Annotated in this window: 39 protein-coding genes and 1 pseudogene (1 of these 40 cut by a window edge); 18 read left to right on the forward strand and 22 right to left on the reverse strand. The window is 64.7% G+C overall.

The features are described 5' to 3' along the window. Positions 1-432 carry the final stretch of a LacI family DNA-binding transcriptional regulator gene (locus CHB86_RS20090; RefSeq protein ID WP_176442950.1) on the forward strand. It extends 585 nt beyond the left edge of the window, so 432 of the gene's 1,017 nt are visible here — the last part of the coding sequence; its start codon lies off the left edge, out of view; its stop codon occupies positions 430-432. Between the two features lie 16 nt (positions 433-448). Here the strand turns inward: CHB86_RS20090 and rbsK are convergent, their stop codons facing one another. From rbsK to rbsD, 6 genes are all read right to left on the reverse strand, one after another. Further along, positions 449-1,369 carry a ribokinase gene (gene rbsK / locus CHB86_RS20095; protein ID WP_089234898.1) on the reverse strand — a complete coding sequence of 307 codons (921 nt, stop codon included), beginning with the start codon at positions 1,367-1,369 and terminating at the stop codon, positions 449-451. Positions 1,370-1,384: 15 nt separating this feature from the next. Further along, the gene (locus CHB86_RS20100) at positions 1,385-2,377 is read right to left on the reverse strand and encodes a substrate-binding domain-containing protein (RefSeq protein WP_089234899.1); all 993 of its coding nucleotides are present in this window, start codon (positions 2,375-2,377) and stop codon (positions 1,385-1,387) included. A 67-nt stretch (positions 2,378-2,444) separates the two neighbouring features. Then, positions 2,445-3,326, reverse strand: a complete 882-nt coding sequence (gene rbsB / locus CHB86_RS20105) for a ribose ABC transporter substrate-binding protein RbsB (RefSeq protein ID WP_089234900.1) — start codon at positions 3,324-3,326, stop codon at positions 2,445-2,447. 33 nt (positions 3,327-3,359) lie between these two features. After that, positions 3,360-4,319, reverse strand: a complete 960-nt coding sequence (gene rbsC / locus CHB86_RS20110) for a ribose ABC transporter permease (RefSeq protein WP_089234901.1) — start codon at positions 4,317-4,319, stop codon at positions 3,360-3,362. Next, positions 4,316-5,821 (reverse strand): sugar ABC transporter ATP-binding protein, encoded by a 1,506-nt coding sequence (locus tag CHB86_RS20115; RefSeq protein WP_089234902.1) that lies wholly within the window; start codon positions 5,819-5,821, stop codon positions 4,316-4,318. Before CHB86_RS20115 ends, rbsC begins: the two co-directional genes overlap by 4 nt. A gap of 20 nt (positions 5,822-5,841) precedes the next feature. Continuing rightward, complete coding sequence (rbsD, locus tag CHB86_RS20120; protein WP_089234942.1) at positions 5,842-6,261, reverse strand: D-ribose pyranase; 420 nt, start codon at positions 6,259-6,261, stop codon at positions 5,842-5,844. 257 nt (positions 6,262-6,518) lie between these two features. Between rbsD and osmF the strand changes: the two genes are divergently transcribed. From osmF to CHB86_RS20140, 4 genes are read left to right on the forward strand one after another with little or no spacing between them, the layout of a single operon-like run. Next, the gene (osmF, locus tag CHB86_RS20125; RefSeq protein ID WP_089234903.1) at positions 6,519-7,427 is read left to right on the forward strand and encodes a glycine betaine ABC transporter substrate-binding protein OsmF; all 909 of its coding nucleotides are present in this window, start codon (positions 6,519-6,521) and stop codon (positions 7,425-7,427) included. An 11-nt stretch (positions 7,428-7,438) separates the two neighbouring features. Continuing rightward, the gene (locus CHB86_RS20130) at positions 7,439-8,608 is read left to right on the forward strand and encodes an ABC transporter permease (protein WP_089234904.1); all 1,170 of its coding nucleotides are present in this window, start codon (positions 7,439-7,441) and stop codon (positions 8,606-8,608) included. Then, positions 8,605-9,540, forward strand: coding sequence for an ABC transporter ATP-binding protein (locus tag CHB86_RS20135; RefSeq protein ID WP_089234905.1), 936 nt, complete (start codon positions 8,605-8,607; stop codon positions 9,538-9,540). Before CHB86_RS20130 ends, CHB86_RS20135 begins: the two co-directional genes overlap by 4 nt. Beyond that, positions 9,537-10,283 (forward strand): ABC transporter permease, encoded by a 747-nt coding sequence (locus CHB86_RS20140; RefSeq protein ID WP_089234906.1) that lies wholly within the window; start codon positions 9,537-9,539, stop codon positions 10,281-10,283. Before CHB86_RS20135 ends, CHB86_RS20140 begins: the two co-directional genes overlap by 4 nt. Before the next feature lie 16 nt (positions 10,284-10,299). On the opposite strand, the gene CHB86_RS20145 is transcribed toward CHB86_RS20140, so the two are convergent. Then, on the reverse strand, positions 10,300-11,061 hold the full coding sequence (locus tag CHB86_RS20145; protein ID WP_342747483.1) for an AraC family transcriptional regulator: 762 nt from the start codon (positions 11,059-11,061) through the stop codon (positions 10,300-10,302). A 96-nt stretch (positions 11,062-11,157) separates the two neighbouring features. On the opposite strand from CHB86_RS20145, the gene CHB86_RS20150 reads away from it, so the two are divergent. The 3 genes from CHB86_RS20150 to CHB86_RS20160 all read left to right on the forward strand — a co-directional run bounded on the left by CHB86_RS20150 (position 11,158) and on the right by CHB86_RS20160 (position 13,002). Further along, positions 11,158-11,694 (forward strand): peroxiredoxin-like family protein, encoded by a 537-nt coding sequence (locus CHB86_RS20150; protein ID WP_089234907.1) that lies wholly within the window; start codon positions 11,158-11,160, stop codon positions 11,692-11,694. A gap of 203 nt (positions 11,695-11,897) precedes the next feature. Then, positions 11,898-12,386 carry a peptidase associated/transthyretin-like domain-containing protein gene (locus CHB86_RS20155; RefSeq protein ID WP_089234908.1) on the forward strand — a complete coding sequence of 163 codons (489 nt, stop codon included), beginning with the start codon at positions 11,898-11,900 and terminating at the stop codon, positions 12,384-12,386. A gap of 37 nt (positions 12,387-12,423) precedes the next feature. Beyond that, the gene (locus tag CHB86_RS20160) at positions 12,424-13,002 is read left to right on the forward strand and encodes a ferric reductase-like transmembrane domain-containing protein (protein ID WP_089234944.1); all 579 of its coding nucleotides are present in this window, start codon (positions 12,424-12,426) and stop codon (positions 13,000-13,002) included. A 10-nt stretch (positions 13,003-13,012) separates the two neighbouring features. Here the strand turns inward: CHB86_RS20160 and CHB86_RS20165 are convergent, their stop codons facing one another. The 4 genes from CHB86_RS20165 to CHB86_RS20180 form a co-directional block, all read right to left on the reverse strand. Then, positions 13,013-14,347, reverse strand: a complete 1,335-nt coding sequence (locus tag CHB86_RS20165; RefSeq protein ID WP_089234909.1) for an NAD(P)/FAD-dependent oxidoreductase — start codon at positions 14,345-14,347, stop codon at positions 13,013-13,015. Beyond that, entirely contained in the window at positions 14,340-15,347 is a 1,008-nt protein-coding gene (locus CHB86_RS20170; RefSeq protein WP_089234910.1) for a lysylphosphatidylglycerol synthase transmembrane domain-containing protein, read from the reverse strand. Before CHB86_RS20170 ends, CHB86_RS20165 begins: the two co-directional genes overlap by 8 nt. Beyond that, positions 15,340-16,374 carry a glycosyltransferase family 2 protein gene (locus CHB86_RS20175; protein ID WP_089234911.1) on the reverse strand — a complete coding sequence of 345 codons (1,035 nt, stop codon included), beginning with the start codon at positions 16,372-16,374 and terminating at the stop codon, positions 15,340-15,342. The genes CHB86_RS20170 and CHB86_RS20175 overlap by 8 nt, the downstream gene beginning before the upstream one ends. A gap of 1,106 nt (positions 16,375-17,480) precedes the next feature. Continuing rightward, positions 17,481-18,251, reverse strand: a complete 771-nt coding sequence (locus CHB86_RS20180) for a LuxR C-terminal-related transcriptional regulator (RefSeq protein ID WP_089234912.1) — start codon at positions 18,249-18,251, stop codon at positions 17,481-17,483. Between the two features lie 888 nt (positions 18,252-19,139). Between CHB86_RS20180 and CHB86_RS20185 the strand changes: the two genes are divergently transcribed. From CHB86_RS20185 to CHB86_RS20205, 5 genes are read left to right on the forward strand one after another with little or no spacing between them, the layout of a single operon-like run. Then, on the forward strand, positions 19,140-19,862 hold the full coding sequence (locus CHB86_RS20185; RefSeq protein ID WP_089234913.1) for a nucleotidyltransferase family protein: 723 nt from the start codon (positions 19,140-19,142) through the stop codon (positions 19,860-19,862). Positions 19,863-19,910: 48 nt separating this feature from the next. Further along, entirely contained in the window at positions 19,911-21,047 is a 1,137-nt protein-coding gene (locus CHB86_RS20190) for a DegT/DnrJ/EryC1/StrS family aminotransferase (protein ID WP_089234914.1), read from the forward strand. 57 nt (positions 21,048-21,104) lie between these two features. Beyond that, complete coding sequence (locus tag CHB86_RS20195; protein ID WP_217898349.1) at positions 21,105-21,779, forward strand: sugar transferase; 675 nt, start codon at positions 21,105-21,107, stop codon at positions 21,777-21,779. Positions 21,780-21,823: 44 nt separating this feature from the next. Continuing rightward, positions 21,824-22,810: an SDR family NAD(P)-dependent oxidoreductase gene (locus tag CHB86_RS20200; protein WP_281251227.1), complete on the forward strand. Its 987-nt coding sequence runs from the start codon at positions 21,824-21,826 to the stop codon at positions 22,808-22,810. Next, entirely contained in the window at positions 22,800-24,119 is a 1,320-nt protein-coding gene (locus CHB86_RS20205) for a polysaccharide biosynthesis/export family protein (protein ID WP_176442951.1), read from the forward strand. Before CHB86_RS20200 ends, CHB86_RS20205 begins: the two co-directional genes overlap by 11 nt. A 179-nt stretch (positions 24,120-24,298) precedes the next feature. On the opposite strand, the gene CHB86_RS20210 is transcribed toward CHB86_RS20205, so the two are convergent. From CHB86_RS20210 to CHB86_RS20220, 3 genes are read right to left on the reverse strand one after another with little or no spacing between them, the layout of a single operon-like run. Beyond that, positions 24,299-25,816 (reverse strand): hypothetical protein, encoded by a 1,518-nt coding sequence (locus CHB86_RS20210; RefSeq protein ID WP_089234917.1) that lies wholly within the window; start codon positions 25,814-25,816, stop codon positions 24,299-24,301. Beyond that, a complete protein-coding gene (locus CHB86_RS20215; RefSeq protein ID WP_089234918.1) occupies positions 25,813-27,234 on the reverse strand; it encodes an oligosaccharide flippase family protein in 1,422 nt (473 codons plus the stop codon). The genes CHB86_RS20210 and CHB86_RS20215 overlap by 4 nt, the downstream gene beginning before the upstream one ends. Beyond that, positions 27,231-28,022 (reverse strand): hypothetical protein, encoded by a 792-nt coding sequence (locus tag CHB86_RS20220; protein WP_089234919.1) that lies wholly within the window; start codon positions 28,020-28,022, stop codon positions 27,231-27,233. The genes CHB86_RS20215 and CHB86_RS20220 overlap by 4 nt, the downstream gene beginning before the upstream one ends. Before the next feature lie 552 nt (positions 28,023-28,574). Between CHB86_RS20220 and CHB86_RS20225 the strand changes: the two genes are divergently transcribed. From CHB86_RS20225 to CHB86_RS20235, 3 genes are all read left to right on the forward strand, one after another. After that, a complete protein-coding gene (locus tag CHB86_RS20225) occupies positions 28,575-29,813 on the forward strand; it encodes a DUF998 domain-containing protein (RefSeq protein ID WP_089234920.1) in 1,239 nt (412 codons plus the stop codon). A gap of 61 nt (positions 29,814-29,874) precedes the next feature. Next, positions 29,875-31,080 (forward strand): glycosyltransferase, encoded by a 1,206-nt coding sequence (locus tag CHB86_RS20230; RefSeq protein WP_089234921.1) that lies wholly within the window; start codon positions 29,875-29,877, stop codon positions 31,078-31,080. Positions 31,081-31,258: 178 nt separating this feature from the next. Continuing rightward, a complete protein-coding gene (locus CHB86_RS20235; RefSeq protein ID WP_176442953.1) occupies positions 31,259-32,425 on the forward strand; it encodes an O-antigen ligase family protein in 1,167 nt (388 codons plus the stop codon). Between the two features lie 234 nt (positions 32,426-32,659). Here the strand turns inward: CHB86_RS20235 and CHB86_RS20240 are convergent, their stop codons facing one another. Next, entirely contained in the window at positions 32,660-34,708 is a 2,049-nt protein-coding gene (locus tag CHB86_RS20240; protein ID WP_176442954.1) for a Calx-beta domain-containing protein, read from the reverse strand. 364 nt (positions 34,709-35,072) lie between these two features. After that, a complete protein-coding gene (locus CHB86_RS20245; RefSeq protein WP_089234924.1) occupies positions 35,073-37,346 on the reverse strand; it encodes an exopolysaccharide transport family protein in 2,274 nt (757 codons plus the stop codon). Between the two features lie 924 nt (positions 37,347-38,270). Between CHB86_RS20245 and CHB86_RS24315 the strand changes: the two genes are divergently transcribed. Beyond that, entirely contained in the window at positions 38,271-39,869 is a 1,599-nt protein-coding gene (locus CHB86_RS24315) for a M10 family metallopeptidase C-terminal domain-containing protein (RefSeq protein WP_141134943.1), read from the forward strand. Between the two features lie 70 nt (positions 39,870-39,939). Here the strand turns inward: CHB86_RS24315 and CHB86_RS20255 are convergent, their stop codons facing one another. After that, positions 39,940-41,334 carry an ADP-ribosylglycohydrolase family protein gene (locus CHB86_RS20255; protein WP_089234925.1) on the reverse strand — a complete coding sequence of 465 codons (1,395 nt, stop codon included), beginning with the start codon at positions 41,332-41,334 and terminating at the stop codon, positions 39,940-39,942. A 110-nt stretch (positions 41,335-41,444) separates the two neighbouring features. Between CHB86_RS20255 and CHB86_RS20260 the strand changes: the two genes are divergently transcribed. Continuing rightward, entirely contained in the window at positions 41,445-42,461 is a 1,017-nt protein-coding gene (locus CHB86_RS20260; protein ID WP_176442955.1) for a LacI family DNA-binding transcriptional regulator, read from the forward strand. Here the strand turns inward: CHB86_RS20260 and CHB86_RS20265 are convergent. From CHB86_RS20265 to CHB86_RS24940, 5 genes and pseudogenes are all read right to left on the reverse strand, one after another. Next, on the reverse strand, positions 42,386-43,174 hold the full coding sequence (locus CHB86_RS20265) for a 5-formyltetrahydrofolate cyclo-ligase (RefSeq protein ID WP_089234927.1): 789 nt from the start codon (positions 43,172-43,174) through the stop codon (positions 42,386-42,388). The two genes, CHB86_RS20260 and CHB86_RS20265, sit on opposite strands and share 76 nt — an antisense overlap. Then, the gene (locus tag CHB86_RS20270; RefSeq protein WP_217898350.1) at positions 43,171-44,253 is read right to left on the reverse strand and encodes an ABC transporter ATP-binding protein; all 1,083 of its coding nucleotides are present in this window, start codon (positions 44,251-44,253) and stop codon (positions 43,171-43,173) included. The genes CHB86_RS20265 and CHB86_RS20270 overlap by 4 nt, the downstream gene beginning before the upstream one ends. 23 nt (positions 44,254-44,276) lie before the next feature. Then, a complete protein-coding gene (locus CHB86_RS20275; RefSeq protein ID WP_089234929.1) occupies positions 44,277-45,056 on the reverse strand; it encodes an ABC transporter permease in 780 nt (259 codons plus the stop codon). Beyond that, a complete protein-coding gene (locus tag CHB86_RS20280) occupies positions 45,053-45,904 on the reverse strand; it encodes an ABC transporter permease (protein ID WP_089234930.1) in 852 nt (283 codons plus the stop codon). Before CHB86_RS20280 ends, CHB86_RS20275 begins: the two co-directional genes overlap by 4 nt. Before the next feature lie 34 nt (positions 45,905-45,938). Beyond that, positions 45,939-46,289: pseudogene (locus CHB86_RS24940) on the reverse strand (hypothetical protein); the annotation flags it as partial.

Consider the following 46,289-nt stretch of genomic DNA (forward strand, 5'->3'; position numbering starts at 1 on the left):
ATCGGTTTTCGGACGACCATGGAAACCCATGGGCTCGAGATCGAGGCCGACACCGTCCTGTCCGGCGACTACACGCGGGCCAGCGGCTACCAGGCAGCGACCAGATTGCTCTGCGCACCGCGCCCGGTAACCGCGATCGTGGCGGCCAACAACGAGATGATGGTCGGAACCTTGCAGGCGGCGCAGGAATTCGGCTTCCGCTGTCCGGAGGACCTTTCCGCCTGCTGTATCGACGAAGCCCCGTGGGGCGACGTGTTGCGCCCGCGCGTGACCCATGCGGCGCAGCCGGCGCGGGATATGGCCGTTCAGGCCTGCACCTGGCTGATGGAGCGGCTGGAAGATCCGAATGCGGACATCGCACCGCGGTCGAGGGCTTTCGAGCCCCGTTTCGTCTCCGGCGAGACCACGGATCGTCCCGCCGAACGCGCCTGAGACCCGGCCATTCCGATCACTGACCCCCGAGCAGCGCCTCCACCTCCGCCAGAGTCGGCGCGGAAGACGACGCGCCTGCCTTGGTCGTCGACAGGGCGCCACATGCGGCTGCGAAGCGGATCGCCTCGCCGAGCGGTGCGCCCTGGCTCAAGGCATAGCCCAACCCGCCGTTGAAGCAGTCCCCTGCAGCGACCGTGTCGATGCTGTCGACCTTGAAGGGCGGCACGAAGCCTTCGCTCTCGGCATCCTGGTAATACACGCCGGCCGCGCCGAGCTTGACCACGGCCGCCGCGACGCCCTGCGCACGCAGCATCCCGGCGGCCCTTGCGGCCTCTTCGGGATTGCCCGGCCGCAGCCCGACCAGCAGTTCCGTCTCGGTCTCGTTCGGGGTCACGATATCCACCCGCGCGAGCACGTCCGCCGGAAGCCCCCCCCGGGGCGCAGGCGCCGGATCGAGGATCACACGCCCACCCGAGGCGCGCACGATATCGGCGGCCAGAAGGCCGGCGTCGAGCGGCGTCTCCAGTTGGAGAAGCAGGACCGAAGCGCCTTCCAGCGCCCCGCGACAGCGCTCAACGTCGCTGGCGTCGATCGCCATGTTGGCGCCGCCCACCACGGTGATGCAGTTCTGCGCCTCGGCATCCACCCCGATGACGGCGATGCCGGTTTCCGCCCCGGCATCGACCAGCACCCCGTCGGTCGACACTCCGGTCGACCGGAGGTCCGCCAGGGCGCGCTGGCCAAAGGTGTCGTCCCCGACGCGGCCGATGAGCACGGTGGGCGCCCCCAGTCGCGAGGCGGCGACCGCCTGGTTGCAGCCCTTGCCACCGAGCCCGATGGCGTAACGGTCGCCATGCAGCGTCTCGCCGGGGCGCGGAAGCCGCGCGCCATAGGTGGTCAGGTCGATGTTGATGCTACCGAATACGGCGATGGACATTGGACAGCTCGCTTTTTATCTGACGGAATCCCGGATCACGAGTTCCGGTGTGTGTCGTATGACCTCCGGCAGGCTCGCGCCGGTCTCGAGGTTGGCGATCAGGATCTCGGCCGCCTCGAGCCCGAGGCCGAAGCCGGGCTGGCGGATGGTCGTAAGCCCGGGCACGAGGTAGGACGCGATCTCGAGGTCGTCGTAGCCGATGACCGAGATGTCGCGCGGGATCGCGAGCCCGTGCTCGGCAATGGCACGATAGGCCCCCATCGCCATCAGGTCGTTGAAGGCAAAGACCGCGCTCGGCGCCGGAGTCTGCGCCAGCAGGTGCTGCATCGCCTGGTATCCGCCCCCGGCCGACAGCTCTCCGACCGCCACGCGCTCTTGCGGAAGGGAAATGCCCGCGGCCTCCAGACCCGCCCGGAAACCGCTCAGACGGTCGGCGGAGCGCGGATGGCTCGCCGGCCCGGTCAGGCAGCCGATCCGGATATGCCCGCGCGACACCAGCAGCCCGGCCGCCAGCCGCCCGCCGGCAATGGAATCGTCTCCGATCGTACCGGTATGCGGCATCGGCGCGGAATCCAGCACCACGCGCGGCAAGGTTCCGAGGCTTTCGAGTTCGGCCTGAAAATCGGCGTCCCGGCTCGTCGTCATCACGGCGAGACCGTCGATCCGCTTCTGCATCAGGGTTTCGAGATAGGTGCGCTGCCGGCCCGGTTGATCCCCGCAATTGCAGAGGATCAGGCTGTAGCCGGCGCGAAAGCACCCCTCTTCCACCCCGCTGATGACCTCCGCGAAGAACGGGTTCGTCGACGAGGTGACGAGCATGCCGAGCGTCCGGGTGCGTTTGCTCCGCAGTGCGCGGGCAAGATAGCTCGGTTGGTACCCAAGGTCGTCAACGGCCTTCTGGACCGCCGCCATCGTGTCGGGCGAAACGAACCGAGTCTTGTTGACGACGTGGGAGACGGTGGAGACGGAGACCCCCGCGGCCTGCGCCACGTCCTTGATGCTTACCATACGGTCTCGACCTTGGCAGGCGGGAGAGCGGGCGACGCCGCTCTCCCCGGTTGCATGAAGGGCAACCTTACTTCTGGATCAGCTTGAGCGGAACCGGGGTGTATTCCGGCACGGCTTCGCCCTTGAGGATCTTGTCGGCGGTCTCGACGCCGAGCGCACCGATCATGCCGGCCTGCTGGGCGACGGTGGCGAGCATGGTGCCGTCGTTGACGGCGGCCACGGCGTCGTCGGTCCCGTCGAAGCCGATCACGAGAATGTCGCGCTTGGCGGCCTCGATGGCCTTGATCGCGCCGAGCGCCATCTCGTCGTTATGGGCGAAGACGACATCGATCTCGGGCTGCGCCTGAAGGATGTTCTCCATCACGTTGAGGCCCTTGGTCCGGTCGAAATCGGCGGCCTGGGAGGCGACGATGCTCAGCCCCTCGACGGCGTCGATCCCCTTGTTGAAGCCCTCGCCGCGATCGCGCGCAGCCGAGGTGCCCGGCACGCCCTGCAGTTCCACGACCTTCGCGGTCCCCTCGAAGGTGCTGTTGACCAGCTCCGCCGCCATCTCGCCGCCCTGAACGTTGTCGGAGGCGACGTGGGAGACGACCTCGCCGCCCGAGGCGCCGCGGTCCAGCGTCACCACCGGCACGTCCTTGCGGTTGGCGGCGCGGATCGCGCTGCGCACGGCGTCGGAATCGGTCGGGTTGATCATCAGCAGCTTGACGTCCTTGTTCAGCACGTCCTCGACGGCGGCCAGTTCCTTGGCCGGGTCGTTCTGGCTGTCGAGCACGAGCAGCTCATACCCGAGTTCGGACGCCTTGCCCTCGGCGCCTTCCTTGAGGGTGACGAAGAACGGGTTGTTCAGCGTCGAGACGACCAGCGCCAGTGTGTCGGCTGCGAAGCTGGGCGCGGTGCTGCCCAGCAGCATTGCGGTGGCGGTGGCCAGGCCAAAGAGCTTTTTCATGACAGGTTTCCTCCGGTTTGTGTCATGTGGGAGTTACTTGGACGTCGCCTTGCTGCGGCCATCGAGGACCACGGCAAGCAGGATGACGGCGCCTTTCGCGATCATCTGGTAGTAGGACGAGACATCCATGATGTTCAGGGCGTTGTTCAGCACGCCGATGATGAGCGCGCCAATCAGCGTGCCGGTGATCCGGCCGCGCCCGCCGGCCAGCGAGGTGCCGCCCAGCACGACCGCCGCGATGGCGTCGAGTTCGTAGGCAAGGCCGGCGGTGGGCTGCGCCGATTCCAGGCGCGCGGTCAGGATGATGCCCGCGAGCGCCGACAGCGCGCCCGAGATCGCGTAGACGATGACCTTGACGCGGGAGACGTTCACGCCGGCCAGCTGCGCCACCTGCTCGTTGCCGCCGATGGCATAGACATAGCGACCAAGCCGCGTGTAGTTCAGCACGTACCAGCAGGCGAGAAAGACGACACCGGCGATGACCACAGGGATCGGGATACCGGCGATGTAGCCGCCGCCCACCTCGTAGAAGCTGTTGGCGACGTCGAAATCACCCGTCGAGATCGGCCGGCCATCGGTGTAGACGAGCACGAGCCCGCGCACCATCGTCATGCCGACCAGCGTCGCGATGAAGGCCTGCACACCGAAGAAGGCGATGATCGAGCCCGACGCGGCCCCGAGCGCGGCCCCGATCACAAGGGTCGTCAGAAGCGCCACGATCAGCGGCGTGTCCGCCGCGATCATCGAGGCGCAGACCGCCCCCGCGAAAGCCAGGATCGAGCCCACCGACAGGTCGATGCCCGCGGTCAGGATCACGAAGGTCATCCCCATCGCGATGATCGCGTTGATCGATGTCTGCCGCAGGATGTTCAGCAGGTTGTCGACGGTCAGGAAGTTGGGCGAGTACAGAGACACCGCCGCCATCAGCACGATCAGGCCGATCAGCGGGATGTTCTCCATGACGAATGTCCTGAAATCGAAAGACCGTGTCATTGAACCGTTCCCTCCGTAAGCCCGGCCACCGTGCAGCGCATGATTGCTTCCTGATCCGCCTCGCCGCGGTCGAAGCTGCCGGTCAGCAGCCCGTTCGACATCACGAGAATGCGGTCGGAGATGCCGAGCAGTTCCGGCATGTCCGAGGACATCAGCAGGATGCAGAGTCCCTGCGCCTTGAGTTCGTTGATGAGTGTGTAGATTTCGCGTTTCGCGCCCACGTCGACGCCGCGGGTGGGTTCGTCGAGGATCAGGATCCGGGGCTTGGGCACCAGCGACTTGGCGATGGACACCTTCTGCTGGTTGCCGCCCGACAGCTGTGAAACGACCGCGTCGATCCCGTGCGTCTTGATCGAGAAGGCGTTGATGTAGTCGGTGATCTCGGCCCGTTCCGCCCGCTTGTCGATGTGGCCGCTTGAGCCGGAGAACCGGAAGAGCCCGGTCAGCGACATGTTGCGCCGGAGGCCGTGGGACTGGATCAGCCCCTCGAGCTTGCGGTCCTCGGTCACGTATCCGATGCCCGCTCGCACGCCGTCGCGCGGGGTGCCGATACGCATCGGCGCGCCGTCGATCTCGATGGTCCCGGCGGTCGCCGGGTTGGCGCCGTAGATCGCCTTGCCCAGCTCGGTGCGCCCTGCCCCGACCAGGCCCGCAAAGCCGACGACCTCGCCGGCGCGCGCCTCGAAGGAGACCTCGCGGACGCCCCGGGCGACCAGCCCCTCGACCTTGAGCCGCACCGCCGCGGGCACCGCCGGCACGAAGGGATATTGATCGGAGAGCTCGCGGCCGACCATGTGGCGGATCAGCGTGTCTTCGTCGATCTCGGAGACCGGCCCCTGGTGGACCATCGCGCCATCACGCAGAACGGCCACGTCGTCGCACATCTGGAAGATCTCTCCCAGCCGGTGCGAGATGAAGACGAGCCCCTTGCCCTCAGCCCGCAGGTGATCGACGACATCGAAGAGGATCTTTGTCTCGACGTCCGTCAGGGAGTCCGTCGGCTCGTCCATGATGATGACTTCGGCATTCATCGACAGCGCGCGGGCAATCTCGACCATCTGCTGCTGGGCGATGGAGAGCTTGCCGGTTTCGGTCCGGGGATCGATGTTCTGCTTGAGCTGGCCAAGCCAATGGCGCGACTCGCGGTCGATCTCGCCCCAGAGGATGCGGCCCGTGCTGTCCACCGGCTCCCGTCCGAGAAAGATGTTCTCCCCCACCGAAAGAGCGGGCAGCAGGTTCAGCTCCTGGTGGATCATCGCGATCCCGGCGTCCATCGATTGCCGGGCATTCGCGAAGCGGGCTTCCTGTCCGCGGTATTTCATGGAACCGGCGTCCCGGCGGTAGATGCCGGTAATGATCTTCATCAGGGTTGATTTGCCGGCGCCGTTCTCTCCCGCGAGGGCCACGACATGGCCAGACTCGACGGTGAAATCCACGCCCTGCAGCACACGCACCGATCCGAATGCCTTGTCGACGCCCCGAAGTTCGAGAAGTGCAGTCATCTCCTGTCCTTTCGCGTCTCTCAGAACGTCACGCCGGCATGGAGGATGATGTTCGCATAGGGCGTGACCTCGCCCGTGCGGATCACCGCCTTGCAGGACGCCGTCTGCTGCTTGAACGCCTCGTGCGGCACGGCATCCACCGCGATCGGCTTGCCCTGCGCCGCCTCGAGCGCCGCGATCCGGGCCAGCACCTCGCCATGCAGGGCCGGCTGCGTATCCACCAATTCCTGCGCGATGCTCACCCGCTCGACGCAAAGCTCGCCGGTCACCGCATCCAGCACATCGAGGAAGCGCGGCAGCCCCTGCGTTACGGCCAGGTCGATCCGCTCGACACCGTCCGGGATCGGCAGGCCGGCATCGCCAATGCACAGGCTGTCAGTATGACCCATGAAGGCCACGGTGCGCGCGATCGGTCCGTTCAGAAGAACAGCCTTTCTCATGATCTCCTCCATCATGGGGCTGTGAGTCTGGCGCGACCCTACGCTTAAAAAAACGTTTGCGCAAAGCTTTTCGCAACGAACTCGGTGAAGCCTGACCGGGAGCAGGCAGGCAAGGCCGAACGTGGGGCAGCAAAAGCGCGGGATCGGTTGCCAGACGTGGGGGCAGCGTGCTTGGCGGCAGCATCAAAGGCACTACAGTGCCCCCCGATTCGCATCGCAAAGCCAACGAGCACCCAGGCTCAAGGAGCATCATCCCCATGAAACTCGATTTCGTCGCAGCCGTCGTCGGCCTGACCGGCGCGCTGAGCGCGGCCGCGCAGGCCGATATCGTCATCTCCTCCAAGATCGACACCGAAGGCGGCCTGCTCGGGAACGTCATCGCGCTGGCCCTCGAAGACGCGGGTCTGCCGGTCGAACGCCGCCTGCAGCTCGGCGCCACGCAGGTCGTCCGCGAGGCCCTGCTTGCCGGCCAGATCGACCTCTATCCGGAGTACACCGGCAACGCCGCCTACTTCTTCAACGAGGCCGACAGCCTCGTCTGGAAGGACGCCGAGGCCGCCTATGCCCGCGCCGCGGAGCTCGACGCGGAAGCCAACAGTCTCACCTGGCTGCAACCCGCCCCGGCCAACAACACCTGGGCCATCGCCGTGACCGGCCCCCTCGCCAGCGACAACGGGCTCGTCACGATGTCGGACTTCGGAGCCTGGGTCGCCGGCGGCGGCGAGGTCAAGCTGGCCGCGTCCACCGAGTTCGTCTCCTCCCCGGCCGTGCTGCCCGCGATGCAGGAGGCCTATGGCTTCACCCTGTCGCCGGACCAGACCGTGGTCCTGTCGGGCGGCGACACCGCGGCGACGATCCAGGCGGCAGCGCGGGGCACCTCGGGCGTAAACGCCGCCATGGCCTATGGCACCGATGGCGGGGTCGGCGCGACGGGGCTCGTTGTGATGGCCGACGACAAGGGGGTGCAGCCGGTCTACGAGCCCGCACCGGTGGTGCGCGACGAGGTGCTGGCCGAGTATCCGGCCATTGCCGACGTGCTGAACCCGATCTTCGCCGAGCTCGACATGGCGACGCTGCAGAAGCTCAACGGCCGGATCCAGGTCGGCGGCGAGCCGGCCGAAGCCGTGGCCCGCGACTATCTCACCGAGATCGGCGTGCTCGACTGATCGCCGGAGCGATGTCCACCCGGAACGCCCCGGCGGTCTCTGCGCCCGGTCTTCTCTTTGCCGTCCTGGGGCTTGCCGCGCTGCTGGCCCCGTTCATGACGCTGGCCGCAAACCGCATCGTGGCGGGCGAAGGCGTGCGGGCGTGGAGCATGGCCGGCCCGGAAGCGACGCTGCCCGGTCTGGCGGCGATCGCGGCGGGGCTGGTGCTCGGCCTGCCCGCAGCCTGGCCGCGCCTGCGCCTTGCCGGGGCGGCGCTCGGGCTGGCGGGCGCGGTGTGGCTGCTCGTGCAGGGGTCCGCTGCACTGCTGGATGGCGCGGGCGATTACGCGCGGGTCTCTCCGGGCGCCGGGTTCTGGTGCCTGCTGGTGATCCTCGCGTTGCTGATGGCGGATGCGTTGTCGAACCTTGCACCGGGCCCGCTCGCCCGCGCCGGCCTTCTGGCGGCAGCGCTTCTGGGGCTGGCCACCGTGCTCGGCTCCGGCGCTCTCGCGGATCTCTCGATCTTCCAGGAATATGCCAGCCGCAAGGACGCCTTTCGCGACGCCGCGTGGCGCCACCTCTGGCTCGCCTTCGGGTCGCTTGCCGTTGCGGCAGCGGTGGGCTTTCCGCTTGGCATCCTTTGCCACCGGCGCCCCGCCCTGCGAGAGGCGCTCCTGCCGGTACTGAGCTTCCTCCAGACGATCCCGTCGCTGGCGATGTTCGGCATCATGATCCCGCTGCTCGGCTGGGTCAGCGACACGGTGCCGGGCGCGCAGGCCATCGGCATCGCGGGCATCGGCTTTGCCCCGGCCTTTCTCGCGCTGGTGCTCTATTCGCTGCTGCCTGTGGGTGCCAACACCGTGGCCGGGCTCGAGACGGCTCCCCCGGCAGCGCTGGAGGCCGCGCGGGGCATGGGCATGACCCCGCGCCAACGCCTGTTTCAGGTCGAGCTGCCGCTCGGCCTTCCGGTGATTCTCGCCGGCCTGCGCATCGTGCTGGTGCAGAACATCGGCCTTGCCGTCATCGCCGCCCTGATCGGCGGCGGCGGCTTCGGCACCTTCGTCTTCCAGGGCCTCAACCAGACAGCGACCGACCTGATCCTGCTCGGAGCCCTGCCAACCGTCGCCCTGGCCCTCGTCTCGGCCATCGCGATGGACATCCTGGTCGACCTGGCCAGCCCGACACCGGAGAGGCACAGATGATCGAGATCGACCGGATCACCCGGCTCTACGACGGCAAACCGGCGGTGGATGCCGTCTCGATGACCGTTGAGACAGCGACGATCACAGCGATCGTCGGCACGTCCGGCTCCGGCAAGACCACGCTCCTGCGGATGATCAACCGGCTTGTCGAGCCGAGCTCGGGCGAGGTGCGCATCAACGGCGAGCCGACGACAGGGCTTGAAAAACACGTGCTGCGGCGGCGGATCGGCTACGCGATCCAGGGCCACGGCCTGTTCCCGCATCACACGGTCGCACGCAACATCGGCGCTGTCCCGCGCTTGCTGGGTTGGCCGGCGGAGAAGATCCGCGCCCGCGTGGACGAGTTGCTCGACCTGTTCTCCATGCCGCCCGCCGAGTTCCGCGACCGGTTCCCTGCCGAGCTGTCGGGCGGCCAGCAGCAGCGCGTCGGCGTGGCCCGCGCGCTCGCCTCGCGCCCGGACCTGTTGCTGATGGACGAGCCCTTCGGCGCACTCGACCCGATCATCCGCACCCGCGCGCAGGAAGACCTTCGCCGCATCCAGCGCGCGCTCGGCTCCACCATCCTGATCGTGACCCACGACATGGAAGAAGCGATCCAGCTGGGCGACCGGGTGGCGGTGATGGACGCCGGGCGACTGGTGCAGCACGGCACGCCGGCCGAGATCATCACGCGCCCGGCGACCGCGTTCGTGGCCGAGATGGTCGGCGGCGTGGAGCGGCCGTTGCGGCTGCTGTCGCTCTTCCCCGTTTCCGACCTGATCCAGGAAGGTCCGGCGGAGGGCGCGGCAGTTCCCGATCGAACCAGCCTGCGCGACGCCCTTTCAACTTGCCTCTGGACCGGCCGCGACGCCCTGCCGGTGGAGCGCGACGGCCAACGCATCGGCCGCGTGACGCTGGATGCGATCCGGTCGCGGGCGGAGTGCCACGCATGAGGCGCGGCATTCTCCTACGGTTGGCGCTCGTTGCATTGCTGCTGGCGCTGGTCCTGCGCCCGGCGTGGTTCGCGCCGATCTTCGCCCCCTTCGCGCCGGAGGGCGGGCCGGTGATCTATGACCGCGCCTCGCTGCTCTCGCTCTCGCTTAGCCACCTCGGCCTTGTGGCGCTGGCCTCGGCAGCGGCGACGCTCGTTGCGGTGACTTTGGCCATACTGGTGACCCGCCCGGCCGGCGCGGCCTTCCGGCCGCTCTCGCGGACGATCACCAACATGGGTCAGACCTTCCCCCCCGTTGCGGTGCTGGCGCTCGCTGTTCCGGCGCTCGGCTTCGGCGCCGGCCCGACGCTGGTGGCGCTGTTCCTCTACGGCCTGCTGCCGATCTTCGAGAACGCCGTGACCGCGCTCTCCAATCTGCCGCCCGCCACGATGGAAGCGGCCCGCGGGATCGGCCTCAACCGCCGGCAACGGCTCCTGCAAGTCGAACTGCCGCTGGCGCTGCCGGTGATCCTGACCGGGATCCGGCTATCGGTGGTAATCGCGCTCGGCACCGCCACCATCGGCTCCACCGTCGCCGCCCGGACGCTGGGCGAGGTCATCATCGCGGGACTTCTGACCAACAACACCGCCTACGTGCTGCATGGCGGGCTGATCGTCGGCCTCTTCGCGGTGCTGATCTATGATGCGCTGGTGCGTCTGGAAGCTGGTCTTTCCCGCCGGATGGGGCTGGCGAAAGCCGCCTGACCGGGCAGTATGCGCCTCAGGCCGCCGGCCCCGGCAGTTCTCCCGCCGCGTTCCGCAACGATCGAGGCAAACGCCCGAACTGTCGCTTGAACGCGCGCGAAAACCCCTCAGCCGAACGGAACCCGTACCGGTGCGCCACCCGCTCCACCCGCGCCCCCTGCGCAAGGTCCTGGCTCGCCAGCGTCAGCCGCCAGCGCCGCAGGTAGGCCGCGGGCGTCTCCCCGACCCGCGCCTGGAACAGCTCCACGAACCGGCTGAGCGACAGCCCGGCCTCGCGGGCGAGGTCATCGTTGGTCCAGAGCCGTTCAGGGCGGTCATGAATGGCGACAATGCTGCGGCTCAGCCGGGGGTCGGACAAGCCAGCGAGCAGCCCCGATTCCACCGAGCCCGCCTCGATCTGTCCGCGCAGGATCCGCACCAGCAACACCTCGGTCAGCCGACCGACCACCGAGTCCGCCCCGCAGCGCGGCATGCGGATCTCGGCGTCGATCAGCGACAGCAGCTGCCGCGTCCCCTCGTCCCGCGACAGGTCGTGGACCATCAGGTCCGGCAGAGCGAGAAAGAGCGGGTTCGACTCGCTCCCCCAGTCGATCGTCGCGGCCAGGAGGACATCCTCCGGAGCAACCTCGACTGTCACGGGGCGCGCACCGAGATAGAGCCGCCCCGGCTCCTCCCCCACCCCGCGCGTGGCAATCAGCGTGGCCCGGCCGGGCGGCGCCGGGCGGGCGCTCAGCCGGAAACGGGACATCAGGGTCGACAGGCGGTCAATCTTATCCATTCCGGATTTTTGGTCGGTTTTTCCGACTTTTTCAAACGCGAATTTCGGGGATACGTGGCCGGACACTCATCGGCACAGACCCAAAAAGGACATCACATGTTGCTTCCCCGCCAGAAAACCCCGGACCTCAAGCTGCCGACCCTCGCCCATGGCGAGTTCGATCTCGCGGCCGAAAATGCCGAGCGCGGCACGCTCCTGTGCTTCTATCGCGGCCTGCACTGCCCGATCTGCGCCACCTACCTGACCGAGCTGCAAAAGCTCACCCCGGATTTCGCGGAGCGCGGCGTGACCACGCTGGCGATCAGCTCCGACGGCGAGGAGCGCGCGCAGGCGATGGCCGACAAGATCGGCGCCGACGGACTGCGCATCGCCTATGACCTGCCGCTGGCCAAGGCCCGCGAGTGGGGGCTCTACCTGTCGACCTCGCGCGGCAAGACCTCCATCGGCATCGAGGAACCGGCCGTTTTCTCCGAGCCCGGGCTCTTCATGGTGACACCGCAGCAGACGCTCTACTACGGCTACGTCCAGACCATGCCCTTCTCGCGGCCGCATTTCTCCGAGCTGCTGGGCGCGCTCGATTTCGCCATCAAGAACGACTACCCGGCACGCGGCGAATACACCGGAGAGGTCTGATCCGGCGGCGGCGCGGCGGATCGTCCGGCCGCGCCGTCCCCTGCCCTGTCGGCATGGCGGCTCCGAGGCTCACGAAACCTTGACCGGAGTTTGGCGCACAAGCGCCGCTGAAACTCTGAAAAACCTCCAGACATGCTATACCTCATGTCAGGACTGCCGGCCGGTCTGGCCGGCGCTCCATATGTTTGGAAGGAGAATTTCAGATGACGATCCACATGGTCACCCGTCGTTCCCTCCTCGCCGCAGGCGGCGCGCTCGTGGCAACGGGCGCCACCGGGTTGCTCCATCCCGCCAACGCGCAAACCATCGCACCGACGCCCTCGATGCGTGGCGGAGCGAACAACTACCGCCCCGGCGCGCCCATCGTGGAACGGATCGGCGGCGGCGGGTTCTGGATGACGGGCACCGTGCGCCGCGCGGGCGACGGCGCGCCGCTGGCCGGTCAGCGAATCCAGATCTGGGCCCATACGACCGAGGGGCACGAACGCGACCCGCACAGCCACGGCGCCACCCTTACGGACGCCAACGGCGTGTTCCGCCTGGAAATGCCCCAGATCGTCCCGGCCTTCGGCCAGCCGCATGGACACCTCGCCTATGACAGCGGCGACTTCGAGACGGTCTTCCTCCGCCCCGTGATGCGGAGTTCGAAGGACACCAGCCTCGAAGCGCATTTCGTCCTTCAACCCGCCTGATCCCTCCGTGCGCCAGCCCCGTTCCGCGCTGATCTGGATGGGCCTCGCTGCCGCCGTCGCTGTACCGATTGGCGCGGCGGCCCTCAGCCCGCTGCTCGCCTGGCGCAGCCCGATCTACATCGCGGCCGGCTTCGCCGGGGTGATCGCGATGGCCTTTCTGCTCATCCAGCCGCTTCTGGCAGGCGGCTTCCTGCCCGGCCTGAATACCCTGCGCTCGCGCCGCCTGCACAGGCTAGTCGGCGGTGCGCTGGTGGCGACGGTCGTGATCCACGTGGCGGGGCTCTGGATCACCAGCCCGCCGGACGTGATCGACGCGCTGCTCTTCCGCTCCCCCACGCCGTTTTCCGTCTGGGGCGTCACCGCCATGTGGGCGATGTTCGCCGCCGCTCTGCTCGCCGCCTTTCGCCGGCGCCTGCTGCGCTGGAAAACCTGGCGCTTCGCCCATGCCGCGCTGGCCACTGTCACCGTCCTCGGCAGCGTCATCCATGCGATGCTGATCGAGGGAACCATGGAATGGGTGACCAAGGCCGCACTCTGCGCTCTGGTCCTTGCGGCCACAGCCAGGACGCTGGCGGACCTTCGGCCCCGGCAAGTGACGCACCGCCGCGGCACCTGACAAAGTTGCCTCAGCGTCCGGCCTGCTCCTCGATGTGCCGGGCGATCTGGTTCCCCTGCCGGATGGCGTAGTTGGTGCCGCGATCCTCGGGATAGATCTGCGCCATGGAGCAGATGTGGAGTCCCTCCGCCGGCCCCTCGCGCGGCGGGATCAGCGCCGAGTAGTTGCGCTCCACCACCGGCTGCGACCAGCGCGCGCGCCAGACCGAATGTCCCAGCACCCAGTCGCGCCGGAACTCGGGGAACATCTTCTGGATATGCGGCAGGGAGAAGTCGAAGACCTCCTGGTCGGACATCAGGTAGAGCGCATCGGTGTGCGGCAGGTACTTCGAAAGGTAGACGATGTGCCGACCGCCATAGACCGTCGGCGCCTCGAAATTCGTGTGTTCGATCACGCCCACATAGGGGAAGCTCGGGTCGTTCACGTTGAGCCAGTAGGTCTCCGAGAGGGATCGGTCGAGCTCCAGAACGAGGCAGACGTTGCCGATGTAGTCGATCCGCCGCATCTGAGCGAGCCAGTCGGCAGGCGCCCAATCCTCGGTCATGTCGGCGATGAGCGGCAGCGCGGGGGTGGCGATGGCGAGCGGCGCGGTGACCGCGCCCCACGGCCCGGAGGCGCGCCAGAGACCGTCCTCGCCGCGCGCGAGCTTGCCCACCGGCGCGCCGGTGCGAACCTCGCCGCCCGCCTCTCGGATCGCATCGGCGAGCGCCAGCGCCAGCAGGTAGAAGCTGCCCTTGAAATAGGCCAGCCGCTCCTCGCCGCCCTTGCCCCGCGAGCCGCCGCGCAGCTTGAGCTTGTTCCAGAACCACACGGCCGAGACACTTTCGGCATAGGGGCCGAACTTGCCGTGCAGCAGCGGCTCCCAGACGACCTTGTAGACCTGCTCTCCCCCCAGCTCGCGCAGCCAGTCCGCGGCGGTCCGCTCCTCCAGCGCCATCCAGTCCTCCACCTTGCGCGCCCGGAGCGTCAGCAGACCGAGGCGGATGCGGTCGGCGAAGGAAAGCGGCGAGAACCGCAACAAGTCCATCGGGGTCGAGAGCTTGAAGAACTGGTTGGCATAGTAGACGCCGGTATTTGTAGGGCTGGTCACGACCTTGTCCATCAGCCCCAGTTCCTCGATCAGGCCCATGACCTCGAGATCGTTGGTGAACCAGTGGTGGTAGAACCGGTCCAGCTGCGTCCCGCCGACCTCAAATGCGCCGGCCAGCCCGCCCACGGTGCTGTCGGCCTCAAGCACCGTGACCCGCTTGCCCTGCCGCGCCAGCCGGTACCCGGCGGTCAGCCCCGCAAAACCGCCCCCCACGACGAGCACATCTGCACTGCCCGGTTCGGAACGATCATACATGTGGCGAGCCTTTCTGCAGGGGCGCGGCGCTGCGGCCCCGCTGGGTGATCCAGGCCAGCAGACAGACCCCGCCGGTGAGGGTCGCGGCCAGCCAGAGCACAAGGTGCACGGTGACAGCGAAGGCCGCGCCGACGCTGAACGGGTTGCCCAGCAGCTCGACGGTCTTGCCGACGAAGAAGTCGAAGGTGCCGACGTATCCCGGCGACGAGGGCACCAGTGTCGAGAGCGTGCCGACCGGCATCGCCACCAGCCCGGCAAGCGGGTCCCGAAGCTCGGCGATCGAGAGCGCCACGCAGTAGAACACCGCCGCTTCGAAGCCCCAGGCCAGGCAGGACCACGCGAGCAATCGCAGCATCATCGGCCGGCCGGCCAGATGGTTGAGCGTGTCAAAGACCTTCTCCGCCGCGTGGGTCAGCCGACCGCCGACCCCCGGCAAAAGGCGCGCGCACCAGTGCAGCAGCATCAGGATCATCGGCTGGAAGGTGCGCGGGAACAGAAGCACAAGCAGGATCGCCGCCACCGCCAGCGCGATCCCGGTGCTGCCGAGCCCCATCAGCACCGAAAGCTCCGATGCCGCCGGAAGGAACGCCAGCACCAGTCCAAGCCCGACCATCAACACCAGCAGGTCCAGCAGGCGCTCCGCCAACACTGTCGCCAGCACGGCGGAAGCGGGCACCTGAAGCCAGTCGGTAAAACCGAAGGCGCGCAGCGCATCGCCGGCGCGCAGGGGCACGAGGTTGTTGACCGCAATCGAACTCATGAACGGCACCGCCGCCCGGCTCCAGCCCAGCCCCGGGTTCTCGTGCGCCAGCATCAGCCGCCAGCGCTGGATCCGGCAGGCATAGCCGAGCAGGAACACGCCCGTCGCGATCGCGATCATGCCCCGGTCTGCGCCGGAGATCACCGCCCCGACCTCGTCGAGGCTGACCTGTCGCAAGACCAGCCACAGGAACAGTACAGTGACCGCAAGGCCGAGGCCGACCTTGATGGCCCTACCCATTCCCGGCTCTCTCTCGCAACTCGATGGGCAGCGGCTGCACCGGGGGCGCGGCCCGCTCCGGACGCGGATGACGCGAGGCGCGCGGTGCGCGGGCGCCGAACTGCGACTTGACGAGGTAGAGCGGGCGCTCCTTGGCCTCGTCGTGGATCCGCGCGATGTACTCGCCGATGATCCCGAGCGAGAGCAGCTGCACCCCGCCGAGGAACAGCACGGCGATCATCAGCGCCGTCCAGCCTTCGACCCAGACCGAGGTGAAGATCCGCAGCACCAGTGCATAGATGATCCCGAGCAGCGCCAGCGAGGCCGCCATGATCCCCATGCCGGTGGCGAATTGCAGAGGCCGCGAGGAGAAAGCAAGGATACCGTCGGTGGCGAAACGCAGCATCTTGCGCAACGGATATTTGGACGTGCCCGCGAAGCGCTCCGCCCGTTCATAGGGCAGTGCGATCTGGTCGAACCCGATCCAGGCGACCATGCCGCGCACGAACCGGTGGCGTTCGGGCATCGCCTTGAGGCAGTCAACGACCCGGCGATCCATCAGGCGGAAGTCGCCGGTGTCGAGCGGGATCGGCACCTCGGAAAAGCGGTTGAGCAAACGGTAAAAGGCGCGCGCGGTCGCCAGCTTGAAGGCGCTTTCGCCCTGGCGCGAGGAGCGGGTTCCGTAGACGACGTCGTAGCCTTCGCGCCACTTCTCCACCATCTCCGCAATGACCTCGGGCGGATCCTGCAGATCGGCGTCGATCAGCACCACCGCATCGCCGGCGGCCACGTCGGTGCCGGCCGTCACCGCAATCTGGTGCCCGAAGTTCCGCGCGAAGCTCATCACGTGGATCCGTTCGTCCGCGTCCGCCGCCTGTTTCAGGCGCGCCAGCGTACCGTCACGGGAGCCGTCGTCGACGAAGATGATCTCGAATCCGATGCCCGGAATGGCTTGCAGCGCCGCAGTCAGCTGCGGGATCGTCTCGTCCAGAACCTCCGCCTCGTTGTAGCAGGGCACCACCACGGAGAGGAGATCCGGCGCTGTCATCGTTTCAACCAATGGGTCCCTGCCAATCCACGGTGCATGAAGCCTGTTCACGGGCCTTCTGCCCAAGATCGGCCCGGCCACGTGCAGGTTTTCTACCCTGACAAAACGGCAATTCAAGGACGGTGACAGAGAGCGTCGCCCAGAGTGGCCTTTCGGCGACGTGTCGGGCGTGTAACCACTCTCTGATGACAGGGGTCTGGAAGGTGCTTGAAGCCGGGATTTCAGAGGAGCGCTATGCCGTTTGGAATGAGGCATGACCTACAGGGACATGCCGGCCAGGAGATCGACTGGGTTGATCTGACAGGTCTCCAAACCGATGCGTGTCGCCTGAGCAAGGGGTGCGAGGGCCTGCGAGTTTCGGGGGCATCGTGTCGCCGGGGTGGAAGGAGCGCCAGCCTTACGTATTTCGCGAACCTCAACCGAAAGGCCCGAAAGCGAAGATGAAAGAGCGCTCGATGGCCTTCGCCGGCGCAAGCAGTGCCGCGAAGGTGCGGCAGACAGCTCGCCCCGCCAAAAGGGAGGCGGCGTCTGGAGTTCAGCTCTCTCGCGCGATGTAATCCCTTACGGCCTGAAGGACATTCGACGCGTCGAGCTCCTTCCAGGCGCCGTATCCGGAATGGGTATTCACGAGCTGTCGCTCGACAAGGAGGGCGATCTCTCCACCCGGGTAAGCATCGCCTGAGATCTCCTGCACCCGGCATCGACTCAGTGGGACAGCCCCTTCCTGGCGTCTCAGTCTCTCGACGAATGCTTCAACGTCAGCCCACTTTCCCAATTCCCCCTCCTGTCTCTTCGGTGTCCCTTCGGTTCATTTCATTTCCGTCGACCCGTGGCATGGGACGCTTTCCCCTACCGGGTTGTGCTCGTGTAACGAAATCAGGCCCGAAGCCACGCGCCCAAAGATGGCAACTCACTTATCGACCCACGATTTCATCGTTCACCGCGCCGGGGGAGCGACCGGCGGAGACCGGCGCCACAACAATTCAGCGCACAACCTCAGAGCCGACTTTCCCATCCAGCCTTGGCAGGATGCCTGTCGGGGACATCCAGACCCACCTCGCCGGCGCAAACTCGACACCAGTCGCAGATGCAGCCACGTCCTGCCATCAGTTCCTGGCGTTGCCGGACCCGAGCATGACGATGTCCGCGCCCAGATCGCGCACACTCCGATCAACCCCTGGTCCTGAAGTCACTTTTTTCTGCGTTTTCCTCGGGACCTCGGTACTTTTGCCAAGATGGTCGTTCTGGACACCCATGCGCCGCACCAGAAGTGCCGCATCTGTCCGATTGCGCGACCCGGTCTTCCGCAGGATCGCCTTGACATGCACCTTGACGGTCGACTCGCAGATTTCCAGTTCGCGAGCGATTTCCTTGTTCGAGTAGGCCTTGGCGAGAAGCGACACGACGCGCATCTGCCGCTCGGAGAGATCCTTGAATGGAGAGCTCCTTCGCTCGCCCTCTTCCGGTCTTGCGCCGAGTTCGATGACCGGGAACACCCGCTCGCCAAGCAGGATCAGCTCGATCGCCTTGGAGAACGCCTTCGGCTGGAAGGACTCCAGCAGGAACCCGTCGAAATTCGCCAGCATGGCTTTCTGAATTCTCGCCACATCGCGGCGCTCCGATATGAGCACCAGGCGAGCTTCGGGATGCTTCGCGCGCAGCTTTTCCAAGGTCTCTGCGGACGGCAAATCCGTCGCGGCTGCGTTGATGAGGATTGCTGCCGGACTGTCTGTCGACGGCTCCGAACGAAGCACATCCTCCAAGCTGCGCCACACCTGGGCGATCTGGAAGCGGTGTCGGTCAAGAACGCTCTTGAGACCTTCGCAGGAGATCGAGCAAGAATCGACTACGGCAATCGGATAAACGTCACTTTCCATTCCCCCCCCCCTTAAACAAAGGCAAGACCCAAACCTTGCCGCACCCGACTGGAATGAAATTCCTGAGTTTTAATTCCAGCCGCTCAACACCACGAGACCATCACGTGGCCCGAGCTTCACCAATTGACCCACAACACGAAGCCCTGGCGCTCACCCGCGCCAGGAATTCATCAACACGTTTTTCAGGCAGCACGTCTTCCGAAATGAACCGTCGAAATTAGGCCTCTCTCACTAATGAAAAAGGTTTTCCCACTCGCCTTACACCACGACCCCTTTCGGATTTCTGCCCGGGGCACCCCTCGCCTCTCGAACGTTCGCCGGTGACACTCAAATGTAACAGTGGTGTGACGATACGTAAACACATCAAAAGTTGAGCTTGCCTCCCCCGACGGCCGCGCACCACATTTTGAACCTTCACAATACATCTACTGATCGGGTCAGAGCTCTTCGCATGCATGGCGTCAACGCCATAGAATACTTGATTTACTTCACTATATTCACACGCAGGCCACTCGTCCGAAATGGCCTCCTAAATAAAGCGCAAATTTGATACTCATTATTCACTTTGTAGAGCCTCCTTCTCTGTGAGCATGCTACGAGTGCCCTGGAGGGGGAAGCCTACACCCAAAGTATCATGCCAGTGCACCTAGGACTTACCCCGCGCCGTCCTTCCACGCCGCACCTAACCCCTTTGCCCCCCCGGTGCTGTCCCTTATTCGGACTCAGCCAAAACGCAAAACGTCTACGATGCCAAGACGACCCGGAAAGGACGATTTGCAGGCAGCGTGTCCGACCGGGACCGAAACAATCAATCTGAGGGCGAGCGGTGTAGAATTTGACAATCATGGCAAGCGAAATTCCCGCTTGCCGCGTGGGAGGTGTTTATCGATGAAGGTTGTAATCCAGTGCGGCGGCAAGGGAACGCGACTTCGGCCATATACAATGGTTTTGCCAAAGCCGCTCATGCCGGTGCGCTCTCAACCGGTTTTGGAACTCCTGGTGAAATGGCTGCGCCGAAATGACGTCCGCGAGGTCTATATTACCACCGGCTATCTCCGTCACATCATCAAGAGCTTCTGCGGCGACGGCAGCCAGTGGGACATGCACATCAACTACACCGACGAGGTCGAGCCGCTGGGTACGATCGGCGCTCTCAGCCTGCTGAAGGACGACATCGACTCGACCTTCATGGTGATCAACGGGGACGTTCTGACTGATATCAGCATCGGCGCCCTGCTGGCCTGCCATCGCAACAGCGGAGCCATGGTGACGGTCGCGACGGCGGTTCGCGAAACGTTGATGGATTTCGGCGTGATCGAGGTCGAGAACGGGCGTGTCACCAGCTTCCAGGAAAAGCCCCGGTTCACCAATACGATGAGCATGGGCGTCTATTGCATGGAGCCTGAGGTCTTTCAGTTCATTCCGAGGGGCGTCCCGTTCGGGTTCGACGACCTCGCACACTGCATGCTGGCCCGGAACGAGCACATCCACACATACCGACACGACGGGCTGTGGCTGGACATCGGCCGGATTGAAGACTTCGAGGCGGCCCAGAAACTCGATTGGGATGATCAGGCGCCACCGCACGAGCGGCTGGCAACCGTGGCCTGACGCGCCGCTCGCCTCCGGGCGGACGAACATTTCGATGAGGGAATTGCGATGTTACTAGTGGCTGAGCCGGTCCTCGGCGCGGAAGAACGTGACGCGGTCGTGGAAGTTTTGCAGGGCGGGTGGTTGACCCAGGGTGCTCGAGTGCGCGCCTTCGAGTTGGCCTTTGCTGAGCGTCATGGAGCCAGGGATGCCGTGGCGCTGGCAAACTGCACCGCGGCGCTCCACCTGATGCTGAAGGCGCTCGGCATTGGCCCCGGAGACGAAGTTCTCGTGCCGTCGCTTACCTTTGCGGCAACCGTCAATTCCATTCTCTACGCCGGCGCAGAGCCGGTGCTGGTGGATGTGGAGAGCCTCGACTCCCCTTTGATCTCGATCGATGACGCGGCCAGCAAGGTCACCGCCCGAACTCGCGCGGTCATGCTCATGCACTTTGCCGGACATATGGCTGCGCCGTCTCCCTGGCAGGATTTCGCACGACGCTTCAACGTCATGCTTCTGGAGGATTCCGCACACGCGATCGGCGTCGCCGGCGTCGGCTCCTACGGCGAGGCCGCCGCCTTCAGCTTCTACGGAAACAAGAACATGACCACCGCCGAGGGGGGCATGATCCTCATGCGCGATCCCGAACTGCTCGCCCGGGCCCGACAGATGCGCAGCCACGGAATGACCCATAGCGTCCAGCAACGACTCGTCGCCCGGTCGCCGCACTACGACGTCGACATGCTCGGCTTCAACTACCGCATGGACGAGATCCGGGCCGCAATAGGCCTCGTGCAATTGTCGAGACTGGACCAGATGGCCGGCCGCCGGGCCGCGCTGGTCGCACTCTACAAGGAGCGGCTTCAGGCCTTGGCCTCCCGTCACGATGGCCTGATCGTGCCACGGCCGAAAAGCAGGATCTCGGCCGATCACATCATGCCCATCGTCCTGCCCGCGCGCCTGGATCGCGACAGGGTCATCGCTCATCTGCACGCGGGAGGGGTGCAGACAACCATCCACTATCCCCCCGTCCACACGCTTTCGTACTACCGCGCCCGCGACGGCGCCGTCCGGCTTCCGGTCACGGAGGAGTTCCACCGCAGGGAACTGACCCTCCCGCTGCACCCGAAGATGGAGGATGCCGACGTGTTGCGCGTGGTGGACCTGCTCGAATCCGCGTTCGAGGAGTCCCACGCTCTGACTTGAGGAGGAAAGATTATGCCCAGGTTTTATCGTTCAAGGATTCACATATCCCTCGGTCGGATGCTCGACCTGATCTTTGCGACACTCGGACTGATCGTCCTGAGCCCGCTCATGCTGATCATTGCACTGCTCATCGTGGTGGAATCCGGATTTCCCGTGTTTTTCGTTCAGACCCGGATCGGCCGGAACGGCAAGCATTTCAACATGTTCAAGTTTCGGAAGCTCGACGCCGCACGCGACGACGGCTGCCCGTTGACCCTCAAGAACGACATGCGCATGACCCGGGTTGGCAAGGTTCTGGCCGAAACAAAGCTCGACGAACTGCCACAGCTCTTCAACATCCTCCGTGGCGACATGTCGGTCGTCGGACCCAGACCGGAGAGCCTGGCCTTCGAAGACTGCTTTACGGAAAGCGTTCGGCCCGTGCTTGACCAGCGGCCCGGGATCTTCGGTCCCAGCCAGGTCGCGTTCCGGAATGAATGCGCGCTCTATCCGAAAGGAAGCGACCTGATCCAGTACTATCGCGAGACCCTGTTTCCGGCGAAAGCCGCACTGGACCTGTCCTACTACCCCACCAGAACCGTCTGGACCGACATTCTCTGGATCGTCCGGGGCATCCGCGCCGTATTCACCGCGGGACAGCATCCGAACCTCAAGGGAGTGACGCTCACGGCGCCTGATATTTCATCGTCCGGTCTTCTGCTCGGAGGCAATCTGAAAAGGAGCGAGGGATGAGCGCCCTTCCCGGGAACGAGAAAATCGCCCTCGCAGGACGAAATGTGCTGGTGACGGGCGCGGACGGGTTCATTGGATCTCACCTTGTCGAGGCGCTGGTCGCGACGGACGCCAATGTCACCGCGCTCTGCATGTACAACTCGTTCGACTCGCTGGGTTGGATCGACGACATCCCGGCCTCGATCCGCGGGAGGATCAATGTCGCGCGGGGCGATGTGCGTGACGCTGCTTTCGTCCGCAACATCACCGCCCAGCAGGATACGGTCTTCCACCTCGCGGCCCTGATCGCGATCCCGCATTCGTATGTTGCGGCGCAGTCCTATGTAGACACCAACGTCCTCGGCACCCTGAACGTCCTGGAGGCCGCACGGGAACACGACGTGCGCCGGGTAGTGGTCACATCCACGAGCGAGGTCTACGGAACCGCCCAGACGGTCCCGATTGCCGAGACGCATCCGCTGCAGGGCCAGTCGCCCTATTCGGCGTCCAAGATCGGCGCCGACATGATCGCGGAATCCTTTGCTCGGTCGCATGACCTTCCGGTGGTCATCCTGAGGCCTTTCAACACCTTCGGTCCCCGTCAGAGCGAACGCGCGGTCATCCCGACGGTGATCCGCCAGGCGCTGGATCCGCAGGTCGACGCGATACGGATCGGAGACCTCACCCCGGTTCGGGACTTCACCTTTGTCAGCGACACGGCGGCGGCATTCGTCACCGCAGGGACCGCCACCCGGCTTGATTTCGGCGTTCCTTACAACGCCGGCACGGGGCGCGCGGTCACAATCGGAGAGGTTGTCGACCTCCTGCGCACGCTCACGAAGTGCGACAAGCCCATTGTTCAGGAGACGTGCCGCATCCGGCCTCCGAAATCCGAAGTCAGGGAACTCCTGGCCGACAGCCGTCGCTTTCAATCTGCCACCGGCTGGAGCGCGAAAGTGGAACTCCGCGATGGCCTGGCTCAGGCCGTCGCCTGGTGGCAAGCGCGCGTCAGTTCAGGCAGCGTACGCAGGGAGACCAGCTATGCGACGTAACGTTCGCTCAGCCGGGGCGAACGCCAGCCTCCGTGGCGCCGGCGCGCTTGCCGCGGCACTGGCCGCCATGTTCGCCGGCAGTGGCGCAATGGCGGACGAGTACCGCCTGCAACCGGGCGACGTTGTCGGGATGTCGGTGGCGGGCCTGCCGGAAATGAACATGACGGCCGCAATCCAGATCGATGGAAGCCTGAGCTTTCCCCTTGTCGGACCATTGGAGGCCGCAGGGCTTACAATCGACGAGACCCGGAGTCAGATCCAGACGGCCCTGGCCAGCCGCCTGGTAACGGCCTATCTCCCCGACGGACGTGAAATCCTCCGCGCCCTCGATCGCGATCAGATCTCGGCCTCGGTCACGGAGTATCGCCCGGTCTTCGTAAGCGGTGACGTTGCCGAACCGGGCCGCATTCCGTTTCACCCGGGCATGACCATTCGCCATGCGATTGCCGCTGCCGGCGGCGGACGTCTGGTTGCGGCGCAAGCAACCGGCGAAAACGAAATCGACCTTCGCGCCGACTACGCCGAAGCCTGGCAATCGGCGGCCACGGCCAGTGCGCAAGTTTGGCGCCTGCGGCAGGAACTCGGGGAAACGATCCCGTTCCGGTACGACACCTGGCCTGCCGCCCCCCTCTCGGGGGCTTCGCTGGAGGACATCCTTCAGGTCGAGGATGCAATCCGGAAAGCACGAACCGAAACCCATGATCGGCAAAGAAGTTTCCTCGAACGCACCTTGAACCAGATCGATGCGCAGATCGCCGTCCTGCAGCAGCTCCTGGAGGTCGCGAAGGCCAATGAAGCGGTCGATGCAGAGGCGCTGGCCGGAGCCAAGGACGCGATCGACCGCGGCCTTCTCAACCAGGCCAGAATTGCCGATATCAGGGTGGCAGCGCTCCTTTCCTCGACACGCCGGCTTCAGACCGAGTCCAGCCTCATGCAACTCGAACGCCGTCGCACCGAGGTCGAGCGGGAAAGGTCGCGCCTGGTGGAGGAGCGGCGACTGGATCTGCTGTCGGACTTGCAGTCCGCCCGGGTCACCGAGGCCCGTGAGATCGCCCGCCTCAGCTCCGCGGACGAAAAACTGCGTGCGGCAGGCTTGGCCCTTCCCGTCCCGGCCGGTGGCGACACCACGCCGCTTACGGCCAGCATCATCCGGGACGGGGTCGAGATCATTGGCTCCGTCGAACTCGAGAGCCCCGTTCAGCCTGGCGACGTCGTCGAAGTTCGCCGTGGCCAACGCGTCCCTACAGTTGCGGCGCACGCCTCTTCTGCCGCCGCTCGGGCCATTCAGGCGGAAGCTGCTCTGCGATGATGGCCAAGCCGGCTTGACCCGGCGCTCGCCAGGACCGCAGCAATCCCATCGACATCCCGGATGCCGCCCTTCCGTTGACACGGGCGCATGGTCCCGATCTGACGTTGGATGCCGTCGGCGCACGGCGCCGGAAGGCCAGCGCCGCTCCCACCGGCGTCCATCCCGCGGGGCATATCTGCTCAGAGGTGGCGCCAGACGCCCCGGACGACATCGGACACACTCTGTTCCAGGGCGCGATCCGTCCTGATCGTAACTGCCGGCACGCCCGGGAACGCAGCAGCCGTCTCGATCTCCCGCCGGCGACGCAGACTGTCCGGGTCCGGTCCGTCCCGCTTGTTCCGGGTGGCGTCGCGCAGCAGTGTCGTCTCAATCGGTGCGACCAGGCGAACCACGAGATCCGGGCTCGGCACGCCGCGATACAAACGACGCTCCATGTTCATCAGAAACCGTTTCAAGCGGGAGCCACAGGCCGCAACCGTGGCGTCGTCGAACTGGCTGCCGTCGATTACCCCCGCCTCGGTGGACGGATAGCGGTCAGCCACGACGATCGCCCCTTCGGACGCCGCCCGGCGGCTCCGCAGCAGCAAGGCACGGCGATCATGGGCAAGCAGCACCATCCGCACCAAATAGACGAGCGAATACCGCCCTTCCTCGCGACGCTCGGGCCGCTGGTATTCGCCGGATCGCTCTTCCGGCATGGCCTTGCGAAGCAAGGGGAGCATCAGACGCACCGGGGCCGAAAGCAAAGTCGCCGGCGGCTTACCCACATGGATACGCCGCAGGTCGAGCTGTTTTCCCAGTCGATCCGCAAGCGCCGCCCCCAAGGTCGACTTGCCACTCGCCTTGGGGCCGACGAGCGCGACGATAGCGCCCCCTGCGACCAGGCTGCGCGGCCGGCGCCGGCGCATTCGCGATGACACCAGAATCCCGAGACGCCAGAGTCGTGACGCGGCCGCAGTCATGACGCCCAGCCGCCGCCAGTCCCGCAACCGCCAAGCGAGGCGCAGCCCAAGACGAATACGGCGAAGAACCGCGGTCGGCTCGGCTATGGCCGCGATCAACCGATCCAGTTCCCCATCGGTGGCTCCCGGGATGGTGGACGCCCAGAGCGCCTGTGCTGCTTCATCGCTCGCCCTGTCGCGCAGCCATGCGAGTTCCTCGGGCACAGAGCGGTAATGGCGGTTGACCAGCAAGCATTCCGCGAGGCTGGTATGCTTGAGCAGGATCCGGAGCACGAAAACCGCGAGTTCCGCCTCTGGCGGCGGCAAGGGTATTCCGCTGTCCCTCAGGTCACCGCCAAACAGCAGGGGCTCGAACGGCAATCGGTAGCTCTTGACGAGGCTGTCGCCGGTGACAACCTGGAAGTAGGCGTGCACATGGAGCAGCCTCTGTGTCGCGGAGTCGAGTGCAAAGGCGTGGATCACGCCGGGGTGGCCGCTTCCATATCGGGATAGGGCAAGTTTGAAACCGACGTCCGACAGGGCCTCGAGAAAGGTTGCGGCATCGATCCTGTCGACCAGAACATCGAAGTCTTCGTCGCCCGCCAGCGTCTCCGGAAGTCGGATGTTGCTCTTCCAGTGGCAGTATCGCACCTGCCGGGAGTTCAGCTCCGAAACCAGCGCCATGAAAGGTGCCTGGGCATGGCCGACCGGCTTGGACGCGGGGATTTCCACGGATCTGGCTCCGATTTCGTTCATCTTTCCCCTCCGATATTGCCCTTGGCGAGATCATCCGCTGCGGACCCTTGCGAGCTGCCCCCTCCCGGCCTTCCGGATATGCTGGCGAGCCCTGGGCGCAGACCGAGCCGGCGGTGAACACACCACATCATGCCGGCATTCCATCCAAGCATTGACAGCGCCGCAGCCACCGCGACCCCCGTCATGCCCAAGATCAAATACAGGATCGCGGCGATGATCACGTTGCCGGCCGCGGCGGCGATCATGAGCCTCGATCCCTCGCGCTCGTGCCCGGTCATCGTGAGGACATGCTGCTGCGGTCCGGCTGCCGCGGCAACGAGCTGCCCCGCAACCAGAATGATCAGGATCGTCCTTGCCGCCGAGAACTCCGGCCCGAACCAGTTAAGGATCATCTCGGCGCCGAAAATCAAGGGCGAGGCAACGGTGAGCGTGCCGGCGAGCGACAGTAGCGCAGCCCGCGAGATCAGTGTCTGGAGCCCCGCCATGTCCTTGCGCGCGTACAGGGCGGAGACGGTCGGCGCGAACAAGGTTGCAATCGACAGCCGCGGAAGCGCGGCGATCAGCGAAAGGCTTACGGCCACCGTGTAGATCGCCACCTCTGTGGCGGCGCCGTGCGCGCCCATGATCAGAACCCCGGCCCGGGACATGAGCGTGTCGGCCAGCATGATCAGCGTGAGCGGCACGGCCGGGCGCAGCCACTCGCGCGGCGCATAAAGACGAGGAGACCTGGCCGGTTCGGGAGGGATATGCGCGATGAGAAAACGTCGGAGGATAAACAGCATCACCACCCCGGCGGCAAGAGCCGCAGAGACGGCCGTGACGGCGTCCGGCACGGCGAGACCGCTCAGTACAGCAAGGGCAAGGAAAAGAAAGGTCAGGGTGTCTCGCAGAATGCGTTCCGGGAGCATCGCGGAGATGATGCCTCCGTAGGCGCGTACCGCCGCGGCGCTGACCAGGCGCAAGCTCAGAAGCGGAATGATCGCCGTCCCGATCAGGAGGGCACGCCCAAGCTCGCTCTCAGCTCCGTGGATCGCGACCACCGACACGGCTGCCACCATCGCAAGCGCGGTGCCGGCCAGCGCGGCCCCCGACAGGGCAAATCGGAGCACGCCCCCCGCCTTGGACCAATCCGCGCCGACCTGGTACGCCGGAAGCAGCCGGAGCAGTGAAACGTGGAAGCCCAGGGTCGAGATGTAACCGAGAACCGTGGTCCAGGCGATGACGTAGGCGAAATGCCCGAAGCTCTCGGCGCCGATCAGCCGGACCGTGCCGAGCTGCACGACAAGCCCCACCGCCGCGCCAGCCACCAGCACCAGGAAGGCAAGGGAACTGGAGGCAAACAGGCGCTTTCCAAGCAGGCGGTCCGCATGAAGCGAGAGCCTTGCCCCATCGGGCGCGTCTGTCTGCACACCACTCACCGCGTGGCCGCTCCGGGCGCAAAGGGGCGGCTTCCTTCCAAGGCGACCATGCGGATGGCGGCAACACCGGCCTCCAGATCATCACGGCACGCACCGGACACGCGCAGCACGCGGCGGCCGGAGCCTTCAAGCAGGCCCTCGATGGTGTCGAACACGCTCGCAAGGCCCGGGTTCGCATCCGGAGACCGCTCCAGGAACCGGTAGACACGGCCCTGCCCCGACAGCCGTTCCTCCAGGCGGGCGCGGGTCACGCTCGGCGCCACCTCGATCCGAACGGTGATGTCGGGCAATGGGACGAGCCGAAGCGCCTCGGCAAGGATCTCTTCGTCCGTTCTGCCGGAGTCGAGCGCGAGACCGGCGACGGCACAGATGTAGCCCTGGTCGCGCAGTGCCAGTCCCTCACCGGCACTTGCGGCAAGGCTGGCAAGATAGCGCCTGCGTCGCAACTCTCGCAGGCTACCGTCGATGGGCAGAAGCTTGAGCAATGCGTCGGCGACAGGGTCCTGGCGGGCATTTCCGAACAACACGTCCGCGAGTTTCGCGGCCCTGCTGGCCATGAAAGCCCGAGCCCCCTCTGCCCCGTTCGCTGATGGTGCTCCCGGAACCTCACCGGGCCGCGCGCTGACAAGAAGGCGCACGGGGATATCGTGGCCTTGCAGGTCTGCCGCCACACCGAGTGCCAAGGTGGTCTTTCCGGAAGCCGGCGGCCCGATCAACTCTATCGTACGGCCAGCCGCGCCCGCGTCCGGATGTGTTTCGTCGATCGTCTGGCCGTTCGCGTCAAACAAACCATGGCTCCCGTCACTCTGAACCAGATGTCTCAGCGGCAAACCGGGCGTCCCGGAATGCCTCCGTCGGGTTATGGCGATGAACTGGGTCCGGAGCGGAAGAATGACGCCCCTCGGCGGCCTACCCGATGGCACCTCTATCCCAAACAGGTTAACGCAGCGCCCATCGCCCGTTAATGACGCAAAGGGGGACATGGCGAGGAACGCACGGCCTCGGCAACCCACTGAAAGGGTTAGATGACTACCCTCAAGTATAATATTCCGAACGCCCCGATTTCGCGATGCTGATTGAAGGTGCCGTACGTCTCGAGGACCTGCGGCCACTCCGGCGGGGCGTCTTTCGGAAAGGTAGCTGCTTGTCAGGGATCGACACGAGGCACAGATTGATCGGCCGTGGCTCCAGCTTTGCGACGGCAGCAGGATGGTGCGTACGCCGGCCGGTGCGAGCGCCGGGCTCCGCAGTCAGTTCGATTGACTCTCGGGCACAGGACCACAGGACAGGCGGCGGGACCTGTCGGGCCGGTTCGCCCTTCTTCCCGTCCGGAGATCAGAATGGCCCTTAGGGACGGACCTTCCGCTCGGCACATCGCCCCCTCGCGAGGGCTGGCGTGGATCGGGCTCTGCATCCTTGCCGCCGTGCTGTTGCTGTCCGCCATTCCCGGAAGCAGCCTCGGATGGTCTGGCGTGCGCCTTGTGGCATTCCTCGGCGCAGGGCTCGTGCTGGCAGGTACGTTCCGCTCGACTGCCTTGGCCGGGATCCTCCTGGTCGGGATCATCGTATGTGTGGAAGTCCTTGCGCTTCTTGCCCCGGGCGAGACCGCAGCCCGGGCCTGGGACAGGGTCCTTTGGAGTGCCGCCGGCACCCTGACAGCTCTGGCGCTGACCATCCTCTGGCAAAGGTCTCCTGGACGCGGAGCACTGGCCGCAGTCGCAATCGTGTCTGCTGGCGCCTTTGCATGGCTCCTGGAGACCCTTCCCGGCAGCGCCCTGACACCCCTCTCCGGAAAATCCGGAACATTGCACTATACGGTGAACCACGCCAAGGACTTCCCTGCCGCGTTCAGAATAGGTTTCAACCTGGCGGATGTGTCTTCCGCAGCTGCCCTGGATGGCCTGCCGGAAGGCGCGAAGGGAGTGCTCTGGACACGCAACGGCTACAACTCGACCTGTACCTGGCAGCGGGATGACGCAAGTCTCGTTGAGCTCGTGCATCAGGTGAAGGGTCACCCGAAGTTCAGCGGCATCTACTTCATCTCCGACGTGCCGCGGCCCTCCACCTGCCCGGACGCCCCGCAGCGCATCGCGGAGAGAACGGCCCTCATCCACAAGGAAGACCCGAACGGGCGAACGTTCATCGCGATCAGCGGCGGCTACTACTACCAGGAGGAATTCGCGCAGCTCGCCCAGTCCGCTGACCTGATCGGCGTCGTGGTCTACCCATGCAACACCAAGATCGGCGGCTGCGACATGGCAAAGATTGATGAACGTGTGGGCCGGGCCCTCGACGCCGGCATTCCAAAGGAGCGGCTCGTGCCGGTTCTGCAGGCCTTTGGCCAAGCGTGCACGATCGACCAGAAGAATTTCTACCTCGCTCCCACCAAGCAGCAACTCGCCGAAATCCTCGCCAGATGGGACGTTTTGCTGCCGCCCGAGACCCGGCCGTTCGACATGACCTATTCGTGGGGCATGCAGGAAAACCAGTCGTGTCCGAGCCTCGCGATGCTCGATGGCAGCGACTACCCGGACCTGCAAAGCTCATTCAGAACCTATTTCGCAAGGATGAACAGGTAGCGCCCGGAAGCCCGCCGCGGGGTCGGTGGACACTCCTGGCACCAATGACGATGGAAGGCTGATGACGATCGCACATGTTCTGTATGTCGCCGGCGAAGACGCCGCCCTCCGCCTGCCCTTCATCTCGGCAGTCCGCGACCTGGGCTACCGGGTCAGCGTGGCAGCGAGCGGCGGTGGAGACACCTTCGAACGAGAAGGCATCGATTTCGCGCCTTTCCCGTTCGACCGCTTCATCTCGCCATGGAGCGACAGGAGAGCCATCGGCCGTCTTGGAGACATCCTGGATCGTCTACAGCCCGATCTGGCGCAGGGGTTCGATACCAAGCCTTGCCTGATGCTGCCGATTGCCGCCGCAGGACGCGATGTCCTTTCGGTGCGGACGATCTGCGGCCGGGGGTGGGTCTATTCCTCGCGCTCACCGCTGGCCATGGCGGTGCGCCTGGTCTTCAGGGGATTGCACGGCGTGGTCGCGTCCCGCTACGCCGATGCCACGGTGTTCCAGAACGGCAGCGATCGAGACTACTTCCGCCAACACAACATGGCAGGACGCAACGCGATCGTCATTCCCGCCGGCGGCGGCGGCATCGACCCCGACCGTTTCTACTCCGCCCTGCGGACGTCGCCCGAACCAGAGACACTGCGCGCGGAACTCGGACTGGGAGACGACGAGATCGTCATTACGGTCTCCCGGCTGACCCGCCAGAAAGGGATCGGAACACTGCTTCAGGCGGCCGACCTCGTGCGTCGCAAACGCCCCGGCGTCCGGTTCCTTCTCGTTGGCCCCCGAGACAGCGAGGGGCGTGACGCGATCAGCGGGGCCGAGATCGAGAGGATGGCACCGACGGTCGTCGCCACAGGCGCCCGAAACGACATCCCGGCCCTCCTCCGAATGGCAGACCTTTTCGCCTTTCCGACCGAATACGCGGAGGGTGTGCCGCGCGTCCTGCTGGAAGCTGCCCTGGCCGGCCTGCCCATCGTGTCGACCAGCATGCCGGGCTGTCTGGAGGTCATCGAAGACGGGAAGACCGGACGGCTGGTGCCGCCGCGCTCTCCGGATCAGTTGGCAGACGCCATTCTGCGGGCCTTGTCGGACCGGCAGGAAAGCACTTCCATGGCCGCTCGACTTCCTGCTGCTGTCCGCGACCGGTTCACGGTGGCCGGCGGTGCCGCGCGCCACGATGCCTTCTATCGCGCGCTCCTCGCCGGCCGCGCGAACCGCGCCCATGACGCTCCGGATTGGAACGCGGCAGACGCCGGACCGGCATGACCGGCTTTGGCCCCCATAGGCTCACCTCCTCGGAGGTGACGGGTGTTCGGCCCTCACTGGCAGCCGATCACAGACCTCCGGAGGCCTTGCCATGAGCGCGGTTCTGCTTGCACTCGGCCTGACACTGTCTGCCGCGACACAGCTGCGGCTCGGAGGCCTGCCCGTCGGGCCCGGAGAGATGCTGCTGGTGATGTGGATGGGCATCGCAACCTTCCGGCAGCTCCTATATCAGCCGCTTGCGTTGAATCCGGCCTTCACCCGCATGGCGATATTCTGGATGACGATGCTCTTCATTCTGTGTCTTGGCATGATGGTCGGCCTTGCCGTCGAGCCCTTCCATGATCTCTCAGGAATGCTGCGCGACACCATCGCCTATTCGCTGGTGCTGACATTCAGCCTGCTGGTGGCTCTGCAGCTCCACGACAGAGAGGTGCGGCGTGACATGCTCTGGAAGCTCCTTGTCATCGGAAGCGCATCGCTGACGCTGCAGATTGCCGGAGCATACGGGCTCGCGCCCACACCGGGCACCACCAGTTGGTATTTCGATCGCCTGATCGGCTGGGCAGAGAACCCCAATCAACTCGGCTTCTTCGCATTGATCGTCGTGCTTCTGGGGCTGCACCTCTCCGACACGTCCGAAACAGCCTCGCAACGCACGTGGGCCGCATTGCTTGGAGCGCCTCCGTTCGTTGCCGGTGTGCTGAGCGGGAGTGACAGCCTCATTATCGGGCTGATGCTTTCCGGCGCACTGATTGCGACCTTCAAGGCCATTGTCTGGACCCAGGACGAGGAGATGGCGCCGACCCTGCGCGGGACGGCCGTCGTGCTGGCAATCATGGCCCTGCCCCTGACCGCACTTGCCACGGTTCCTTTCGCGTCCGCGGCGCTGAAAACCTTCGAACAGGGATCGGAGGCGATCTATGGAGAGAACGAACAGGGCGAAACCCGGCTGAAGCTCTGGTCGGAAGCGCTCGAGAAGGGCATCGACTCGAAGCTCGTCGGCTTCGGACCGGGCCCCCACCTGACCAGCAAATCCTACAAGCGCCCTCCGCCCTCCAAGTTCGAGGCCCACAACACGCTGCTCGACCTCTTTACACAGGGCGGGATCGTTGCCGTCGCTGCGTACCTCTGGATCACCGGATCCGCGCTTGTCGGGGTATCACGGGCGCGCAAACCTGCACTCGCGGGGCTTATCGTCGGCATGCTGGTCTTCAGCATGTTTCATTACATCGGGCGGCATCCGATCTTCTGGTTCTTCATCGTGATCTGCTTGCTGGAATCCAGCTTCGGAACCCGCCACTCCCTGAACCGGCAGCAACCCCGGAGAGATGCGGCCGCGACCTGATCCGCGTGCAGAGGCGCAGGCGGCTCGTGGAGGCGAAGCGCTTCATTCGCAGGTCCTGTCAGAAATCCCGGGAATGACCTGCCTCTGCCGCCGTTGAACAGGCTTCGGGCCGAAAAACGGCGCACGCCCAGGGGACGTGCGCCGAAGTTCCGGACATTTCTCCGCCCACTGGCTCGCGATCCATATGAGCGGTGCCGATCGTACAGAGGCGCTCGGGGTGCGCCCCTGCCGATTTCAGGCCACCACGCTCCAGTAGCCGCCGGTGTCGCCCGGATCGATCTCGATCAGGCGGCCGTCGTCCTCGTGCGACCATCCGTAGTCGGCCACGTAGAGGTGCTTTTCGCCGGAGCCGTTGCTTGCGGGGGCAATCTCGATGTCCTTGACGTTGACACGGCGGTTGAGATCCTGCGACCGGGCGCCTTCCAACACCGTGATGACTTCAAGGATCTCGCCATCGCGGTCGAGCTTCCAGATGCTGTCGCTGAAGCCGCCTCCCACGTAGAAGACCTCTTCCTCGGAATCATAGGCCAGGGCCTCGGGATCGAGGATCTCAGGCGCCAGCACGAACGAGTCGACAAGCTGTGTTCCGAGCTGGTCCACCTCGATGACGGTTCGATCGATCCCGTTCACGATGAACAGGTTTCCGGTCTCGGAGTCGAAGGCAATGTCCTCCGGGTCGTTCCCGCCGAGCGGGACTGTGTCGAATTCCCAAAGCACGGTGTCGGGCCGCTCCGGATCGATCGCGAACACCTTGTAGGCGTCGTCGTCAGTCACGAACATGCGCCCGGTCAGCGGGTCGAAGGTCAGCCCGGTCGGCTCGTCCGTGAACCCGAGTTCGTTGGCCTGTTTCAGCGTGCCGTCAAGCGTGAGCGCAACGACATTTTCGGCCCGGAAGAAAGGTCCTTCATCGACCTCGGAGTCGACCATCACAAGCGTGTCGGAGAACGGGTCGTAGGCAATGCCCGAGGGATCCGTCAATCCGAGGGACGCGGTGGCGGTCTCGGCCACGACCTTGGGACCCTCGTCGACGATCGAGACGGATGCCTGCCCGGTGCCAATCGCGACGGCCGCACCGCTTCCAATGAAGGTCGCCGAGTCGATCCTGAGCGAGAAACTCTCGGTTCCCTCCTGCACATCGTCATCCTGTAGAACGACGGGAACATAGGCCGTGGTGGAACCCGCCTTCAGATCGATGCTGCCCGAACTGATCCCGAAGAAATCTCCATCCTGATCGCGCGCCGACCCATCGACGGTGCTGAAGGTGATGCGAACATCCTCGTTAAGCGGCTGTGAGAGTTTCAGAACGAAATAGGCCGCCTCGGCATCCTCGGACAAGGGCGCCGAGCCGAAGGTCGAGACCGAGATGCTTGCGCTCTCGCCGAATTCAATGATCTGGCTGGCATTCAGGGTCGCCCCGGACTGCATCAGGGTGATCCTGAGGGCTTTCTCCGACCCAGTGCCATCCGGGTCCCAGAGCAGCTCCGCCTTGTCCGCCCGGTAGACGAACTGGCCATGCCCGGAAGCCGTCGCGGAAGACCCTGTGACGAAGTAATCCGCATCGAGCACACCGCCGGTGAACCCCGCGCCCTCGGACAGGCCGAAATCACTGCCATAGATCGCCAGGCGGTCATCGGAAGAGAAATCGTAGATCTTGTCCCATTCCCCGGCTTCCGGCTGCAGGACAAAGATGTCTGCGTCGTCCCCGCCATAGAGGTAGTCGCGCCCCTCGCCGCCGGCGATGATGTCCTTGCCGTCATAGCCGTAAATCGTGTCGCGGTCACCGCCGCCGAACAGGCTGTTGTCCCCGCTGTTGCCCTTGATGTTGTTTCTCAGATCATTCCCGGACCCATCGACCGAAGCGCTTCCCAACAGCTGCAACTTCTCGACATAGTCGCCAAGGGTGAAACCGATGTAGCTCTTGACGGTGTCGGTTCCCCCGTCGTCCGTGCCGGACACCGTCTCCTCGCTGACGATGTCGCCGGGATCGTCGACGTAGTAGCTGTCGTCTCCAGCCCCGCCGAACATGAGATCGCGCCCCTCGCCACCGTTGAGCAGATCGTTTCCAGCGCCGCCGTAGAGTTCATCATTGCCGCCCTTGGCATAGAGACGGTCGTTCCCCCCAAGTCCGTACATCCGCTCCCAGCGGTCGGAGCCGATCAGGTCCTCGCCGGACTCCGTACCGAAAACATCGAAGAACTCGGGGCCCCCTTCACCGGATTGCGGATTGCCCCAGTAGTCACCAGGGGTGCTGAAAATACTGATCCACGCCAAGCTATCGGTCATCTGTTCGGCCTTTTCTGATCTGAAGAACTCGCCAAGTAATTCCCGGGACGATTGCAACCTCGTCTGACACACCTCCCGTCCGCCGGACCGCGACCGGGCTGTGTCCTGAAGCATCCCGCTCCGGATGCGAAAAGCTATGCATTCATTCTAGCGCACTGGCCGCAGGCGTTACGGCAATTGTGGGGGAGGCCGGATGAGCATGAGTAGTGCCATCGGCTACCCCAAACCACTGATCGCACTGGATTCATCAGGGGGCCACAAGCACGACGGCGCTGCGGCTCGGAGGGCCGCCCGCTTGCCGGGAGGAACACCTCGCGCTGCGTCTCCGGACACCCCCGCCCATTCGAGACGACCTCTCGTCAGGTCAAATGGGGTGAGCGCCGGGCATGACAGCGGCCCGGGTGGGTTGGCTGTACCGATGGCGCATGTGAACCCGCAGATTGACCTGGTTGACGACCGCGCTGACCGGCAGTGAAGCATCCTGGCTCATGCTTCGGATGCGGTTGATGGCAGTGAGCCCGGTCTGCGCGTCGGTCTGCCCCCACCGCACCGCCAGTATCACCCGATCCACCATCGAGGCCAGCAACTGCGTCTCCGCGGCATCCTCGGCCGTGCCGCTGTCGAGCAGGATGTAGTCGTAGTACTGTTTCAGGTGCGCAAGGAATTCTGAGAAATGGTCATCCGCCAGGACCGAGAGAGGATCCATTTCAGATTTCGGCAACGACAGGAAATCAACACCAGTGTCTCTTGCCGTGACCACCGCGTTCCCAAGCCTCGCGGTCAAGCCGGCATCGGCTGCAAGGGCGTGCTCGACAATGGCTTCAGGCCGAACGGGAGCCCCGTCGCTGCCATTCCATGGCAACCGCCCGTCCCTTGCTCCCTGCGTGACTCCCTCGGCCATTGTCGATTGTTGCGTATCGGCATGACTGCCAAGGCTCGCTCGGGCAAGGTCATCCGCAAGTGCAGAACGATCCAGCTCGCCGTTGCCCAGCCGCTTCGCGACGCCGGGATTCCGGAAATCTAGATCGATGACGAGGACTCGCCGTCGCAACTGCGCAGCATAGATCGCGAGACTGGCTGCAAGGGTCGTCTTTCCATCACCCGTCGCACATGAGGTTATCAGAAGCGTTGTCGGCTGAATTCCATCGACCGAGCGGCCGGATGATGCGAGGTACACGCCACGGATCGCCTCGGTGAAATTCGCGAAGGGCTCATCGCGCAGGAGTTCCTGGAGTCTCCCGATCTTGCGCCGGGAGATCCTGGGAACGAGGCCGATGCAGGGCACGCCGAGGGCTTCCTTCACGTCGCGCTCACCTCTCAGGCGCTGATCGAGCCGTTCCCGCAACGCCGCGATCATTCCGCCGACGATCAGCGACACGACAAGCGCCGGCACAAGGAAAAGAAGCGGGTGCGGCGTACTGGGCGCCACCGGGATCGAGGCGGATGTGATCAGGCGCGCCGACGGCGGGTCGTTCTGGGCCGCCTGAAGGTCAGCATGTCGGCGCAAAAGGCTTTCATAGGTCTGGCCCGCACTGGCCGCCTGGTGTTCCAGTTCCCGAACCCTGACCCATGCTTCGCTCTGACCGACGCTGACAACCTGAAGCGAGGCCAGCCGGCGTTCGATATCCCGGATGCGGCTTTCGGCAGCGACCCGGTCCTGCGCCAGGCGCTCGAGGTTTGCGGTATAAGGCTTCTTCGGACAATCCAGATCCGAAGCGCAGGCGATGGCTTCAGGCAACGCGTCGTCCTGCTGCGAAACGACATCCAGGACCGTGCCCTGCTCCAGTCCGCTTCGGCTTGCAGCCTGGCGACGATCCAGTTGTGACACGAGCACGTTCAGATCCGATCGCGCGATCGACAGCTGTCGGTTCAGGTCGGCGATCTGCACGGCCGTCGTATCGGTCTCGGCCGCTTCGCTCAATCCGAACCTTGTCTGATGCCCCCTGAGCTCCGACACCGCCCTGTCGAGGTTTGTTCGGGCATCCGGGATGCGTTCGGCCACGGACGCTATGAAATCCGCCCGCCGCTCGCGAAGGAACCTTGCCTCCAGGTCGAGATACAGTTCGACCGCCCGGTTCGCGACAATGGCGGAGACCTCTGGATCGGTCGAGGAATAGGTGACTGCGATCAGCCGCGACTGATGTTCCTTGAAGGCGTTCAACCCGCGCGTGAGCGCTTCGTAGTCCAGCGCAGGCTCCGGCGTCGGCGCCTGCGCGGCTTCCACGATCCTGCTGACGGCCGGGTTCGACACCAGGGGCTGGAGAAGCTCTCCGAGCGAGCCTTGGCGTGCGCCGGGACCGGCGAGGTTTTCACCTGAGGTGCCCGCGGATTCCTTCGACTGAAGGCGCTCGCCGGGATCTTCCGCGAGACTTTCGGCGAGGCGGCGCACATGATTTGGCGAAATGAGCATCTCGACGAGCGTGTCAACCGCAGCCTCGTCAATGACGGCAGTCCCATTCTGAACCTGCGGCTCGAACAGAATTTGTGCTTTCGCCGTGTACCTCGGCTCCAAAAGGATCGCCGCTGCCACGGTCAACCCCAACGCGAGCAGCACGAACCCGGCGATCAGGAGCCAGCGACGTCTGAGGAGGGTCGTGACATGATAAAAATGCAAAGAGTTGGAATCGCTATAAATCATCGACCAACCTCGGCAATGCACCAGCTTGAGAATTTACAATCCTGAAAAAATCAGCCGAGTCGGAGATAATGCCACCCAAATACGAGAACTGAAAATCCATCACCGACCCGATCAAAACCTTTCGCCCCAAAGGACGACACAGGAATTCCGCGCAAAAACCGCGCTGCAAATCAGTCCTTTCAATTTCCCCCAGCACGTTCACTTCGCACCCCAACTCAAACAAAACAGCTGCCAAATTCCATCAATCTCGCGAGAAACTGTTAGGGATAATTCCCAAAACAGTTTCCACAGACATCAGCCTGCCGAAGAACCCCAGACCCAGGTTGATCGCCCGTAGGTCTGATGTGCCTTCGGAGCCGGCAGCGGGTTACAATGCTCCTTCCTGTTGTCTCATCATCGCATCGGCAGACGAAGAGCCATAAGGGGGTAACGGGTCCCTAGAATGGGCGATTCGCCCTTTGCGCGAGGGTAGAAGGCTGACCGCCGAGCCCTAGCGCCCGGGGATTCGTGGCAAAATTGTGGCGCACATCAATTCCCTCATACCCCTAAAGAGGTACAATTGAGAGGCCGCGCCATTAACGCGACAGCGGCGATAGAACCGCCACGGGATTCACCAACCCCGAGGCCAAGCGATGGAAATTTTCCATTTATGCTCAATGCCATTGGGCACAATTCCGCCGACATTCCGGACGAGGTTTGCCTTTCATGATCCACCGAGTCATCTATCGGTTCACGGAAGCAAGCGGCTGCGAGAATGCAGCTGCCACAAGAAAAACAACTTACATGGCTACACCTCATTGGCAGCCACGTATCGGAGCAGAAAATGACCTCAAATACCGTACAGGCATTTGAAATGCCTGAGCGTTTTGCAAGCGTCAAATCACGCACGTCTATCGCGATACACTCCCAAGGGAGTGTTGACAAATGAGCATCATCACATTGGAAGGCGATTACGGTTACTCGCCGTACAAGATTTCCGGTCTCGACGAGGGATCTGTAATCGATGCTGCCAACGCTACCTTCATTCATGACAACGATGACAGCGATGGGGAGAGCAATCCCTACCCGATCATGGTCTACGATTCTCCGGGCGTGATCATCGAAGGCGGGACGATCGAGGGCAACATCGATCAGGAAAGCGCCTGGCGCAGTGTCTATGATCTTGGAAATGCTGCCGCGATCCGCACAGAGGATACGCCCGGGGTGGTCATTCGGGATTGGCGCATCACGGAAACATGGGACGCAATCCGCGTTTCGTGGAACAGCGACGACTTTCTGATCGAGAATGTCTGGGTGTCCGACGCCCGTGACGATGCCGTAGAGAACGACAGGCTACTGAGCGGCACGATCCGCGACTCCCTGTTCGATGGCGTCTACGCTGGCCTGAGCATCGACCCCTCGTCGTCCAGCCCGGTCGATGGAAGCGATCAAACGGTCACGATGGAGGGAGTCCTGCTGAGACTTCAACCGTCGCTCTACAAAGGTGAGATGACCCATGGATCCTTCATCAAGACGGACTCCGCCACCGATGGCGAGGTCACGCCGAACCTGCGCTTCATCGACTGCGTTTTCGCGCTGGAGGTTGTCGAACACCGCAGCTATCGCAGCATGTTCGACGCATGGGATCATACCATTCAGTCGTCGGGAAATGTCTTTCTGAACCTTTCGGACACGCCGCTGCCCGACGACTATCCCATGCCGCCGGACGGATGGGAGGTCCTCCAGGGGCAGGAAGCCCGCGACTACTGGGAAAAAGCCCGCGCCGAATGGATAGAACGCCACGAGGACGGGGAAGCCCCGTCGGATCCGGGCTCCGAAACGGGGCTCGAACCCGAGCCGCAGCCCGAGCCGGAACCCGACCCGCAGCCTGAACCGGAGCCGGGACCTGAGCCTGAGCCCGAGCCCGAACCGGAACCTGAGCCCGAGCCCGAGCCGGAACCTGAGCCCGAACCTGAACCTGAGCCTGAGCCTGAGCCTGAGCCTGAGCCTGAGCCTGAGCCTGAGCCTGAGCCTGAGCCTGAGGAAGGGAATGCCAACCCGACCTTCCGCGGAAGAAGCTTCAAGGGCGACGACAGCGACGAGTCGATCGTCGGCAATGACGCTGACAACAAGATCGATGGCAGGAACGGACTCGATCACATCCGTGGCGGCGCCGGCGACGATGTCATCCGCGGGAACGACGGCGCCGACCTGATCTGGGGCGGAGGCGGAGATGATGTCGCGTATTACGCTCGGGAAAGCGACTCCCGCGCCTCGTACGGGATCGATACGATCATGGACTTCGAGACCGGAGACCGGATCGACGTCTCTGCGATCGACGCCAACCGCGAGATCAGTCTGGACCAGGCTTTCGAGATCGTCTTCGGCGAAGTCTCCGGAACACCGGGGGAACTCGCGATCAGTTTCGATTCCGAACTTGGCAAGACGGTGATCTCGGGCAATGTCGACGACGACCTCGATGTGGAATTCCAGCTGTACATCGAGGGCGACGTTGCCCTGACGGACAACGACTTCATCTTGTGATCCAAACCCGGGCCGACCGCGTCAAAGCGGTCGGCCCGCTGCCTTGCGCAAGGCTCCGGGCATTGTGCAGTCACCCGGCTTCGATCCGCTCAACCATCTCGATCGCTTGCAGCGTCTGCGCGACCAGCGTTTCGAAGGACAGGGTCTTCGGACGACGCATGTAGGTGACGATGTCCTGCGTGAGCAGCGGCTCACTCCATCGGGACGCAATCGCCCCGCGCCCGTGGCGCAGCCCCAGAACACAGAGCATCTGCGCGGCGTTGCAGTCGACGTCATGACCGATACCGCACAGGATGGTTAGCGTGCGGTCGAAATCGTCTCCTCCAAACCAGAGCGCGATGATCTGCGCAGCCGCGTTTGGATAGACATGAATCCAGTTGAAGTCCCGATAGGCGTCGTCGCACACCGCCCATGCTGCCTGCCAGTCGGAACCCGACCGGCAGGCGTCCAGGGCATGCCGGACCACTTGTCCATACTCGGTTTGAGCGGGAACAAGGCTGACGCAGCGCTTCAGGAGATCCCGCAGGTCGCCGGGGTCGAAGGCCAGCGCACACAGAACAGCGTTGAACACCTCGCCGAGAATGCCATTGCCGGCATGGCTGATTTCGGCATCCATCCAGGCCAGCCTTGCGGCCTCGCGCGGCCGTCCCGGCACGACCATGCCGCAGATCGCGCCGCGCATCTGTGCGCCGATCCACTCGTCGAACGGATTGCCGCAACGTCCTGACTGCGGAGGCAGCACGCCGCGGCGCAGGTTGTCCAGTGCCACGCCCTCAGCGGACCAGCCCAACGGGATCATCGCGACCCAGTTCTCGGCGATCGCCCGAGAGGTCACATCGGGACCATGTGCGAGATAGGCCTCGAGGAATGCCAGTTCGAAGGTGATATCGTCGTTGTACGTGTTTGGCGGACGCAGGTAGCCGGTAATCTCGCCGAAGCTCGAGGAGATATTCTCGGCAGTGTACCCTTCCAGCGCTGTGCCCGCTGCCGCTCCGACCAATTGCCCCAGCCAACCGGCCGCGATCCTGTCCGGCAGCGTCGCCGCTTCCACCGACAGGTCTTCCGGCCATGCGACCTCGCGATCAAAGCTCTCCCAGTCGGCAAAACGAACTGTGGCCTGAGATGGATGCGTGGGATCCTGCCGCCCCGCGCGCATAAGAGCCCGCAGCTTCATGTCGACGCGCAGCAAAGTCTCCATATCGCTGGCATCCACCGCGGCCAGTCCTTGCTGCAACAAGGGGCCGTAGTCCCCCAGTACGACCCCCTTGTTTTCCAAAGATTGCAGCGCCCCCGCCATCAGGCATTCCGGCGCCCCGGACCCAGGTGCATTCGAGGCCCAGAACTGCATCAACTCGTGATCCTGTTGCCGCATCAACTCCGACGCATCCCAGGTCTGTTCGTCTTCGGCGCGTAGTTTCGGGGCAGTGTGGCGCAACAGATGTGCGGTGTGTTCGGCTGCTTTCATGCCGCGCTCCTGAATGGTGCTATCGCTGGTCTTGCCTGTCGGTTCCCGGCTACGCTCCAACTGAACGACCGGACGGGGGCATCTTGCGAAAACGTGTCACGATAAGGGATGTGGCAAAGGCGGCGGGCGTGTCCTCGGCCACCGTATCCTACGTGATGAACGATCTCGGAAAGGTGACGCCAGAGGTAGATCGACTGGTGCGCGAGGTCGCACGCGACCTCGGATATGCCCGCAACCGGGCCGCCGTCTCGTTGAAGACCGGCCGCCACAACGTGATCGGGTGCATCCTCCCGACGCTCGTAAGTCCGATCTTTCCCGAGATCGCAGAGGCCGTTCAGAGCCATGCCGAGACCAAGGGACTGGCGACCTTGCTGGTCAATTCCGGTGACACAGCGGAGCGCGAGGCGGAAGCACTTCGGATGCTGGCAGGTTTCGGCGTGGACGGCGCGGTGGCGGTCCTGCACCCGGGGTTCGACGTCGACGGAGCCCCCCCTTTCCCGATCGTGACGCTCGACAGCGCCTTGCCGGGCCATGACTGCATTCAGGCAGACCACGCCGGGGGCGGCCGGCTGATCGCGGAACACGCGCGTGGGCTGGGCCATACCCGTGTCGGCCTGCTGTCCGGCGCGGACGAGATCGCCTCCAGTCGCGCACGACGGCAGGGGTTTCTGGAGGCTGCCGAAGGGCATTGCGAAATCGTCTGGGAAGAGACTGTTCCCCTTACCGCCGCGCTCGGCCCGGCCGCGCAGCGCAACCTTGCGCGGCGCGATGTGTCGCTCGTGGTATGCGTGAACGACCTGGTGGCAATAGGAGCGCTCTCCGCCTTGCGCGATCTCGGCGTCGATGTCCCCGGCGAGGTCTCGGTGATCGGGTTCGACGACATCGGCATGAGCTCCTGGCCGCTGATTGGCCTGACCACGATACGCCAATCGTTGTTGGAGCTTGGATGCGGTGCGGTGAACCAGCTGGCACGCCGCATTGACGGCGACATTGCACCGCCGAACACCAGGATCCTGCCGGTGGAACTTGTGGAACGGGCGACGACCGCTTCTCACTCGCCCTCTCCGGAGTCCCTTGCCGCCAGGCGGTCGCGCAAGGCCGCGAGGAAGGGAATGTCGCGAAACTGATCTGGCTGCACCAGATCCCAGTCCACACCCGCCGGCACGCAACCTGCGGGCGGAACCCGGATCAGCTCGGCCTCGGTCGCGATCATCGTCAGCGGGCTGTCATGGGCCATCATCGGCACGCGCTCGGGGGCGACCAGCTGCGAGGAATGGACCAGCGTGACCATCGGCGTGTCGGGTTTCACGGTGCCCATCTCGCGGAAGATGCCAGTCTCGAGATCGGCGAAGCCTGCGCCCTTTCCGGTGCGGCCGCCTGCGCGCGACACCGCGACGGAGCCGACGATGCAGAAATCCAGCGCTGGCACCTCGTCGAACTCGATCCGTTCGCCGTGCATCATGTAGCCCTCGGACGTGGCGGCCAGCTCGAAGCTGACGCCTTTCACCCTCAGCACATTCGGATCGAGCCGAAGATAGGGAAACTGCTGCGTCAGGGCGGGCACCGGTACATAGAGCACCTTGCCCGCATACAACGCGCGCAGGCGGATCGGGATCTGCGGCGGGTCGGGATTGCATTTGACCGTCTGGGCCGCCTGCCATTCGGACGTCAATGACAGATTGTAGGCCGCCATATCCGCCCCGGCGAAGTTCGGGATATTGCCCGAGGCCGGACCGACAGCGATCCCGGTTTCCTCCAGCATCAACCAGATTTCCTCCCGAAGCTGCTGTTTGGGCGGGCTGCGCCTTGCCCATGTTCCGGCATTGCTCGACACATTCATTCTCCTGATTGCAGAACGGCGAGACTGGCGCCGCCGTCATTGTCGTAAAGCCCTGTCACCGAGTCCGGCCTCAACCAGACAGTCTGCCCTGTCTCGAGAGCGGCCTTGGCAACGCGAACCAGAAGCGCTGGCGTGTCCGGGCCGGCCCCGGAAATTTCCACATGCGCGAGCCGTTCGCCGCCGGTGTATTCCAGCGCCTTGAGTCGCCCCCGGATCGCCCCCGGCGCATCGGCCGATACCAGCTGCAAGCACTCGGGGCGCAGCGCAAGGCGGGCCGGGCGATCGAGGTTGGAAAGGCAGCGGGCTGCGGGACCGTCGGGACGCCAGGTGGCGCCGCCAATGCTGACCGTGCCCGGCCATTCGTGGGGCGCGACCGGCAGAAGGTTGGCGGGTGGGCTGCCGATAAACGACGCGGCAAACGCAGTTCCAGGATGGTCATAGAGACCTTCGGGGGTGTCGACCTGCAACACCTCGCCACAATCCATAAGCGCCACCCGGTCGGCAAGGGTAAGCGCCTCGACCTGGTCGTGGGTAACCATGATCGTGGTCAGTCCGGTGCGCTCGTGCAATTCCCGAAGCTCGACCCTGACCGACTGCCGCAGGACCGCGTCGAGGTTGGACAGGGGTTCATCCAGCAAGAGCAACCGTGGCTTGATCGCGATGGCGCGGGCGATCGCGATACGCTGTTGCTGGCCACCGGACAGCTCTCCCGGGCGACGGTTTCCGAAGTCGCGCATGGAGACGATATCCAGCGCCTCATCGATGCGGCGCTCGGCCTCGCCGCCCCGGATCCCGCGCATGTCCAATCCGAAGCCGACATTGCTCCGCGCATTCATGTGCGGGAACAACGCGTAGTTCTGGAATACCAGGCCGATGTCGCGATCCCACGTCGGCACGCGGGTGATGTCCTGCCCGTCAAGCACCAGCGCGCCTCGGTCCGGATCGAGCAAACCGGCGAGGATCCGCAGAAGCGTCGTCTTTCCCGATCCAGACGGTCCGAGAATCGTCAGGAACTCCCCCCGCGCGATGTCCATGTCGATGCGTTGCAGCGCCGTAGCGCGGCCATAGCGCTTGGCCACGTCCCGGAGCGTCAGATAGGCGGTCATGTCCGCAGGGCTCTCTTGCTGATGACTTCGGTAAGGACCACCGCCACGAGGATCGAGACGATGATCATTGTGCCGATGGCAAGCGTGGTAGGGTCGATCCCCTGACCGCGCAGTTGAGAGTAGAGCCGCACCGGGAAGGTCATCCAGCTGGAACCGGCAATGAAGGTCGATACGATCACGTCGTTGAACGAGATGAAGAACGACAGGGCCGCGGATGTCGCCACCCCTGGCAGCGCCAGAGGCAGGGTTATCCGCACAGAGGCTCTCGCCGGCTTCGCCCCCAGCGACCGCGCCGCCAGTTCCAGACCGGGGTCGATGGAGGCGAGACTGGCCAGCATGATCCGCACCGAAAACGGCAGGGTGAAGGTCGCGTGCGCGAGCAACAGCCCCGGCAAGGTGCCACCAATGCCAAGCCAGGAATAGATCTGGAGCAGCGCAATCGCCCAGATCACCAGGGGCAGGGTCAGCGGCGCAAGCAATATCATCTCGAGCGCCGCGCGGGACTTGAGCATTCCCCGGTGCAGCCCAACTGCCGCGGTGGTTCCAAGCACCACGGAGATAGTGGTGGCCAGCGCTCCGACCACCGCGCTGTTGACCAGCGAACTTCGGTACTCCGCGCTGGCGAAGGCCGCGCGATACCACCGAAGCGACAGCTCGCGCGGCGGGAACCGGAAGAACTTGCCGTCGTCGAAGCTGGAGAACGCCAGCACCAGCAGCGGCGCGATGATGAAGAGCACGACGAGACACGTGAAGCCCGCGAGCAGAGACCGTCTCATGCCCGTCCCCCTGCCCTTCGGCGCAGCGCGACCAGCAGCCCTCCCAGGACGGCAATCAAGCCCAGCATCACCATCGCCAGTGCAGCGGCGAAAGGCCAGTCAAGCACAAGGCTCGCCTGCTGCCAGGTCATTGCCGCGAATGTGGCGATCTTCCCCTGCCCAAGGATCTGCGGGGTCACAAAGGACGTCAGCGCGGCGCAGAACACGAGGGTCGAGCCAGCCAGAACCCCCGGAGCGCTGAGCGGAAACACAACGCGGCGCCAGACTTGCGACGGTCGCGCCCCGAGCGACATCGCCGCTTCCTCGAAGCTTGGCGGGAGACGGTCGAGTACGGCCACCAAGGGCAACACCATCAACGGCAGGAAGGCCTGCACGAGGCCGATCAGGATACCAGCCTGCGTGCCCAGCAAAGGTATCGAGCGGTCGATCAGTCCGAGAGCCTTGAGAGTCCCGTTGATGAGACCCAAGGGGGACAGGATGTTGACAAGCCCCAGCGTGGGCAGCAGCGCACCGCACACCATCGGCAACAGCACCAGAGCCGTTACCAGCCGCCGAAACCGGCCCGCCCGACGCACGATCCAGAAGGCCACCGGAAACCCCAGGACGAGCGAGATCACGACCGTGGCAAGGCTGAGCCACAAGGTCCGCCCCAGGCCGCGCAGGTAGTAGTCGTCCGAAAAGATCCGCCGGTAGTTTTCCAGTGTCGGGGTCGGGTCGATCAGCAATGTGCCTTCCGGCTGCGACCAGAAGCTCATGGCCACCAGCAACAGGAATGGCGCCAGGAAGACACCTGCCACCAGCAGAAGCCCCGGCGCCACCAGCAGCCGCGCATGACCCCGCGTTACCATCGTGCGCCCCCAACATGCGTGGACGAGCGGCGGATCACTGCCCGAGAACGTCCCGGTTCCAGCGTTCCGTCCAATCGGCGCGCTGCGAGATCACAAAGGGCCAATCCAGTTGGAGCAGCGCTTCGACCTCGTCGGGCGTGTTGATCGTGTCGGCAGCCGCCTGCTCGCTGAGTTCCGCCTTTGAGTTGGTCGGGCCGAACAGGAGCTCTTCGGCATAGGCTTCCTGCGTCGCCGGGCTCAGAGCCAGGTCGATGAACATCGCGGCCAGCTCCGGATTCGGCGAATTGGCCTGAGAACGGCGGTGAGAAAGTCGGCCACGGTAGCGGCGGGATGACCCTGCTGCGGGCGGCGTAAAAGTCGTCCACCTTTGCCCTTCTTGATTTGA

This window comes from Tropicimonas sediminicola (genome assembly GCF_900188335.1).
Taxonomy (GTDB): Bacteria; Pseudomonadota; Alphaproteobacteria; order Rhodobacterales; family Rhodobacteraceae; genus Tropicimonas; species Tropicimonas sediminicola.

Coding starts and splice junctions, on each gene's coding strand:
- CHB86_RS20155 (WP_089234908.1), top strand. CDS start 11,898: ATGACGATCCACATGGTCACCCGTCGTTCCCTCCTCGCCGCAGGCGGC.
- rbsC (WP_089234901.1), bottom strand. CDS start 4,319: ATGACACGGTCTTTCGATTTCAGGACATTCGTCATGGAGAACATCCCG.
- CHB86_RS20225 (WP_089234920.1), top strand. CDS start 28,575: ATGGCCCTTAGGGACGGACCTTCCGCTCGGCACATCGCCCCCTCGCGA.
- CHB86_RS20185 (WP_089234913.1), top strand. CDS start 19,140: ATGAAGGTTGTAATCCAGTGCGGCGGCAAGGGAACGCGACTTCGGCCA.
- CHB86_RS20165 (WP_089234909.1), bottom strand. CDS start 14,347: ATGTATGATCGTTCCGAACCGGGCAGTGCAGATGTGCTCGTCGTGGGG.
- CHB86_RS20265 (WP_089234927.1), bottom strand. CDS start 43,174: ATGAATGTGTCGAGCAATGCCGGAACATGGGCAAGGCGCAGCCCGCCC.
- osmF (WP_089234903.1), top strand. CDS start 6,519: ATGAAACTCGATTTCGTCGCAGCCGTCGTCGGCCTGACCGGCGCGCTG.
- CHB86_RS20175 (WP_089234911.1), bottom strand. CDS start 16,374: ATGACAGCGCCGGATCTCCTCTCCGTGGTGGTGCCCTGCTACAACGAG.
- CHB86_RS20100 (WP_089234899.1), bottom strand. CDS start 2,377: ATGGTAAGCATCAAGGACGTGGCGCAGGCCGCGGGGGTCTCCGTCTCC.
- CHB86_RS20135 (WP_089234905.1), top strand. CDS start 8,605: ATGATCGAGATCGACCGGATCACCCGGCTCTACGACGGCAAACCGGCG.
- CHB86_RS20130 (WP_089234904.1), top strand. CDS start 7,439: ATGTCCACCCGGAACGCCCCGGCGGTCTCTGCGCCCGGTCTTCTCTTT.
- CHB86_RS20210 (WP_089234917.1), bottom strand. CDS start 25,816: ATGAACGAAATCGGAGCCAGATCCGTGGAAATCCCCGCGTCCAAGCCG.
- CHB86_RS20115 (WP_089234902.1), bottom strand. CDS start 5,821: ATGACTGCACTTCTCGAACTTCGGGGCGTCGACAAGGCATTCGGATCG.
- CHB86_RS24315 (WP_141134943.1), top strand. CDS start 38,271: ATGAGCATCATCACATTGGAAGGCGATTACGGTTACTCGCCGTACAAG.
- CHB86_RS20245 (WP_089234924.1), bottom strand. CDS start 37,346: ATGATTTATAGCGATTCCAACTCTTTGCATTTTTATCATGTCACGACC.
- CHB86_RS20235 (WP_176442953.1), top strand. CDS start 31,259: ATGCTGCTGGTGATGTGGATGGGCATCGCAACCTTCCGGCAGCTCCTA.
- rbsD (WP_089234942.1), bottom strand. CDS start 6,261: ATGAGAAAGGCTGTTCTTCTGAACGGACCGATCGCGCGCACCGTGGCC.
- CHB86_RS20280 (WP_089234930.1), bottom strand. CDS start 45,904: ATGGTAACGCGGGGTCATGCGCGGCTGCTGGTGGCGCCGGGGCTTCTG.
- rbsK (WP_089234898.1), bottom strand. CDS start 1,369: ATGTCCATCGCCGTATTCGGTAGCATCAACATCGACCTGACCACCTAT.
- CHB86_RS20240 (WP_176442954.1), bottom strand. CDS start 34,708: ATGACCGATAGCTTGGCGTGGATCAGTATTTTCAGCACCCCTGGTGAC.
- CHB86_RS20180 (WP_089234912.1), bottom strand. CDS start 18,251: ATGGAAAGTGACGTTTATCCGATTGCCGTAGTCGATTCTTGCTCGATC.
- CHB86_RS20150 (WP_089234907.1), top strand. CDS start 11,158: ATGTTGCTTCCCCGCCAGAAAACCCCGGACCTCAAGCTGCCGACCCTC.
- CHB86_RS20255 (WP_089234925.1), bottom strand. CDS start 41,334: ATGAAAGCAGCCGAACACACCGCACATCTGTTGCGCCACACTGCCCCG.
- CHB86_RS20160 (WP_089234944.1), top strand. CDS start 12,424: ATGGGCCTCGCTGCCGCCGTCGCTGTACCGATTGGCGCGGCGGCCCTC.
- CHB86_RS20230 (WP_089234921.1), top strand. CDS start 29,875: ATGACGATCGCACATGTTCTGTATGTCGCCGGCGAAGACGCCGCCCTC.
- CHB86_RS20170 (WP_089234910.1), bottom strand. CDS start 15,347: ATGGGTAGGGCCATCAAGGTCGGCCTCGGCCTTGCGGTCACTGTACTG.
- CHB86_RS20205 (WP_176442951.1), top strand. CDS start 22,800: ATGCGACGTAACGTTCGCTCAGCCGGGGCGAACGCCAGCCTCCGTGGC.
- CHB86_RS20190 (WP_089234914.1), top strand. CDS start 19,911: ATGTTACTAGTGGCTGAGCCGGTCCTCGGCGCGGAAGAACGTGACGCG.
- rbsB (WP_089234900.1), bottom strand. CDS start 3,326: ATGAAAAAGCTCTTTGGCCTGGCCACCGCCACCGCAATGCTGCTGGGC.
- CHB86_RS20140 (WP_089234906.1), top strand. CDS start 9,537: ATGAGGCGCGGCATTCTCCTACGGTTGGCGCTCGTTGCATTGCTGCTG.
- CHB86_RS20275 (WP_089234929.1), bottom strand. CDS start 45,056: ATGAGACGGTCTCTGCTCGCGGGCTTCACGTGTCTCGTCGTGCTCTTC.
- CHB86_RS20145 (WP_342747483.1), bottom strand. CDS start 11,061: ATGGATAAGATTGACCGCCTGTCGACCCTGATGTCCCGTTTCCGGCTG.
- CHB86_RS20195 (WP_217898349.1), top strand. CDS start 21,105: ATGCTCGACCTGATCTTTGCGACACTCGGACTGATCGTCCTGAGCCCG.